The 57,671-nt window shown below is 63.3% G+C and carries 40 protein-coding genes and 2 pseudogenes (2 of these 42 cut by a window edge); 16 read left to right on the top strand and 26 right to left on the bottom strand.

Annotation, left to right across the window (positions count from 1 at the left end; genetic code table 11):
* Positions 1-1,942 carry the 3' portion of a fused MFS/spermidine synthase gene (locus HS101_18625; protein ID MBE7508279.1) on the top strand. The gene continues 1,226 nt to the left of window position 1, outside the view, so only the last 1,942 of its 3,168 coding nucleotides appear in the window; its start codon lies off the left edge, out of view; its stop codon occupies positions 1,940-1,942.
* Here the strand turns inward: HS101_18625 and ndk are convergent, their stop codons facing one another.
* Positions 1,943-2,413, bottom strand: coding sequence for a nucleoside-diphosphate kinase (gene ndk / locus HS101_18630; GenBank protein MBE7508280.1), 471 nt, complete (start codon positions 2,411-2,413; stop codon positions 1,943-1,945). It abuts the gene before it with no gap.
* Between the two features lie 159 nt (positions 2,414-2,572).
* On the bottom strand, positions 2,573-3,667 hold the full coding sequence (locus HS101_18635) for a tetratricopeptide repeat protein (GenBank protein MBE7508281.1): 1,095 nt from the start codon (positions 3,665-3,667) through the stop codon (positions 2,573-2,575).
* A gap of 161 nt (positions 3,668-3,828) precedes the next feature.
* Here HS101_18635 and trkA point away from each other — a divergent pair, with 161 nt between their 5' ends.
* Together trkA and HS101_18645 are read left to right on the top strand one after the other, a co-directional pair.
* Entirely contained in the window at positions 3,829-5,178 is a 1,350-nt protein-coding gene (gene trkA, locus HS101_18640; protein ID MBE7508282.1) for a Trk system potassium transporter TrkA, read from the top strand.
* A gap of 4 nt (positions 5,179-5,182) precedes the next feature.
* Positions 5,183-6,739 carry a TrkH family potassium uptake protein gene (locus HS101_18645; protein MBE7508283.1) on the top strand — a complete coding sequence of 519 codons (1,557 nt, stop codon included), beginning with the start codon at positions 5,183-5,185 and terminating at the stop codon, positions 6,737-6,739.
* A 422-nt stretch (positions 6,740-7,161) separates the two neighbouring features.
* Here HS101_18645 and HS101_18650 read toward each other — a convergent pair whose 3' ends face one another.
* The 14 genes from HS101_18650 to HS101_18715 form a co-directional block, all read right to left on the bottom strand.
* Complete coding sequence (locus tag HS101_18650; GenBank protein MBE7508284.1) at positions 7,162-7,713, bottom strand: inorganic diphosphatase; 552 nt, start codon at positions 7,711-7,713, stop codon at positions 7,162-7,164.
* 29 nt (positions 7,714-7,742) lie between these two features.
* Positions 7,743-8,399 (bottom strand): TrkA family potassium uptake protein, encoded by a 657-nt coding sequence (locus HS101_18655; protein ID MBE7508285.1) that lies wholly within the window; start codon positions 8,397-8,399, stop codon positions 7,743-7,745.
* 11 nt (positions 8,400-8,410) lie between these two features.
* Entirely contained in the window at positions 8,411-9,778 is a 1,368-nt protein-coding gene (locus tag HS101_18660) for an ATPase (protein MBE7508286.1), read from the bottom strand.
* A gap of 183 nt (positions 9,779-9,961) precedes the next feature.
* Entirely contained in the window at positions 9,962-11,026 is a 1,065-nt protein-coding gene (gene ychF / locus HS101_18665; GenBank protein MBE7508287.1) for a redox-regulated ATPase YchF, read from the bottom strand.
* A 113-nt stretch (positions 11,027-11,139) separates the two neighbouring features.
* Complete coding sequence (locus HS101_18670; protein MBE7508288.1) at positions 11,140-12,015, bottom strand: ABC transporter permease; 876 nt, start codon at positions 12,013-12,015, stop codon at positions 11,140-11,142.
* On the bottom strand, positions 12,012-13,238 hold the full coding sequence (locus HS101_18675; GenBank protein ID MBE7508289.1) for a glycosyltransferase family 4 protein: 1,227 nt from the start codon (positions 13,236-13,238) through the stop codon (positions 12,012-12,014). Before HS101_18675 ends, HS101_18670 begins: the two co-directional genes overlap by 4 nt.
* Before the next feature lie 153 nt (positions 13,239-13,391).
* Positions 13,392-14,840, bottom strand: coding sequence for a pyruvate kinase (pyk, locus tag HS101_18680; protein MBE7508290.1), 1,449 nt, complete (start codon positions 14,838-14,840; stop codon positions 13,392-13,394).
* Positions 14,841-14,952: 112 nt separating this feature from the next.
* Entirely contained in the window at positions 14,953-16,152 is a 1,200-nt protein-coding gene (locus HS101_18685; protein ID MBE7508291.1) for a cofactor-independent phosphoglycerate mutase, read from the bottom strand.
* 62 nt (positions 16,153-16,214) lie between these two features.
* Positions 16,215-17,624, bottom strand: coding sequence for an L-seryl-tRNA(Sec) selenium transferase (locus HS101_18690; protein MBE7508292.1), 1,410 nt, complete (start codon positions 17,622-17,624; stop codon positions 16,215-16,217).
* A complete protein-coding gene (selB, locus tag HS101_18695) occupies positions 17,621-19,591 on the bottom strand; it encodes a selenocysteine-specific translation elongation factor (GenBank protein ID MBE7508293.1) in 1,971 nt (656 codons plus the stop codon). Before selB ends, HS101_18690 begins: the two co-directional genes overlap by 4 nt.
* A 9-nt stretch (positions 19,592-19,600) precedes the next feature.
* Positions 19,601-20,464 carry an ABC transporter permease gene (locus HS101_18700; GenBank protein ID MBE7508294.1) on the bottom strand — a complete coding sequence of 288 codons (864 nt, stop codon included), beginning with the start codon at positions 20,462-20,464 and terminating at the stop codon, positions 19,601-19,603.
* 53 nt (positions 20,465-20,517) lie between these two features.
* Positions 20,518-20,868, bottom strand: coding sequence for an STAS domain-containing protein (locus HS101_18705; GenBank protein ID MBE7508295.1), 351 nt, complete (start codon positions 20,866-20,868; stop codon positions 20,518-20,520).
* 2 nt (positions 20,869-20,870) lie between these two features.
* Positions 20,871-21,371 (bottom strand): ATP-binding protein, encoded by a 501-nt coding sequence (locus tag HS101_18710; GenBank protein ID MBE7508296.1) that lies wholly within the window; start codon positions 21,369-21,371, stop codon positions 20,871-20,873.
* 11 nt (positions 21,372-21,382) lie between these two features.
* The gene (locus HS101_18715) at positions 21,383-21,781 is read right to left on the bottom strand and encodes a HEAT repeat domain-containing protein (GenBank protein ID MBE7508297.1); all 399 of its coding nucleotides are present in this window, start codon (positions 21,779-21,781) and stop codon (positions 21,383-21,385) included.
* A gap of 163 nt (positions 21,782-21,944) precedes the next feature.
* Here HS101_18715 and HS101_18720 point away from each other — a divergent pair, with 163 nt between their 5' ends.
* A complete protein-coding gene (locus HS101_18720) occupies positions 21,945-22,700 on the top strand; it encodes a PIG-L family deacetylase (GenBank protein MBE7508298.1) in 756 nt (251 codons plus the stop codon).
* A gap of 1,153 nt (positions 22,701-23,853) precedes the next feature.
* A pseudogene (locus HS101_18725) lies at positions 23,854-24,162 on the top strand (thrombospondin type 3 repeat-containing protein).
* Between the two features lie 1,379 nt (positions 24,163-25,541).
* Here the strand turns inward: HS101_18725 and HS101_18730 are convergent.
* The 5 genes and pseudogenes from HS101_18730 to HS101_18750 form a co-directional block, all read right to left on the bottom strand.
* The gene (locus tag HS101_18730; protein MBE7508299.1) at positions 25,542-29,492 is read right to left on the bottom strand and encodes an excinuclease ABC subunit A; all 3,951 of its coding nucleotides are present in this window, start codon (positions 29,490-29,492) and stop codon (positions 25,542-25,544) included.
* A gap of 132 nt (positions 29,493-29,624) precedes the next feature.
* Positions 29,625-30,668 (bottom strand): annotated as a pseudogene (locus HS101_18735) (ATP-binding cassette domain-containing protein).
* The gene (locus HS101_18740; protein ID MBE7508300.1) at positions 30,665-31,120 is read right to left on the bottom strand and encodes a pyridoxal-phosphate dependent enzyme; all 456 of its coding nucleotides are present in this window, start codon (positions 31,118-31,120) and stop codon (positions 30,665-30,667) included. The pseudogene HS101_18735 and the gene HS101_18740 overlap by 4 nt, the downstream one beginning before the upstream one ends.
* Before the next feature lie 2 nt (positions 31,121-31,122).
* On the bottom strand, positions 31,123-33,057 hold the full coding sequence (uvrA, locus tag HS101_18745) for an excinuclease ABC subunit UvrA (protein MBE7508301.1): 1,935 nt from the start codon (positions 33,055-33,057) through the stop codon (positions 31,123-31,125).
* Between the two features lie 94 nt (positions 33,058-33,151).
* Positions 33,152-36,688, bottom strand: coding sequence for a DNA polymerase III subunit alpha (locus HS101_18750; GenBank protein ID MBE7508302.1), 3,537 nt, complete (start codon positions 36,686-36,688; stop codon positions 33,152-33,154).
* 418 nt (positions 36,689-37,106) lie between these two features.
* On the opposite strand from HS101_18750, the gene ugpC reads away from it, so the two are divergent.
* From ugpC to HS101_18790, 8 genes are all read left to right on the top strand, one after another.
* On the top strand, positions 37,107-38,258 hold the full coding sequence (ugpC, locus tag HS101_18755; GenBank protein MBE7508303.1) for a sn-glycerol-3-phosphate ABC transporter ATP-binding protein UgpC: 1,152 nt from the start codon (positions 37,107-37,109) through the stop codon (positions 38,256-38,258).
* A 271-nt stretch (positions 38,259-38,529) separates the two neighbouring features.
* Positions 38,530-39,963: a transcription termination/antitermination protein NusA gene (gene nusA / locus HS101_18760; protein MBE7508304.1), complete on the top strand. Its 1,434-nt coding sequence runs from the start codon at positions 38,530-38,532 to the stop codon at positions 39,961-39,963.
* Between the two features lie 77 nt (positions 39,964-40,040).
* The gene (infB, locus tag HS101_18765) at positions 40,041-42,779 is read left to right on the top strand and encodes a translation initiation factor IF-2 (GenBank protein MBE7508305.1); all 2,739 of its coding nucleotides are present in this window, start codon (positions 40,041-40,043) and stop codon (positions 42,777-42,779) included.
* A gap of 27 nt (positions 42,780-42,806) precedes the next feature.
* The gene (locus HS101_18770; protein MBE7508306.1) at positions 42,807-43,175 is read left to right on the top strand and encodes a DUF503 domain-containing protein; all 369 of its coding nucleotides are present in this window, start codon (positions 42,807-42,809) and stop codon (positions 43,173-43,175) included.
* Positions 43,176-43,226: 51 nt separating this feature from the next.
* Positions 43,227-43,658, top strand: a complete 432-nt coding sequence (gene rbfA, locus HS101_18775; GenBank protein MBE7508307.1) for a 30S ribosome-binding factor RbfA — start codon at positions 43,227-43,229, stop codon at positions 43,656-43,658.
* Positions 43,655-44,491, top strand: coding sequence for a hypothetical protein (locus HS101_18780; protein MBE7508308.1), 837 nt, complete (start codon positions 43,655-43,657; stop codon positions 44,489-44,491). The genes rbfA and HS101_18780 overlap by 4 nt, the downstream gene beginning before the upstream one ends.
* 50 nt (positions 44,492-44,541) lie before the next feature.
* Positions 44,542-48,012, top strand: a complete 3,471-nt coding sequence (locus HS101_18785) for a tetratricopeptide repeat protein (protein MBE7508309.1) — start codon at positions 44,542-44,544, stop codon at positions 48,010-48,012.
* A 130-nt stretch (positions 48,013-48,142) separates the two neighbouring features.
* A complete protein-coding gene (locus tag HS101_18790) occupies positions 48,143-48,889 on the top strand; it encodes a YebC/PmpR family DNA-binding transcriptional regulator (protein MBE7508310.1) in 747 nt (248 codons plus the stop codon).
* A gap of 9 nt (positions 48,890-48,898) precedes the next feature.
* Here the strand turns inward: HS101_18790 and HS101_18795 are convergent, their stop codons facing one another.
* The 3 genes from HS101_18795 to def are packed head-to-tail and all read right to left on the bottom strand — an operon-like array spanning position 48,899 to position 51,847.
* Entirely contained in the window at positions 48,899-50,311 is a 1,413-nt protein-coding gene (locus HS101_18795) for a hypothetical protein (protein MBE7508311.1), read from the bottom strand.
* A complete protein-coding gene (locus HS101_18800) occupies positions 50,308-51,273 on the bottom strand; it encodes a methionyl-tRNA formyltransferase (GenBank protein MBE7508312.1) in 966 nt (321 codons plus the stop codon). The genes HS101_18795 and HS101_18800 overlap by 4 nt, the downstream gene beginning before the upstream one ends.
* A gap of 40 nt (positions 51,274-51,313) precedes the next feature.
* Positions 51,314-51,847 carry a peptide deformylase gene (gene def / locus HS101_18805; GenBank protein MBE7508313.1) on the bottom strand — a complete coding sequence of 178 codons (534 nt, stop codon included), beginning with the start codon at positions 51,845-51,847 and terminating at the stop codon, positions 51,314-51,316.
* 124 nt (positions 51,848-51,971) lie between these two features.
* Here def and HS101_18810 point away from each other — a divergent pair, with 124 nt between their 5' ends.
* The 3 genes from HS101_18810 (at position 51,972) to HS101_18820 (ending at position 54,446) form a co-directional block, all read left to right on the top strand.
* On the top strand, positions 51,972-53,495 hold the full coding sequence (locus tag HS101_18810) for a hypothetical protein (protein MBE7508314.1): 1,524 nt from the start codon (positions 51,972-51,974) through the stop codon (positions 53,493-53,495).
* Between the two features lie 46 nt (positions 53,496-53,541).
* Positions 53,542-53,817, top strand: a complete 276-nt coding sequence (rpsT, locus tag HS101_18815; GenBank protein MBE7508315.1) for a 30S ribosomal protein S20 — start codon at positions 53,542-53,544, stop codon at positions 53,815-53,817.
* A 62-nt stretch (positions 53,818-53,879) separates the two neighbouring features.
* Positions 53,880-54,446 (top strand): TlyA family RNA methyltransferase, encoded by a 567-nt coding sequence (locus HS101_18820; protein MBE7508316.1) that lies wholly within the window; start codon positions 53,880-53,882, stop codon positions 54,444-54,446.
* 38 nt (positions 54,447-54,484) lie between these two features.
* Here HS101_18820 and amrB read toward each other — a convergent pair whose 3' ends face one another.
* Both amrB and HS101_18830 read right to left on the bottom strand, forming a co-directional pair.
* Positions 54,485-55,372, bottom strand: coding sequence for an AmmeMemoRadiSam system protein B (amrB, locus tag HS101_18825; protein ID MBE7508317.1), 888 nt, complete (start codon positions 55,370-55,372; stop codon positions 54,485-54,487).
* 152 nt (positions 55,373-55,524) lie between these two features.
* Positions 55,525-57,671, bottom strand: the 3' portion of a protein-coding gene (locus tag HS101_18830) for a matrixin family metalloprotease (protein MBE7508318.1). 436 nt of this gene lie beyond the right edge of the window; only the last 2,147 of its 2,583 coding nucleotides appear in the window; its start codon lies off the right edge, out of view; it ends in the stop codon at positions 55,525-55,527.

Here is a 57,671-nt window from a genome sequence, read left to right on the forward strand (position 1 = left end):
TGCGTGGAACACCATCGGGGCGATTCTGGGATCGATCGCGAGCGGATTTCTGCTGCTGCCCATGCTTCACTTCGGCGGGACGATTGTGGCGACAGTCGCGGTGAATCTGGGCCTCATGGCGATAGTCGCCCTGCTGATGAAGCCGGTGGGCAGGCGGAGCCTGGCGGTGTGCGCGGCGGGCGTCGCGCTGCTTGTTTTTGTGCGCCCCGATGAGCCGTGGGATGTGCTGCGCAACTCGGCGCTGGGCCGCGACGCCGCCGGGGGCGAGGTGAGCTACTACGGCGTCGGGCGCAGTACGACGGTGCTGCTGGTTGATGACGGCCTCGGGTGGGACCTGCGCACGAGTGGACTGCCGGAGGCGAACATTCGGCGCAGGGGCGTGCCGCTGGGACGGGTGCTGATTCAGCAGTGGCAAAATGCGCTGCCGGTGCTGGCGCGGCCGAACGCCAGGACGATGATGTTCGTGGGGCTGGGCGGCGGGGTGGCGGTCGAGTCGGTGCCGAGTTCGATCGAGCGCATCGACGTGGTTGAGTTGGAGCCGGAGGTGATTGCCGCGAATCGCTTTGTCTCGGATCAACGGGCGATTGACCCGCTGGCGGATCCGCGCGTTCGACTGATGACCAACGATGCCCGAAACGCCCTGCTGCTTTCGGAGAGTCAGTATGACATCATCGTGTCGCAACCGTCACACCCGTGGACGGCGGGCGCGTCGCACCTGTACACGCGCGAGTTCATGTCGATGGTGCGGGACCGATTGGGGGCGGAGGGCGTGTTTCTGCAGTGGATGTCGCTTGCGTTTGTCGATGAGCCGCTTCTGCGGAGCCTGGTTGCGACGCTGAGCGATGTGTTTGCGCAGGTGGAGATGTATGCCCCCTATCCCGGGGCGGTGCTTTTCCTGGCGTCGTCCGGGCCTTTGCGGGCGTGGGAGAGCGCTTCGGCGGCGATTGCGGGGCGGCCGGGGGGCTTTGCGGCGGCGGGCATTGTTTGCGCCGAGGACGTGCTGGCGGCGTTGGAACTGGATGCGGATGCCGCACGGCTGTTTGCGGACGGGGCGATGCTCGTAACCGACGACTTCAATCTGCTTCAATTGCAATCGCGGAGACTGGAGAGCGAGCCGCGATCGAGCTGGCAGATCACCGATGCGGCGCTGGCGGCGTCGGACCCGGCGACGAACCCCGAGGGGCGATTCGATGCGGCTTATCTGGTGCGGAAGCTGATGACGCGGACGAACTCGCCGCGGGCGCTGCGCGTGGCGGAGTCGGTGAAAGACCCGGCGCTGCGGGCGCTGTGTCTGGGTCATGTGCGCGACTGGGAGGGGAAGACGGCGGAGTCGATCGCGCAGTTTGAGACGGTTTTGCGCGAGAGGCCGGATTTCGCGCCGGCGGTTTTTGGAAAGCTGCGTGCGCGATCGGCGGAGCTGCTGCGACGGCACCCGGCGGAGACGGCGCTGGCCGAGCGTCTCGGCGATCCTGCGCGGGCGGTGATCGACGGGTGGCAGGCGGGGTCCGGCGGATCGTGGCAGGCGCTGCGGGCGCTGGACGAGCGGCTGGCCCTTGCGGGGCCGACCGAGGACTGGTACGTCGATGCTCAGCGACTGCGGGCGCGGTGGCGGATTCAATCGGGGGAGCCGGCGCTTTGCCGCGAGGCGATGGGCATTCTGGACGCGTTCATTCCGCGTTTCGGGAGCGCGGATGACTTTCTGACGCGAGCGGATGCGTCGCTGGGGGCGGGCGAGGAACTCGGGGCGCTGGGGGCGCTGCACGAAGCGGCACAGATGCTTCGCAAGAACAGCGCGGGGACAGCGCTGGCCAAGAGGATCCAGAAGAAACTCGACGGACTTGCCCCGCACGTGCGCGCCAGCGAGGCGGGACGCCGCACCGTGGCGGCGATTTCGCTGATTCCGGGGATGACGCCGAGCCTGCCGAAGTTTTACGGGAAATAGCTACTCGGGATCGGCGGCGGACATGTCGTAGATCCACTTTTCGCCGGCGCGGTCGAAGCGGAGCAGCTCGTCGGACTTGAAGTAGAGGCCCATTTCGAAGGCCGCCGCCTCGGGGGAGTCGCTGCCGTGGATGAGGTTGAAGCTGTTGGAGAGGCCGAAGTCGCCGCGGATGGTGCCGGGCTCGGCCTTGGAGCCGAAGGTGGCGCCCATCATTTTGCGTGACACGGCGATGGCATTGACGGCCTGGAGGACCATGACGAGGACCGGGCTGCTGGTGATGTAGCTGACGAGCCGGGGGTAGAAGGGCTTCTCCTTGTGGACGGCGTAGTGCTTCTCGGCGAGTTCGCGGGGCACCTGCATCATCTTCATGGCGAGGATTTGAAAGCCCTTCTCCTCGAAGCGGGTGATGATGCGGCCGGTGAGACCGCGCTGGAGGGTGTCGGGCTTGAGAATGATCAGCGTCTTTTCCATGTTGCACGTCCTTGGGTGGGTTTGTTTTACCGTTTGATCTTTATTCCATCATCGGGCGCACGGGGCGCCGAAATCGTCATCAATCGAGACCCGTCGATCGGAGCCGCAAAGGCCCATTCCCGCAAAGACAATCTGAGGGAGACGGATGAGTCGCAGAGTTTAAGGCGCTGGGGCCTGGCTATCAACCTGCTCCTGGAGCGTGGCGGCGATCTGCCGGTGGCGCGGTGCGTCGGGCGAGCCCTGATCGGCGAGGATGTCGTGGAGGGTGGCGAGATAACGCAGCAGCGATTCGTCACAGGGAGAGAGCTCGTTGGCGATGCGAAGGGCGTCAAGGGCGGCGCGGTAATCTCCGGCGACGGCGCGTGCGATTCCGAGATTGAGGAATGCGTCGGCGTCGTCGGGCGTGATGGTGGTGACGGCCTCAAATGCGTAGGCGGCCTCGAGCGGCAAATCGAAGTCTACATAGGTGACGCCGAGATTGAACCAGGCGCTGGCGACATTGGGGCGAAGGCGGGTGAAGGCTTCCCAGGATGCGCGGGCCTCGTCGATGCGGCCCTCGCGTTGGGCGAGGCTGGCGAGATTGTAATGGGCGTTGGCGTGGCCGGGATCGCGGCGGATCACCTGGCGAAGCTGATGAGCGGACTCCTGAAAATCGGAGAGGCGATAGAGGACGACGGCGTAGTTGTAGCGCACTTCGGGGTCTTTGTCGTTCGCCTTTAAGACCTGTTCGTAGGCGTCGCGGGCCTCGAGGAATCTGCCCTGGGCGACGAGGACATCAGCCTTGGCGGCGAGGGCGGCATGGCCGGCGGGATTCCTTTTGAGGGCGTTATCGAAGTGTTCAAGGGCGGTGTTGAAATTTCCTTCGCGGGCGGCGAGCGCGCCTTTTGAATAAAGGCTGACGAAAGAGGCGTCCGCATCGTGGCGCAGTTCGACGGATGCCTCGTCCAACCGGCGGGCGACCTGATCGATGATCTGACCGAGGGCGGGACCACGAGGGCGGGGCTTCAGATTCGTCGTTCGATTTTGCGTATGGGAGCGGGCATCAGAAGGAGGAGCTTGCAGGCGCAACTCGCGTTTGGCGGGCGATGTTCTCTCGGCCAGGTGCACGAAACCGGGATCGTCGAGGACGTCGAGCCGCCCCACCGGAGATGGGCGCAACGTGGATTTCTCGGTCGCGGAGAGATAGAGCCATGCGCCGCCGACGAAGACGACGAAGATGCCGAGGCTGATGGGAATGAACGATCGGGGCGACATGCCGACCATCGTGCGACCGACACAGGCTTGTGTCAATTCGGTATCGCCGCGCCAAGGTTTGGATGGAACGGCGCGCGGGGGTGACGGGCGCTGGTGCGTCGACAAAGGTAAATTGTCCGATGTCGCGAACTTCGGTACGATCCGAGGATGGATCGCAGCGGATGAAGAAATCGATGAATATTCTGATCATCGGCGCGGGGCAGGTGGGCAGCCATACCGCGGAAGTGCTCACCGGTTCGGGCCATGACGTCACGATCGTCGATGTGGATGACGTCAAGCTGCAGACGGTGACGGACACACTTGACGTACGCACCCTGGAAGGGAACGGCACCAACGTCGACGTGCTTCGCGAGGCGGGGGTCCGTGAATCCGACCTTATCGTCGCGGCGACCAGCTCCGACGAGGTGAACATCGTCTCCGCCTCCATCGGCCGGGCCCTGGGGGCGAAGGCTTCGATCGCCCGGGTGCATCACAGCGCCTTCATCGGTCACGCCGAGCTGCGCTATGAAACGCATTTCGGCATTAACAAGCTGATTTGTCCGGAGTATTCGACGGCCAAGGCGATCGCGCGGTCGCTGCGGAGTCCGGCCGCGCTGGAGATCGAGGAGTTCACCGGCGGGCGCATCGAGATGCACGAATTCCCGGTGGCGGACACGGCGCCGGCGATCGACTGCACCTTGTCATCCATCGCGATGCCGCCGGGCACGCGGCTTTTGGGCGTATCGCGCGGGACCGACTTCATTGTCCCGGCTGCGGACACGGACATTCTTCGCGGCGATCGAGTCGTGCTCATCGGCGACAACGATGTGTTTGAGGATGCGCGCAAGCTATTCCGGGTGGAGAAGCCGGGCCGCAAGTCGGCGGTGCTGATGGGCGGCTCGGCGATGGCGGTGTGGCTTTGCAAGGCGCTGAAGAGCCGGGCGTGGTCGATACGGGTCTTTGAGGCGAATCGCGCGCGGGCGGAGGAACTTGCGGAGAAGCTTGAGGGGGTGACGGTTCTGAACGCCGATCCGACGGACAAGAGCGTGTTCGCCGAAGAGCGGATCGGCATGGCCGACGCATTTGTGGCGCTGCACGACGACGACGAGGACAACATTGTCGGGGCCGTGCTCGCCAAGGCGGGCGGCGTCAAGGAGGCGATCGCCGTGGTGCAGCGGCCGAGATACCTGGACCTTTTGTATCACATCGGCGTGGATCGATCTTACAGCCCGGGCATTTCGGCGGCGAAGGAGATCGCCGCGCAGATCGACAAGAGTCCCATCCGTCAGTTGGCCACGCTGGTGACGGGGCTGTCGACGGTGCTGGTTACGGTGGCGGCGGGCGCGGAGGGCTGCGAGAAAAATCTTCAGGAATTGCCGCTTGCACCGGCGTGGGTGGTCGGGGCCATTCGCCGAGGCGACCGGGTGTTCGTGCCGGGGGCGACGAACCAGATCGAGGCGGGTGACGTGCTTCTGGCAGTGGGCAAGGAATCGGATCAGGGCGTCCTGGAAGACATCTTCGTGAAGACCTGAATTCATGAATCACCGAATCATCATGCAATACGGCGGCGTCGTCATGGTTCTCGTCAGCGGGATCATGATTCTGGTCGCCGCGGGTGTTTACCTGATGGCGCTGATTCGGGGTTCGACGCTCGACGCCTTTGCGCATCAGGCGCTGTCGATTACAGGGCTGGGCGGGCTGCTGATCGGCGTGCCGACCTGGCTGCTCAATCGCGGCGGCTCGAAGTTTCTCTCTCGGAAAGAGGCGATGCTGCTGGTGGCGGGCACGTGGGTCGTCGGCGCGGCACTTGCGGGCATGCCTTATTACCTCTGGGCGAAGTGGAAGGCCACCGGGGTGAATCGCCACGTTTTCCAGCATTTCGTCAGTTGCTACTTCGAGGCGATGAGCGGCCTGACGACGACCGGCGCGACGGTGCTGAGCGACATCGAGTCCATGCCGCGTTCGCTATTAGTCTGGCGGGCGATCACGCACTGGCTGGGCGGGCTGGGCATCGTGGTTTTGTTCGTGGCCGTGCTGCCCGGGCTGGGGGTGGGCGGGAAGCGCATGTTCATGATTGAGGCGCCCGGCCCGGCGCCGGAGGGTCTTGTTCCGAAGATCCGCGAGACGGCGAAGAGCCTTTGGTACATCTATCTGGGATTGACGGCGGTGCAGGTGCTGGCGCTGCTGCCGTTCATGAGCCTTTACGAATCGATCTGTCATACATTCGCGACCCTGGCGACGGGTGGATTCAGCACGCGGAACGCCAGCATAGGGGCGTTTCACGATCAGCCGATGGTGGATGTGATCGTGGTGTTTTTCATGATTCTGGCGGGCGCGAATTTCGGGCTTTACTACCGGATCACCCACGGCGACTGGCGGAGCGTGCTTCGAGATCCTGAGCTCCGCCTTTATCTTCTGGTTCTCGCCGTATCCGCGGGCATCGTGTCATCGGTCGTTTACTTCGATCGTCAGCCCATCGAGCTTACGGACGGGACGGTTCTCGAAGCCACCGCGATTGAGGCCGCCCGGCAGGGTGTGGTGACGACGGTCTCCGTCCAGACGACGACCGGTTTTTGCACGAGCAATTACAACGGTTGGCCGTTTCTCGCGCAGGGGATGCTGGTGCTGCTCATGTTCATCGGAGGCTGTAGCGGCTCGACGGCCGGCGGGATCAAGGTCGTTCGCGTTTGGATCGCGTTCAAGGTGCTGATTTCCGAGATCGAGAAGATTTACCGCCCGGATGTGATCCGTCCGGTGCGGCTGGGGAAGGCGACGATGGACCCGGAGCTGAAGCTCGGGACGGTGTGCTATTTTCTCGGGTGCATTCTGATTTTCACGGCTGGCGCGGGAGCGGTGATGCTGCTCGAACAGCTCCGGCCGAACAGCCCCTGCGATTTTACGACGGCGGCGACGGCGAGCGCGGCGACGTTGTTCACGATCGGCCCGGGCCTGGCGAAGGTGGGCGCGATCGAAAATTATGGGTGGATGTCGGAGTGGAGCAAGGCGGTCTTGTGTGTGCTGATGGCGTTTGGGCGACTGGAGATTTTCGCGATCATCGTTCTGTTCACGCCGAGCTTCTGGAAGTCGGATTGATTGCAGGCGCCGGGTCTTGATCGACACAGATGGGAGCAGAATTTTTTGGTTTGTCAGATTAAGTCCATGTGAGTTTTTTTCGTCGAGTAACGCTCTGCCGCCCCATTCGGGGCTTAGAATTCTCGTTGCACGTTCTCCACGGGCTCGCGCCCGTGGCTACGATCTGTCGCCCCCTTCGGGGCTTCGATCCGGCGTTACATTCGGGAGATGATCCGGCGCTTCATTCGAGAGGCGATCCGCCTACCTTCGGGATGTGAACCGACACTTCGTTCGCGACGCGATCCGACAACGCCTTCGGAATGCGATCTGTCATTATGTTCGAGATGTAAATCTGACGCTCCTGTTGGGGTGGACGACACATGCTTTATTGGGCGGCGACTCACACACAAACGCAAGATTTCTTTTGAAGTTTGCGCGCCGACTTAGATTCGGTGGACCTTCGGCTTTCTGGATTCGGCGCATCGGTCGACGGACGCCTGCACTTCGGCAATGGCTTCGGAGGCGGTGCCCCATCCTTCGGTCTGAGTGTGGGTGCCTTCGAGTTGCTTGTAGGTGGCGAAGAAGTGCTCGATTTCCTTTAAGAAGTGCGGCGGCACGGCGGTCAGGTCGCGATACTCCGCGAACAGAGGATCGGTGTTGGGCACCGCAAACACTTTGTAGTCGTTGGCCCCCTTGTCTTTCATCTTGAAAAGCCCGATGACGCGGGCCTCGATCAGGCAGCCGGTGAATGTGGCTTCATTGACCATGACCAGGACATCCAGTGCATCGCCGTCCTCCGCGAGCGTCTGCGGGATGAAGCCGTAGTCCCCCGGATAGTGGCTGGAGGAATACAGGTAGCGATCGAGCCGGAACAGGCCGGTCTTCTTGTCCAATTCAAACTTGCTTCTTCGCCCCTTCGGAATCTCGATGATCGCATTGACCACCGCGGGGATGTTTGTTCCCGGAGAAACGTCAGAATAGTCCCGATGATTCATATTGAGTTCACCCGTGGCGCCGGCTGTTATCAATCCATGACCGAGAAGCGAGCCAAGTCCACTTCCTGGCCGAGAACGATGAGGATGTCGTCTTCGGTGAGGACATCGTCCGCCCCGGGCATGAAACGAAACTGCCCCGTCGAGGCGGATTTTGTCGCGAGGAGCAGCAGATTGTAACTCGACCTGATATTGGAATGACCGAGCGTGACGCCGACCAACTTCGGGGGCATTTTCAATTCCATAATTCGGTAGTCTTCGGCGAATGGGAAGTAATCCAGCAGGGTCGGATAGGCGATGCGGCGCGCCGTTCGCTCGGCGGTTTCCTTTTCGGGGAAAATCAGATCGTGGGCGCCGACGGCCTTGAGAATGAGGGCGTGGTCCTCGTTGACCGCCTTGGTGCGGATGCGTTTGACGCCGATCTGGCTGAGGTGCAGGGTGCAGAGGATGCTGGCCTCCATGCTTTCGCCGAGACTGACGACGGCCTCATCGATGGAGGAGGAGACGACGGATTGCAGAACTTCCATCTCCCGGGCATCGCCGATGAGCACGCGATGCACGTCGTCGCGCAGCTCGGCCACGCGCGCCTCGTTGCTGTCGATGGCGAGGACTTCGCAGTGCAACTCGGTGAGCACCCGGGCAAGATTCGTGCCGAACTGACCCAATCCGATGACGGCGACTTGTCGCATATTGAATCTTCCTATCCGATCATGATGCGTTCTTCGGGATAGCGAATCGCGCCGGGATCACGCGGCAGAAGCGCCAATGCGGCAGTCAGCGGACCGACGCGACCGATGAACATCGTGAGTATGATCCACGCTTTTCCGGCCATCGACAACTTCGCGGTGATTCCGGCGGAGAGGCCGACGGTGGCGAAGGCGGATATCTGCTCGAAAACCAGTTCCTCGAAACGGACGCCCGGCGTACCGGCCTCGGAAAGGGACAGATACATGCACCCGATCAGATTCCAGAGAACGGACAGGCCGATGACCAGCGTGACTTTCGCGGTGACCTCATTGGAAACGCGACGCCCGAACAGCACCACTTCCTTGCTTCCCCTGAGTCTGGCGCGCACTTCGGCGAGATAAACCGCGGCGGAGGTCGTCTTGATGCCGCCTGCGCAGGAAGCCGGCGAGCCGCCCACGAACATCAGGAGTATCAGAAACAGCAGGGCGGCGACCGGAACCCTTGCGATGTCGATGCTGTTGAATCCGGCGGTGCGCGCGGTGACGGACTGAAAGACGGCGGTGAGCATGCGCTGGAACACCGAATCCGACCGGTCGCCGAGACCGACACAAAAGAGGCTCACGGCTCCGCCGAGAATCAGAATCGCGCTGGTGGTCAGGACGACTCTGGAGTGGAGGGTCCAATTCACGGAATCAGTTCTTTCGCCGGTGATTTGGCAACGAAGGCGGCGCAGGGACTCCAGCAATACCGTGTGGCCCAGGCCGCCGCAGACAATGAGGCAAATAACGACGCAGAGGATCCACGGGTGCTGCTTAAAGGGCATCAGGTTGTCAGAGTAGATGGAGAAGCCGGCGTTGCAGAAGGCGGAGATGGAGTGAAAGGCCGCCGAGAAGAGGGCGGGCTCCGGTTTGTGCTCGAATCTCAACTGGGCGTAGATCAGCAACATGCCGATCGTTTCGATCACGAAGGTGAGGGCGATGATCCGCTTCAGGTCGCGGCGCACGGAGGATGCGGCGTCGCCCTGCCAGAAGGTATCCGCGATGAGGGCCTGTGAACGAAATGACATGCGGCGACCGAGGAACTGCGAGGCGAGGGCGGCGAAGGTCATGATGCCGAGGCCGCCAAGCTGGATGAGTATCAAAATGACGACCTGACCAAATCGCGAGTAAGCCTTTCCCGTATCAACCACGGTCAGCCCAGTGACGCAGACCGCCGAGGTCGAGGTGAAGAGCCCCTCCATGATGTCGATGTCTTCGTCGCCCGCGGAGATGGGCAGCGTGAGCAGGATGGCGCCGATGATGATGAGGAAGATGAACGAGCCGACCAGGACGCTTTCCGGGCGTTCAAAGAAGAGAGATTCCGGTCGGTACTTCCGCGCCATTAGTTCAAGTGCCTGGTCGTCGGACAGCGCGGGATCATGCGGGCCCAAAGGCCGCCACACAACCTGCGCCGCTTCGCTTTACGAGGGTCGGCGATCGAAGCGGGGATATATACAGGCAGGAACAGTCCCACGCCAGTCCCGTGGAAACGGCCGCAAGGGACAACTCCGCGGATACGCGGCCCCTTATACATTAAATCGGAAATTGATGATGTCGCCGTCTTTTACGATGTAGTGCTTGGGCTCGAGGCGGACCTTGTTGGCGGACTTTGCGCCGCGCATGTCGCCGGCGGCCTTGAGATCGTCGAAGGCGACGGTCTCGGCACGAATGAAGCCCCGCTGGATGTCGCTGTGAATCTTGCCGGCGGCCTCGACGGCCTCGGTGTCCTTGAAAATGGTCCAGGCGCGAACTTCGTCTTCACCGCAAGTCAGAAAGGAGACCAGACCGACGGCTTCGTAGCAGGTACGGATGAGCCTCATTCTGGCGGGCTCGGTGAGGCCGAGGTCGGCAAGAAAGGTGGGACGGTCGGCCTCTTCCAATTGGGAGATCTCGGCCTCGATCTCGGCCGCGAGGGCAATCGTGGCGGCCGAGTGGTCGTGGGTGAAAGGCGGCGGCTTGCTAATGGCATCTTCTCCGACGTTGACGACGACGATGACCGGCTTGAGGGTGAGAAAGCCGAAGCTGCCGGCGATGCCGCGCTCTTCGTCGTTTTGGATGGCGCCGGAGACGGGGTGTTCTTTCTCCAGGGCATCCTTGACGCGCTGCATCATGGCCAGTTCGCGGAGCTCGGCGTCGCGGGTCTTGGTCGGCTTCTGGGTGGACTTTTCAAGTTTCTCGATTCGATTCATGACCTGTTCGAGGTCGGCGAAGATCAATTCGGCGTGGAGCTCCTCCACGTCCGCCTTTGGATCGATGCGATCGCGGTAGGTCACGACGCTGTCGGACGCGAATCCGCGAACGACCATGACGATGCCGTCGCAGCGACGGACTGAATTCATCGTCTTGCGAAACTCCTGCGGGCCGTCGCTGCCGGCCAGAGAGACGCCGGGGATGTCGACGAACTCGAGGTGCGCCGGGGTGTACTTCTTGGGCTTGTAGATTTCGGCGAGGTAGTCGAGCCTCGGATCGGGCACGCTGACCGTGGCGATCTGCTCGAGCCTTGCGTGGGCCGCGTCCAGGGGCTGGCCGGTGATCGCGGAGAACAAGGTGGACTTGCCCGACTGGGGCGGGCCGATGATGGCGAATTTCATGAGTCGTTTGATTCCCGGTGAGTGATTTACACAGTGAGGAGGGAGAGTGTAATTCTGGGCGCGGAGGAAGTCGAGCGACGAAGGGCCGGCGGCCTTGAAGCGGACGAAGCGCGTCAGATGTACTCGGCGAATTCGTGTTCCCGGCGTCTGAACCAGTGCCAGCCGACCACGAAGAGCAGGAGGGAGACCACCGCCGCATTCCAGAAGGCCCAGTCGCCGGGCCAGCGGCCGAAGAGGAGGCAATCGCGGTAGGCTCGAATGATCGGGGTCATGGGGTTCAAGTGGATGAGGGCGCGCTTCCAGCCGGTCGCGGAATCGAGCTGGTAGACAACGCAGGTGACGAACATCCAGAGCTGAACGACGGCGCGGAAGAGAAAGTTTACGTCGCGATAGAAGAGATTCGCCATCGACAGGATCATCGCCATGCCGGCCATGAAAAGGATCTGCACGCCGACGACGACGGGCAGGAAGAGGATCGAGGGGTGAAGCTCGTAGCTCCAGCCCTGATGCTGAAAATGAAAGCCGATCCCGAGGACGACCAGCAGGGCCGACGACACCAGGAAGTCGATGAAGGAGCTGATCAGGCAGGAGAGGGGAAACACCTCGCGCGGGAAGTAGATTTTGGTCACGAGCTGCCGATTGGCGACGAGCGAGATCGTGGCGCTGCTCAGGCTGTTGGAGAGGAACATCCACGGGACGAGTCCGCTGAAGGCGAACAGGGCGTAAGGGACGTTCGGGTGGCCGGTGAGTTTCTGCTGGTCGATGTCGGTGACGGAGCCGAAGACGAAGGTGAAGACGAGCATCATCATCAGCGGCGGAATGACGGCCCACGCGGCGCCGAGGATTGAATGCTTGTAGCGGACGCGGATGTCGCGCCAGGCGAGCATCCACATCAACTCGCGATATCGCCACAGGACGACGAGGCGCGAGGTTGAATGCTCGTGTCCCGTGGCGCCCTGGGCGGTCATGATGGTGGCCATCGACGTCATTGCGGGGTGAATCCTCTCCGAATGGCGAGTCGCTCGTACTGCGCGGCGAGGCGCGCGTGCGAGGCGGACAGGGAAAAGTCTGTGCAGGCGCGTTCGCGGGCAGTGCGGCCGAGGCGAGCGCGCAGCTTCGGGTCGGCGATGAGCAGATCGAGCGCATCGGCGAGCGAGTCCGCATCTGCCGGGGGCGCGAGCAGGCCGGTGACGCCGTGTTCGAGAACATCCGTTGTGCCGCCGGCTGATGTCGCGACGATGGGCAGGCCGCAGGCCATCGCCTCGAGCAGCGAGTTCGACATTCCCTCCCAGGTGGAAGGCTGGACGTAAATGTCGGCGGCGGATAGCCAGGGGAAGACGTTGTCCCGAGGACCGACGAAGGAGATCTGAACTTGTCCCGAGATAGCGGCGGCGCGGCGATGCAGCGCTCCGTCGCAAAAGTCGCGGCCGACGCAGACGAGGGAAAACGCTCGCCCGAGCGCGGCGAGCCGTTCGACGGACGCGAGCAACATATCATGGCCCTTGATGGGCTTGAGATTTCCGACGCAAAGGATGACAGGCCGATCGGTCAGCAGGCCCAGGGAGAGCTTGGCGCGCTGCGGATCGTCGCAGGGAACGAATCGGTCGAGGTCGACGCCGTTAGTTACCACGTCGAATCGGGAGCGATTCAAATCGAGCAGGTCGCAGATCATGTCGGCGGCGGCGCGGCTGACGGCCCAGCAGGCATCGCAGCGCTGCAGCGCCCCCGAATACACTCGACGCCGGAGCCGGCCCATGCGCGGCGGGTAGGTCTCGAAGCCGTGGAAGCTCATGGCCAGTCGGACGTTGCCGACGAGTTCGACCGCCTTCAATGCATCGAGGAGCATGGAGAAGCCGCGGACGTGCAGGACGTCGACGCGATGTGTCGCGAGGACATCGGCCAGGAGCGACGACAGATCGTTCGAATTCGCGGCGCTCAAACGGCGAACCGTCGTCGCGCCATCGGGAATGAGCGCGTCCAGTTCGCCCATCTCATCGCCTGTCACGATGACGTGATGAAATCGCGCCCTGGAAAGGCCGGCGACCGCGGCGAGCAGTTGCTTCTCCAACCCGCCCCGCTCCAGCCGCCATACGGGATGACAGACGGTCACGCGCCGGGAGTCGGCGCATGACCGCGAGGGCGCGACCGTGCCGCGCTCGTGACGCTCCGCGATGGCCGGGCGCTCTATTGATGATGAGAGACAGGTCGGCATGCCTGATCGGCGAAACTCCCCCACCGCTTGTGGTGGCTCGAATCGAAAAATAAGTGTCGACAACTCCAGTAGTTATCGGCCGATCGAGGGCCGCCGGTTCAAAGCGTCACGGGATGTGGTAATTGAGACGGAGCGAACCTGATTATCGGCCGGTCAGCCGGTGATCTCCGGCGTTCCGGTCGGGGTGTTTCCGACCAGATGAATGAAGATGGCGTTGGTGGAGCCGACCTGGTGGAGGCGGGTCCCGGCGACCACGACGATCATGTCGCCGCTGACAGCGAGGCCGCGCGAGAGGAGCGCGGCGTCGACCTCTCCGAGCATGGCGAGCACGTCTTCATCGCGGGTCATCTGAACGGGCTTAATGCCGTAGTACATCGCCATGCGCCGGCAAACGTGCTCGTCGGGTGAGAGCCCGATGACGACGGAGGGGAGCCGGCACTTGGAGAGGAGCCGCGCGGTGTTGCCGGTCTGGGTCCAGACCGCGACGAGCTTCGCATCGAGCTCGCGGGCGAGGAGATTGGCGCCATGCGCAACAGCCGTCGGAACGCGGGGGACCAGCGAGTTGACCTCGGCCGAGGCGGCTCCGGAGCGATCGAGAAAGTCCTCCGTCTGCTCGGCGATGCGAACCATCATCTTGACCGATTCGATTGGATATGACCCGATCGACGTCTCGGCGCTGAGCATGACCGCATCGGCTGCATCGAGAATGGCGTTGGCAACGTCGCTGACCTCGGCACGGGTGGCCGTCGGGCGTTCCACCATGGATTGGAGCATTTGGGTGGCGATGATCACCGGACGACCGGCGAGGCGGCACTTTCGGGTGATCTGCTTTTGCAAGAGCGGCACGCGGGCGAGGTCCAGCTCGACGCCGAGGTCGCCCCGGGCGACGAGCACGACATCGGCCGACTCGATGATCTCGTCGATATGCTTAATCGCGAGCGGCGTCTCGACCTTGGCCACGATGCGACAGCGATCCTCGGAGAGCGGCAACAAGTCGCGCAGCTCGCGCAGGTCGGCGGCGCGACGCACGAACGACATGGCGATGTAGTCCGCGCCGTGCTCGACCGCCCAGGCGAGGTCCTCGTGATCCTTCTGAGTCAGCGCGGACATTTCCAAATCGCTATCGGGCAGGTTCACGCCTTTGCGCGTGCTGATCATGCCCCCCACTTCGCAGACGCACCTGAGCCGGTCCGCCGACGCGGAAATCACGCGGAGGCGGACGAGCCCGTCGTCGATCAAAACGCGATGTCCGACGGCGACTTCGCGGACGAGTTCCGGTCGATTGGTCGAGATGCGGGAAGCGTTGCCGACGATGTGACCGCCGACGATGTCGATCTCGTCGTCCTTTTGGATTTCAAAGGCGTCATCTTCAACGGGATCGACGCGAATCTTGGGCCCGCACAAATCCGCCATCACCGCGGCCGCCACGCCGCGCTGGCGGCAGATGGACCGGATTCGATTGTAGGTGATCTCGTGCTGCTGGATCGTGCCGTGAGAAAAATTCAGACGAAAGACGTCGACGCCGGCGTCGAGCAGGTCGCCGAGTATCTGCACCGACTCTGTAGCGGGGCCGATCGTCGCGATGATTTTTGTTCTTATCATGGATGCCTGCACCGATGCCGGCGCGCATCATCGGCGGGCGCGCCCTATCTCGCAAGTCTTCCGCGGGCGCGGCCACCAGGCCGCAAGGGGTGCGAGGCTCCCCGGACGCCCGTTACTTGCGAAGGAAATACTCCATCAGTTCGTGCCCGGCCTCGATGTGAAGCCCGCTTCCTTTCGCGGTCCGCTCGCAAAACTGATCCACGATCGCCGGGCCGCTCGGAATGCCGGTTCCGGCCATGCAGAACGGCGGCGGCGCGGCCGTGTGGGTCTTCTTTCCGACGGGGGTCGGGTGGTCCGGGGCGACGAGAATCCGCCATTCGTCGAAGGTGCGGAGCTTTTCGAGGACCGGCTCGACGACGAGGCTGTCAATTTTTTCCAGCGCTTCCAGTTTGGCGGCGGCATCGCCCATGTGGCCGGCTTCGTCGGTGGCCTCGACATGGACGGCGACAAAATCATACTGGTCGAGGGCCGCAACGGCGGCACGACCTTTGGCTGCGTAGTCGGTGTCGAGATAACCCGTCGCGCCGGGCACGTCGATCACCGTCCAACCGAGGAGCTTGCCGAGACCGCGAATGAGATCGACGGCCGCGATGACCGCCCCGCCGACGCCGAATCGCTGGCGAAAACGCTTGAGAATCGGCGCGACGCCCTGTCCCCAGAGCCAGATGTCGGTGGCGGGCATTTCGCCGAGGTCGGTGCGGACGTGATTGACGTCGTGAGCGGTGACGATTGGCCGGGCCTTGTCCATGATCTCGCGAATGCGTTTGCCGCCCCTGCCCTTGGGCAGGTAGTCGGCGACGGCCTCGCCGGGGATGTCGTGCGGCGGCATGCAGGCGGCTTCCAGGGTTTCCGCGTCGCGGAGGATCATCAGGTTGCGATAGGAAACACCGGTGTGAAAGACGATCCCGTCGCCGGAGAATTCCGCGTTCAACTCTTTCAACACGGCCTCGGCTTCACTTGTGCGGATGTGTCCGGCGGTGAAATCGGCCATCAGGCCGTTGTCGATGTTCACGAAGTTGCAGCGGAAGACGACGTCCTCCGGGTGTAGCGGGATGTTGCGGGCGACGGCTTCGATGGGAGCCCGTCCGGTGTAGTGGTTTCGCGGGTCGTAGCCGAAGAGCGACATGGTGGCGACGTCGGAGCCGGGCACGAACCCCTTTGGCACGGTGCAGACGGTTCCGACGCGGCCCATCTCGGCGATGGCGTCGATGTTGGGAATCTTCGCGGCCTCGAAGATCGTCTTTCCACCGAGCGAGGGGATCGGCTCGTCCGCGGCGCCGTCGGGCAGAATCATGACGTATTTCATGCTCATCGGAGGAGAGTCTAGAAACGTCGGTCAGATTTTGCCAGTGGCGGGGAAAGGCATCGCCGAGTTTAACACGCCAACGCGGCGCAAAACGCGTCACGCAGGAGCTCCAACTCGTGACCAGCGAGCGAGCGAGCATCGAAAAGAACGGCGGCGTCCTTGATTCTCGCGAGCACGGCAGGGTTGCCGGTGCGCATACGGCTGACAATCGTCTCGGCGCGATGCGCGGACGAGGGCTGCCAGCGGACGACGGCGGTGGGGATCGGCCGGGCGGGCAGCGATCCGCCGCCGGCAAAGCTCTCCAGGCGCTCGACGGTGAAACTCTCCGATGGCGCGGCGTCTGAAAGGACTTTCGCGAGGCGCTCGGCACGCAAGGTGACGGATTCGAGAGACTCGGACAGGGCGGCGAGGGTTGGTATCTCCGCTTTCGGACGATCCGGCGACAAATAGATTTCGAGAGTCGCTTCGAGCGCGGCGAGGGTCAGCTTATCGACGCGAAGGGCGCGGGCCATCGGATCGCGCCGCAGCCGGTCGATGGTCGCCTTGTTCCCCAAAAGGATGCCTGCCTGCGGACCACCGAGCAGCTTGTCGCCGGAGAAGGAGACGAAGTCAGCCCCCGCCTTGAGACTCGCCGCGACGGTGGGCTCATGCTCTCTCGCCCACATCTCGTCGTCGAGCAACGCCCCGCTGCCGAGGTCGTCGAACATGATCAGATTGTTGTCGTGGGCCAATTGCGTGAGCTCAGCAATGCCGGGCGACTCGGCGAACCCGACGACGCGATAGTTGCTCGTATGCACGTGCATGATCATGGCCGTGCGGTCGGAGATGGCTTCCTCATAGTCGGAGAGGTGCGTCTTATTGGTTGTGCCGACCTCCTTGAGGATCGAACCGCCGGCGGACATGACGTCGGGCAGTCGATACGAACCGCCGATCTCGATGAGCTGGCCCCGTGAGACGATGACTTCCTTGCCCGCGGCAAGTCCGCGCAGGGCGAGCATTGTCGCGGCGGCGTTGTTATTGACGATCATGGCCGACTCGGCGCCGGTCAACTGGCACAAGAGGGCCTCGGCATATCGGCCGCGCTGGCCGCGCTCGCCGGTGGCCAGGTCGATCTCCAGACTGCAATAGCCCGACGCAACCTGGGTGAGCCGCTGCACGGCGGCTTCCGAGAGGACGCTGCGACCCAGGCCGGTGTGCAGAATGACGCCGGTCGCATTGATGACGCGGGTGAGTCGCCGGGCTCGCTGGGCGGCAATCTGCGCGGCTGCCAGCGCAAGGATGGCGGCGACGGTCAGGGCTCCACTGGCGAGCGGCTCATTCTTACGAAGCTGATCGCGCAGGTTGTCGACAACGGCGCGCAGGGCATTGGAAATGACTGCCCGAGGAAGCGACGATAACTGCGCGTCGGACTGTACCGCCGACAGCAGTGCCGTCATGGAGGGGATGCTCGAAAGATCGGATGGGTTGTGTTCGCTCACGCCGATTTCTCAATCAAGATTCGTTCGTCGCCGACCCGGCGCGTGAACTGAATCTTATCCAGATATTCAAGGAGCGGTTGAACCGCCCGGCGAGACAGTTTCAGACGGTCGCGAACGTCCGCCAGCTTGAACGGTCCCTGGCGGCCTAATTCGTGGACCGTTTTCTTGAATGCACTCAGGGCCTCCTGGGATATGTACTGGCCCGGGGCGAAGGAGACGAGTCGCGGCTCGGTCCGGGCGATGTCCTCCATCACTTTGGCCCGCTGCTTCGAGAGCAACGCCACGGTTTTTAGGGCGATCCAGGCCGGGGGATCGAACTTCGCCGCCGAGATTTCCGCGACCAGTCGCTCCACCAGCGCGGCGTCCTCCGGCGACAGGGCCGGGCGGAATTCTCGATGGGCCACGTAGGGCCCGCGAACGACTATGTCACCCGATGACTCCAGCCGGGCGCACATGACTCGACCGATGCCGGCGGCGCTGCGCTTATCGAGCCAGCCGATGTATCGATCGCGCAGCAGGCCCGGTTCGAGCGGGTTGGTGGCGTGTTGACGGCGCAGGTAAGCCAGTGCCCGATCGGCCAGGGCGCTTACGGCGGCGATGTGGACGGTGCGACCGGCGACCAGCTCGATGAGGCGGCCGCTTTTGCGAAGCTGGTCGAGGATGCCGGCGATGGCATCGGTCGCGGCGCCGGCTCTTGCGGCAAGGGCCAGCGGGGACACGGATTCAAACCCGGCGGATTGCAGGCAGGCATCGACGCGCGTATCGACCGTGTCCGACATGGCGCGGTTGATCGCCGTCAGTTCCTGCGGATCCATCGGGCGCAAACGGCGCGACACCGGCCGGACAACCTGCCCCCCACCGAGGGTATGCGTCGCCGTTTCATCACGGATGATGAATCGCTGGCCGTACTCCGCGACGACCGGCTCGCTGCAGCGCAATTGCGCGAACGCCAACTGGCCGGGGGCGATCTCCGCGGCGCCGATCACGACCAGGACGCACATGGTTTCCCGGGTGCCCATGCATAGTCGAACGCGTCGATGCGACTTGATGCCGTCCCAGACGAGCGAACCTGCCGCGCCGGGCATGCGCGCGCGCAAAACGGGCATCACCTGCGCATCGAGGTAGCGCGTGGCCGTGAGATAGCCGGGCGACGCCAGCTCCATGCCGCGATCAATCGCTTCTCGATCCACACCGGTGAGATTCAGGGCCGCGCGCCGGCCGACCATCGCGACATCGGCCGCCGCGCCGTGCGATTGAACCTCGCGCACTTTGCAGGCGACTGGGCCGGGATGGAGTTCCATGGAAGCTCCGGGAGCGGCGCTGCCGGCGAGGACGGAGCCGGTGACAACGGTGCCGCGGCCTTTGACGGCAAAGACGCGGTCGATGGCTATACGAAAGACGTCTCCGGTATCGCGCAGTGGGAGCGATCGGACGAGATGCGCGATGGCGTCGCGCAGGGCGTCCAGACCCTGACCAGTGCGCGCCGAGCAGGCCAAGGTCTGCCACTTCGCGAGGCCGGTGTTTTCCACGACCTCGCCGAGCTGCTGACGAACGATCGCCAGGCGTTCTTCGCCGACGAGGTCCTGCTTGCTGATGACGATGAGGCCGTGACGGACGCCGAGAAAGTTGAGGATGTCGATGTGCTCAAGGGTCTGGGGCATGACGCCGTCGTCGGCCGCCACGACGAGCATGCCGATGTCGATGCCGGTTGCGCCGGCGACCATGGTGCGTACAAATCGCTCGTGGCCGGGGACGTCGACGATGCTGACCTCCAGGCTTTCACCATCGGCTGCGGGAAGCTGCAATCGGGCAAAGCCCAACTCGATGGTCATGCCGCGCTGCTGTTCTTCGGGGAGGCGGTCGGGGTCTGTGCCGGTGAGGGCCTTCACCAGGGCGGACTTGCCGTGATCGATGTGGCCCGCGGTGCCGAGGATGCACCAGCGACGATGGGCATGCGCTGCGTTCATGCGCCGACCTTAGATGCCGAATGCATAAAAGATGCTGGTGAGAATGACGTCGGCGGTGATCAGGGCGACGATGCACTTGACGACGGTGTTGGTCGTGGCGCGGCCGACGCCTTCGGCGCCGCCGGTGACGTTGAGCCCCTCGTAGCAGGCGATCATGGAGATCAACAGGCCGAAGAGCGGGGCCTTGCCGATGCCGGTGAGATAGTCGGTGGCGGTAACGGCGGTCTGGGTGACGGCGAGGTAGCGGTCGGCGTCGATGCCGAGAATGAGGGTGCCGGTGATCATGCCGCCGAGGACGCCGACGATGTCGGCGATGACAGTCAGCACAGCGAGCATGATGACGGTGGCGAGGAATCGCGGCATGACCAGGAAGCGAATTGGATCCAGCGCTGATGCGCGAAGCGCCTTGATCTCTTCACCCTCGACCATGGTGCCCAATTCGGCGGCGATGCTTGCGCCGGCGAAGCCGGAGAGAACGATGCCGGAGAGCAGCGGACCCAGTTCACGGGCCATGGCGATGGCGACGATGGTGGCGATTTGTTCGAGTTGGCCGTAGCGGATCATGGTCGGGGCCATCTGCAGGGCGAGGATGATCCCGATGAAGATCTGAACCAGGGCGACGATCGGGATGCTGCGCAGACCGACGCGCACCATCTGGGCGAAAAGATTGGGGGCGCCGAGCCTGACTTCGCGCTTGATCGTCGCCCGGTAGATGCACTTGCCGGTATCGACAAGCAGATAGCACAGGCCGCCAATGAACTCAAGGAAGCCGGACCAGGACCGGGCCTGACCGATGACGCCGCGGCCGACGGATTCGACGGCGCGGACCATCGCGCCTTCACTGCCGTTTTGTTTTGTGGGTGCCTCACTCATGAGAAATCTGGTTCAGGCAAGCACGCGGCAAACAGCGGCGCATGCCGAATGTCTCAGGCCTGCGTGGCCTGATCCTCGTTCTGACAGATCACGAAAAACTTGTCGAGCTTGGTGATTTCAAAGACGCTGCGAACGCGATCGTTCAGCCCGAAGAAGATCATCTTGCCCTTGTAGGCGGTGACGCGACGAAAGACCTCGACAAAGGTGCCCACGCCGGAGGAATCGATGTACGGGACGCCGGTCATGTCGAGGACGAGGCGCTTGGGCCTCTCACCGGCCACTTCGACCAATGCGGCGTGCAGCGCGGGCGAGTGGTGCAGGTCCACATCGCCCTCCAGCGACACGATCGTCGCCTCGGGCGCCTTTCTAATTTCCTTGACCAGATTATTTGTATTCGTTGCCATCGTTACTCGCCCTTTTGCGCCAGGCCCCCGGCCTGCCCCTCCTTGGGCTCGCCTCCAAACGCGGCACTCGTATCGCCGCCGACGTACTTGACCATGCTCAGGAGCATTCCGCCGTCCGGCGGACAACTGTACTGCACTTCATCCATGACGGACTTGATAATGTGCACACCCAGCCCGCCGGGCCGCACTTCGTCGAGCGGTCGACCCTTGATCTTTTCGGGAGAGACCTGGCGACCTTTGTCGCGGACGGTCACCGAAATGCCAGGGCGGCCGTCCGGGGACTTGACCGGCAGAAGGGTGATGGAGATCGGCTGATCGTCCTTCCCCTCGTAGCCGTGTTCGATGACATTGGCCAGTGCCTCATCGATCGCAAGAGTCAGTGCGTGCGAGTCCATCTCGCCGAAGCCTTCCACGTTGGCCATCTTCTCCACGGCGCCGCGCACGACGGGCAGGCACTTGGCACTGCTGGTGATGTTCAGTTCGATGGGAACAGCTCGGGTCATCCGGACTCCTGTCACGCCCCGGGACCGCCGGATGGCTCGCCGTCCTCCAGCTCGGCAGCGGCCGCCGCCGTCTGGTAATCTCCACCCTTCACATACGATCGCCAACGGGACACGCTGGCCGCGCGTTCTCTTGCGGACCGGGCATAATCATATCCAAATCGCTCGCCGGTGATTCGTTCGAGTGCAAGGATGGAGAAAAAACGTACCGCGTCGTCTTCATCCTCAAGACGATCGACAATCAACGGGACCGATCTCCAATCCTTCGCCTCAGCCGCGGCCCGAACAGCGAGTATTCGCTCGGCAGGCTCTTCGGAGGAAATCTGGGCCCGGTATGGGCCGATCGACGTACATCCGCCCGCCAGCGACAACGCGACCAGGAAGCCAGTGGAATGAGCACCCATGCACCGCATGAAGTTCATCCTATCGTGCTGGCCGAGCGGCGACAACAACGGACCTCCCGGGCCGCCGCCCCCCCGATGCGGACCACCGCCCGCAAAAAGGCTATTATCCACACAATAGACCGGACCGGCCGGATCAAGAGCACTCCTTATCGCACGAAGGAATCGAACCTGCATGGCAACGAGCGAGCTGGACATCATCTTCACGGCGCCACACCCGGACGATCTGGAAATCGGTAGCGGCGGCGCCATCGCCAAACTCGTTAAGCTCGGCTATCGCGTCGGCATGGTCCACATGACCAACGGCGAACCGACGCCGCTGGGCGACCCGGAAACGCGCTTAAAGGAGATGAGGGCCGCCGCCGACATCCTCGGCGTACAGGTCTGCGAGATGGTGGGCATGACGAACCGGATGCTGATGGACGGCCCCGAGGCGCGGTTTGCGCTGGCGAGCGTCGTGCGAAAGTATCGGCCGCGCATCCTCGTCGGCATCGCCGGCAGGACCGTCGCCGCCTCGCCGGACCATTACCAGGCGCAGCTCATCACCGAGGCGACGCGGTTCTACTCGCAGCTCACCAAATGGGACGATCGATTCAGCGGGACGAAGCCGCACCGGGTGGATCATCTGATATACCGGCCGATCGCCCGATCGGCGGAGATCGCCCACTGGCCCGCGCAGTTTGTCGTGGATATCACCGACACCATCGATCAGAAGCTCGCCGCCATCGAATGCTACAAATCGCAGTTTCCTCAACAGCGATTCGAGGGGCTCAAGCACTGGGTCCTTTCGTCGGGCGGGTACGAAGGTGGAATGTGCGGATACAAGTATGGCGAGCTCTACGCCGTGCCGCGGCCTTTGGGAGTATTGGACCCGATGCCCCTTTTTGGAGAGTGGCCGGTGCCGTCTCCGATCGACCCACCGAAAGTGTGATACGGCCGGAAAGACGGATCAAATAGTGCTGCACTGCCGGCGGCCATCGCGCAATTGGGTGTGCAACCCTGGGCATATGTCCCCAAATACATTTCACTGCCTAATAATCCGCCAGACAAACGTGCTATTGCCGCCATGGCACGCGACTTGTCAGGTCATTCACCGCCGCCGGTTCGCACGCCGCGGCGTGAGAGCGAACCTGATGAATTCCGCCGATTCTTTACACCCCAAAGAGTTGATCCGCCTCCGTTGAGGCGCGAGTTGGCCGCATGGCGCTCATGAGAGCAGAGCGCCGTCCGCGGCCTGATGACAACGACTCAAGCACCGATTGCACCCCAAAAAATGGTTTTGAAACACGAGTGCAATTACATGCGCAGAATCCACCCTCGCCTCGGCCGTTTCCTGTCAAGCGAGTTTGTTGAGGCTCTGACAACGGCCGACCAGGAAAAAAGGAGAAGACCGGATGACAAATCAGGCAACATCACCCAGACGGCTCAAGAGAATGTCGGGAAGGCGGGCATGCATGGCATGTTCGGTGCTGAGCATGTTGATGCTGCTGCCGACCATGGGGCCGCAATGCATCGAGGAAGAATCAAACAACGATGCGCTGTCAGCGAATCTGCTTCGTCCGGGCGAGTTCGGGCTGGGAGACATCACGCCGGTCGGCGATCACGACTTCTATTTCACCGGGCCCGTTGTAACCGGTGATCTCGTTTTTGCCTGGGCCGACTCAGTCGGCTCGGCGCCGAGCGTAACCATCGACCTGAATGTCTGGGCCAACGACGGAGCGACGCTGATTGAGTCGGACAACAACGATGGGCCGGTGTCCTCGGCGGTGGTCGCGGGAGCGATCGCTCCTCAGACCGGCAGCGTCTACTTCGAGGTGAATGAAGACGGCGACAACTCGGATCTCAACGACTACGAGCTTTACCACGCCGTGGTCAACCCTGCTCTCTCGGCGAACGAAGTCGAGGGCAATAACTCGTCGGCATTCGCCAACATTATCTCCGCCCCGATCATGAACGGCACCGTCGTCGACGGCAGCGGAGACGTGGACTTCTACCAGTTTCGCGCAACGGCCGGCGCGGTCGTCGCGGTCATCGTCGACCTCAACCCCGATGACGATGCGACCAGCACCGATGCCGAGGTCCAGATACGAAATACCGACGGGGCCACGGTACTGGCCAATGGAGACAATGGAAACTCAGGAGCCTTTGCGGGCGACGCGGCAGGCGGAATCACTCTTGCGGCGGACGGCGTTTACTTCGTTCGCTTTAATGAGGGCACCGGCCCAACGGACTCCGAATATCGCTTTGTGCTGCTGGTCAACGGCGTCGTCTACGTCGACACCGACGGCGACGGGATTCCGGACGCCGATGACAATTGCCCGCTCATCGCCAACATGGCGCAGCTTGATTCCGACGGTGACGGCGTCGGCGACTCGTGCGACGGATGCCCGGCAGACGTCCTCAAGACCGCGCCCGGCGTCTGCGGTTGCGGTCAGCCCGATGCCGACGTGAACGGCGACGGCACGCCGGACTGCGGCCAGGGCGCCGATCAGATGCTCTCCACGACCGGCATCCTGCTGGTTCCGGACCTCACCAACAACCGCGTGATGGCGTTTGATCCGCAGGACGGCAAGCCGCTCGACGCGAACTTCATCCCGTCGGACCCGGCAAACCTGCCGCTTCCCTTCGCGGCGATCCTCGGACTCGACAACAACAGCATCCTGGTCTCCGACCAGACGGCCAACGTCGTTCAGCGCTATGACCTCAACGGAAACTACCTCGGCGTGTTTGCGCCGGCCGGTGGCGCCAACCCGGCAGTGATGCAGCAGCCGTTCGGCATGGCAATCCGACCGAATGGAAACCTGCTCGTCGGTATCGGCAACGGCGGCAACGCCAACGCCGTCGCGGAGTTCGACGCGGGCGGCAACTTTGTCGGAAACTTCATCGCCCCGGGCGCCGGCGGCATCGTCGATCCGGCGGATATCCACTTCCGCCCCAACGGCAACGTGCTGCTGAGCGGCAGCGGCAGCTCGGCGATTCACGAGTATGACGCGACCGGCGCGTTCATCGCCAACTTCGACGCCATCACCGCCGTGCCCATGCAGCTCATCGAGCCGGGCGCCGTCATGGTCATCGATCAGTTGCTCGCGAACCGCGGCATCATGGAGTTCGCGAGCGGCGGTTCGTTCGTCGCCCACATTCCGGTGCAGAGACTGATGATCTTCGCCGGCATCTACCGGCTCGGAAACGGAAACCTGCTGATTACGTCGTCAAACCTGATGGCCAATGCGACCGGCATCAGCATCCTGTCCGGCCTCAAGAACGGCGGCGTCTTTGAGGTGAATACCTCGGGCGCCCTGCTGCAGACGGAGATATCCGGCATGGGCGCGCAGTTCATCGAGTTCGCCCTGATCGATACCGACGGTGACGGAATCGGCGACGCGGCAGACGGCTGCCCGGCCGATCCGGCGAAGACCAGCCCCGGCGTCTGCGGCTGCGGCACGCCGGATGCCGACACCGACGGCGACACGGTGCCTGATTGTCTCGACGTCTGTCCGGCCGGCGACGACACGGTCGACGCCAACGGCAACGGCATTCCGGATTGCACGGAAGCCATCGTTCCGCCGCTGCCGGTCCCAGTGCCGGTCCCCGGCTGCTGTGCACCGGGCGTGTTCCCAATGGTCGGCATGTTCATGCCGGCGTGTTTGATCGGCTGGCGGTTGAAGCGACGGTCACGGCGCCGCTGATCGCGAACGATCGGATGATGTGATTCTCAATGGAGCCCATCGCGCACCGCGCGGTGGGCTCCTCTTTTTCTAAGGAGCGGAGATCGTCAGGACTCGGACTCCGTTGCCGCGGTCTGAAGCACCTTCGCCAGTTGCTCGCCGTGGACCTGGTCATTCGTGCGAAACCAGAACGAAAGCTCCGCGCCGCTCGAGCCCGGCCTGGCGAATTGCTGCCTCATGCCGAGGTGTTCCACCTGTGTGGGCGTGAGCTTGCCGCGCGGGACATTCACGTCCACGCGAATCGACTCGCCCTGATGGGTGATGATCTTTCCGATGCGCCGGCCCGACTCGGTGAGCAACTCCACGAAGACCTTGCCGCTCCAGTCGATCTTCACCCGCGGCACGGCCTTGGATGCCCGGCCGATGAAGGCCATCAGCTCCACCGGCTTCCACTGCTTGGGCTGGGTGAGCGGAACACACTGTTGGGAGAGATGCCACGCCTTTCCGTCCACCTTCCACGGGGCGACGGCTTTCTTGTCGGTCGCCATGTCGGCAAGATGCTTCAGGTAACTGCCCACCGCCTTCTTGAGAAATGCGCGAAAGGCCGGCGTGGCGATTTCCTTCTTGTCGTGCACCGTGATGCGAACCTGATCCATGCCCTCACGAGGCGGACGAAATTGTACCCGGGAGGCCTGGCCGTAGGCATGAACGTCCTCACGATCGTCCAGCGGCTTTAGGCCCAGGCTCTTCGACAGCGCAGACTCCTGGAAGCATCCCTCGGGAATCCGGAAGTAGAGGTCCAGCAACCACCGGCCGCCGGTCAGCGCGTGCAGGAACCATTGCACCGACGACTGCGCGACGCCCCTGGGCGACTTGCCGACGATCTCCACGCGCGCCCGATCGTTCCAATCCGTCGGTTGCAATTTGCCCTTGCCCAGCTTTTCAATCTCGCGCACGACGAACTGAAGGGCCGCGCCTTCCCATTCGACTGTCTTGCCCTCGCGACTGAGTCGCTGCTGGATGTGCCACTTCTCGCCGTCGAGCTCCCACGGCATCTTCGCCGGACCGGCATCTGTCTTGACGGCCTTTTCGACATTCAGCTCTTTTGCCGCGGCCTTCTTCGGGTCGAAGACCTCGCGCGCACTGCGCGGCCCGGCAGCCAGAACCTTCCTCAACAATCGCCCGGTATGCGAGGCCGTCACCGCCGCAATGTCCTCGGGTGTTCCCTCGGCCACGATGCGGCCGCCCTCGTCGCCGGCCTCGGGCCCCAGGTCGATCACCCAGTCCGCCGTCTTGATGACGTCGAGATTGTGCTCGACCAGAATCACGGTGTTACCCATGTCGGCGAAGCGGTGCAGGACATCGAGCAGTTTGCGCAGGTCGTCAAAGTGCAGGCCGGTCGTCGGCTCGTCGAGGATGTAGACCGTCTTGCCGGTCGATGGTCTCGCCAGTTCGGCGCCGAGCTTCAATCGCTGCGCCTCACCGCCGGAGAGCGTCGGCGCGCTTTGCCCAAGCGGGAGGTACCCGAGCCCCACGTCTTCCAGCGTCTGCAGGAGTCGCCGCACCTTGGGCACGTTGGCGAACAGCTCCTTCGCCTCGCTGATCGACATGGATAAGACGTCGGCGATGCTCTTTCCCTTGTAGCGCACTTCCAATGTCTCGCGCTGGTAGCGCGTTCCGCCGCAGGTTTCGCACGGCACCCATACGTCGGGCAGGAAGTGCATCTCGTGACACACCTGCCCAAGCCCCTCGCAGTCGTCGCAACGGCCGCCGGCGCGATTGAAGGAGAACCGATTGACCGTGTAACCGCGAACGCGACTGTCGGGCAGTCTGGCGAAGACCTCGCGCATCACGTCGAAGACGCCGCAGTAGGTCGCCGGGTTTGACAGCGGCGAATTGCCGATCGGCTGCTGATCGACGTTGATGACCTTGTCGACGAGGTCGAGCCCCTTGATTTCATCGTGCGCACCGGGCGACAATCGCGCGCGATGCAGCCTCGACGCAAGGGCCGGATAGAGAATTTCGCTGATCAGCGACGACTTGCCCGATCCGGAGACGCCGGTGACGCAGGTCAGCTTGCCGAGCGGAATGGCGATATCGACGCCCTTGAGATTGTTCTGTCGCGGGCCGACGACCGTAAGAAACTTCGTCTCCTCCGCTTTCTCTGGCTGGCCGACGGGCCCGGCCATTTTCCGCCGGGGCACGACGGACTCATCCGGGATGATCTCGACGCGATCGAATGCCGGGATGGTGACACCGCGCCGATTTGTCGGCACCGCAACCGCCGCACCTCCTGAAAGGTACTGGCCGGTCAGTGATTCCTTGACCCGTCCAACCGCCTTCGGAGTGCCCGATGCGACGACGTCTCCGCCGAGGGCGCCGGCGCCAGGGCCGAAGTCGATGAGGTGATCCGCCGCCTCGATCACCTCCCGATCGTGCTCGACCATCAGCAGCGTGTTGCCCAGATCGCGCAGCTTGCAAAGGGCGGCGATCAGTCGGGCATTGTCTCGCGGGTGCAGGCCGATGGTCGGCTCGTCGAGCACGTACAGGACACCGGTCAGACCGCTGCCGATCTGCGAGGCGAGTCGTATCCGCTGCGACTCTCCGCCGGAAAGCGTCGGGGCGCTGCGCGACAGCGACAGATAGTGCAGTCCGACGTCGAGGAGAAAGCGCAGTCGCGATCGGATCTCGTGCAAGAGCTCACCGGCGATCTTTGTCTGCCGCCGATCGAGCTTCATCGAATCGAAATACTTCGCCGCCTCGCCCAGCGGCATTTCGCAGACCTGCGTGATCGTCCTGCCGGCCAGCCGCGCCGCGGCCGACTCGGGATTGATGCGACCGCCGGCGCACGACTGACAGGGCACGTCGGTGACCAGGTCCTGCATCAGCGAGCGATAGTGCCACGACACGCGCGTCGCCTCGTCGATGGCCGGGAAGAAGCCTTTCCACTGGAAACGCAGCCCGCGCGAGTGCGGCGTCGGCTCCGCCTCGATCCATTGGTCGCCGAGCCCCCACAGCAGGGCGTGCTTTTGCTCTGCAGTCAGATCGGTGAGCGGCGTGGTCAGCTCGAACCCGATGGCCCGGGCGAGGGATGCGAGCATCGCCTTGAGAATCGGCCGCTTGCCGACCTGCTCCCAGCCGCTGATCGCGCCGGAGAGAATCGACGCCCCCGGCTTGACGATGATGCTGTCGGCGCTGGTGCCCCGCTGGATGCCAAGGCCTTCGCACTTCTGACACCACCCTAGTCGGGCATTGAAGCTGAAGTGATGCGGCGTGAGCGGCTCGTAACTGGTTCCGCACTTGTCGCAGGAGAGGTGCTGACTGAATCGCGCCGACGTCGCCTTCTCCCCCTCCTCAGCCGGCGCGACGATCATCACCCCCTGCCCCATCGCCAGACAATGCTCGATAGACTCGGCGATGCGCCCGCGCGCCGCCGATTGAATTGATACGCGATCGACAACCCACTCCACGTCATGCTTGCGCTTGGCGTCGATCTTCGGGATCGTCGCTAACTCAACAACGTGCCCGTCAATGCGTGCCCGGATGTATCCCTGCGACTTGCCGCGCTCCAGGACCTGTTGCCACGTCTCCCCCTGGCCCAGATCGATCGGCGCGCACAAGAGCCACCGGCTTCCGGCGGGCAGCGCCATCAACTTGTCGACGATCTCATCGCTGGTCTGCGTGCCGATCGGCAACCGGCATTTCGGGCAGTGCGGGGTCGCCACGCGCGCCCAAAGGACGCGCATGTAATCGTAGATTTCCGTCACCGTGCCGACCGTCGATCGCGGGCTCTTCGACGCCGCCTGTTGTTCGATGGCGATGGCCGGCTGGAGGCCGTAGATGTGATCGACCTTTGGCTTTTGTAGCTGGCCGAGGAACTGCCGCGCGTAGGCGGAGAGCGATTCGACGTAGCGCCGCTGTCCCTCGGTGTAGACGGTATCGATGGCGAAGCTCGTCTTGCCGCTGCCCGAGACGCCGCTGCACACCGTTATCGCGCCGCGCGGGATGTGCACCGTCACGTCGCGCAGGTTGTGCTCTTTCGCGCCGACGACGTTGATACCCGGCGTGGAAAATTGGGCGTTAATCGTAGCGCCCTTCCGATCGCGCTTGCGCGAAACCGAGCTCTCGACGTTTGAACTCGCCTGTCGCTTGCTCTTCCCGTTCGTCTTCCTGATGCCCAGCACATCTGCCAATGCCTGACCCGTGTAAGAATTCTCGCATCTCGCGACCTCCTCCGGCGTGCCTTCAACGACGATGAACCCCCCCGCCTCGCCGCCCTCGGGGCCCAGGTCGATCACCCAGTCCGCCGTCTTCACCACGTCCAGATTGTGTTCGACGACGAGCACGGTGTTGCCCGCATCGACGAAGCCGTGCAGCACGGCGAGCAGTCGACGGATGTCTTCGAAGTGCAGACCGGTCGTCGGTTCGTCGAGGATGTAAAGCGTTCGCCCGGTGGAGCGCTTCACCAGTTCGCGGGCCAGCTTGATGCGCTGCGCCTCGCCGCCGGACAGCGTCGTGCTGGACTGGCCGAGTTTGAGATAGTCGAGGCCGACTTCGTGCAGCGTGGCCAGCATGCCGCGAATCTTGGGGATGGCCTCGAAGTGAGCCAGCGCCTCCTGCACGTCCATGTTCAGCACGTCGGAGATCGTCCGGCCCTTGTAGAGAATCTGAAGCGTCTCACGGTTGAAGCGCTTGCCCTGACAGACCGGGCACGTCACCCAGATGTCGGCGAGAAAATCCATCTCGACGCGGTTGGAGCCGTTGCCCTCGCAGGCCTCGCATCGACCGCCGGACTTGTCGCCGGTCGGCACGTTGAAGGAGAATCGCCCGCGCGCGTAACCGCGCACCTTGCTGTCCGGCAGCTTCGCGAAGAGATCGCGTATCTCGTCGAAGACCTTGATGTAAGTCGCGGGGTTGCTGCGCGGGGTGCGGCCGATCGGGGATTGGTCGATGTCGATGATCTTGTCGAGATGCTCGTGGCCGGTGATCGCATCATGCGCGCCGGGATTTGCGCTCTCCGCCCCGTTGAGCAGCATGACGAGTTTCTCGCGGAGGATGTCGTTGACCAGCGAACTCTTCCCGCTGCCGGAAACGCCGGTCACGCAGACGAAGCGGCCGAGCGGGATGTCGACGGTGATGTTCTTGAGATTGTTATGCCGCGCGCCGCGCACGGCGAGCCAGGCATGCTCGGATCGCTGCGGTTCCATTGCTTGGTCGCGGGCACGACGTTTCATGGGCGAGCTTCGACTTCCGTTCCTTGTTTTGGCCGACGATAGACGTCGGTACTCAGGTACTTCAAACCTGAATCGATCATCAATGTCACGACATGCCCTTTGGGCCCGAGTTTGCGACCGACTTGGATCGCCGCCAGCACGTTGGCCCCGGACGATGTCCCGGCGAAGAGGCCCTCCTCGCGCGCAAGGCGGCGCGTCATCTCCTTCGCGTCGGAGGTCGAGACGGGAATGATCGAATCCACGAGGCCCGGCTCCCACAGGGGCGGCGTGTAGCCGATGCCCACGCCTTCGATCTTGTGCGGACCGGGCTGTCCGCCCGAGAGCACGGCGGACTCGGCCGGCTCGACGGCGACGAACCGAACGTCGGGCTTGTGACGCTTCAGCACCGTCGCCACGCCGCGAAGCTGCACGAACGACGTGTTACCGATTGCCTCCAGGATGTTGCTTCGCATGATCACTGAGCGCCCTTCGCCGCGCGCTTTTTGCGGCCGGTGGAACTCCGCACCACCGGTCGCCGCGCCTTCGGCACCTCGATCTCTCTCCTGCCGCTCAAGTATTGCCCGGTCAGCGACCGCTCGCTTTTCGCGATGTCGTCCATCGTCCCCTGCACGACCACCTCCCCGCCGCGCACACCGGGCCCCGGGCCGAAGTCCACGATCTCGTCGGCAGCGCGCATGGTCGCCTCGTCATGCTCGACGACGATGAGCGTATTGCCCATGTCGCGCAGGGTCAGCAGACTCTCCAGCAGCATCTCATTATCCCGCGGGTGCAATCCGATCGACGGCTCGTCCAGCACGTACAACACGCCGACGAGCCCCGCGCCGATCTGCCCGGCCAGGCGAATGCGCTGAAGCTCGCCGCCGGAAAGCGTCGGGGCCGTGCGATCCAGCGCGAGGTAGTGCAACCCCACCTTCATCAGAAACTCCAGCCGCGTGCGCAGCTCCTTGAGCACTTCCTCGGCCACGATGGCCTGCACCGGCGTGAGCTTCAGATTCGCCAGTGTCTCCCCCGCCGACGCGACGGACATCGCGCACAATTCGTGAATATTCGGGCCGCCATTCTTGCCCGCGGCAATCGGAATGCGCACCCCCATCGCCTGGCGATTGAGCCGCGACCCCCGGCACTCCGGGCACGGCCCGCGCCGCATGTATTTCTCGTAGTACTCGCGGACGAACGCCGCCTTCGCCTTGCGATACTTGTCGCGCAGTTCGGCGATGACGCCTTCGAAGGTGCCGCCGTGCATCCACAGACCGCCGGACCATCGCCACTCGTAGGTGATGTGTCGATCGCCGGTCCCATGGAGCAGGGCATCGCGGGCCTTCTTCGGCAGGTCCTTCCACGGTTTGCGAATGTCAAACCCGACCGCCCTGGCTACGCCGTCGTAAATATGACGCCGCCACTTGCCGACCTTCGTCCGCATCGGCGCGACACAAGGCGCGTAAAAATTCAGCTTGGGATCGGGCACCAGTAACTCGGGATCGAAGTCGATCAATTCCCCCAGCCCGTCGCATCGCAGGCACATGCCCGTCGGCGAATTAAAGGAGAAAAGCTGCGGCGTCGGCGGCTCGAACGAGATGTTGCACTGGGTGCAGGCGTACTTCGAGGAAAAGACCTTTTCGCCGGCCTCGGAACGCTTCCCGCCCGGCTTGCCTTCGACCTTTCCGGCATCCGGCGCGACGATGAGCGTCCCTGCCCCGACGCGAAGCGCGCTTTCCACCGCCTCGGCCAGTCGCGGCCGCACCTTCTCATCGAGCGTCAACCGATCGATCACCACTTCAATGTCGTGGCGGCGGTTCTTCTGAAGCGCCAAGTCCTCGCGCAGGGTGACGACCTCCCCATCCACCCGGGCCCGCACGTAGCCCGCCCGAAGCAGGTCATCGAACAAATCGCGGAACTCGCCCTTCTGCCCCCGGGCAACCGGAGCGAGCATCAAAACGCGCGACGACTCGCCCCCGAAGGCGGCAAGTATCCCCGCGGTGATCTGCTCGCGCGACTGCGCCGTGATCGGCCGGGCGCACTGCGTGCAATGCTGCGTGCCGATCCGCGCGAACAACACGCGCAGGAAATCGTAAATCGCCGTGATCGTCCCCACCGTCGATCGCGGGTTCCAGCCGGTCGTCTTCTGCTGAATGGCGATGGACGGCGAAAGCCCGGTGATCTGATCGCAGTCGGGCTTTTGCATCTGGCCCATGAATTGCCGGGCGTATGACGAAAGCGACTCAACATAGCGCCGCTGCCCCTCGGCGTAAAGCGTGTCGAAGGCCAGACTGCTCTTGCCGCTCCCCGAGACGCCGGTGAAGACGATCAGCTTCCCGCGCGGCAGGGTGAGCGAGACCGAGCGCAGGTTATGCTCCCGCGCATTTTTGATTTCAATCGTGGTGGGTTCCATCGGTGCGCCGCTAAGTCCCTCCGTGGCGCTATTGTAGGCGCGTCCGAACGAACGTCGAACCGCGTGTAGCCGAAACGGAAACGGGCCGCGCTCGCTAGGCCATGGCCTCGGCAAGCTCCGCCGCCGACTCGCTTTCGTCATCGTCGGGCAGCGGCGTCCGATTCGGCTTCGCGCGGCGCTGGCCCACGACATCAACGGCGCCGGGCCCGAGGATCGTCTCTATTTCCGACACGAAGGCATCATCCGGCTTCACGCACATGTCCACCCCGCAGCGCAGGACCGTCACCATCTGGCCCGGCGTCTGCACGCGCAGGAATAGGTTGCGATCCCCCCGATGAGCCGCGCAGACTTCGTGAAGCCGTGAAAGCGACGAGCCCTCCATCCCGCTGTTGCGCACGCTCAGGATCACTGCGTCGGCCAGCCGCGCCGGGCCTTCCTCCATCGACATGACTTCCGACACGCGAAGCGACGGGTCCTCGCGGCGGCGATCCACCTTGCCGCGCAGAAATACCAGCCGATCCGGGCCGATCAGGTCGCGGTACTTCTCAAGGTCCTCACTATAGACCACCGCCTCGATGGAGCCGGTCACATCTTCGAACACAAGGACCGCCAGTTTCGAACCGGCGTTTCGCCCGGACTTGGTCGTCACCAGGCGCACGCGGCTGATCATCCCGCCGACGACGATCTCGGTCTCTTCTGGCAAATGCTGAATATCCGCACAGTCCGCGGAGGCAAATTTGCGAAGCATCTCCGCGTGCGTCGAGAGCGGATGACTCGTCACGTAAAAACCCAGCACGCTCTTTTCCTGGGCGAGCATTTCGGCCTCGGACCATTCCTGCGTCGAGAGCGCCGGCGGCGGTTCTTCCGCGCCGCCCCCGCCGAACATGCTGAGCTGTCCGCTCGCCTTGTCCCGCTGCGCCTCGACACCCATTTGCAGGGCCCGATCCAGCGCGAGAATCAGCGCCTTGCGCATCGCCCCGGTGGTATCGAACGCGCCGGCCTTGATGAGCGCTTCAACCACGCCGCGATTGACCGCCTGCGCGTCGATCCGCTCGCAGAAGTCGAAGATGTCCCGGATCGGCCCGCCGCTTTCGCGCGCCTCGATGATGCTCTGGACCGCCCGCTCGCCGACACCCTTGATCGCCGCGAGGCCGAATCGGATGAACGGCTGCCCGGTGCCGCCCTTGGGATGGACCACGGTGAAATCCGACCGGCTGCTGTTGATGTCCGGCGGGCGCACGTCGATGCCGATGCGGCGGCACTCCTCGATGTAATCGACGACCTTGTCGGTGTCGCCCATTTCAAAGGTAAGCAGGGCCGCCATGAACTCGACCGGATAGTGCGCCTTGATGTATGCGGTCTGGAACGCGACCAGTGCGTAGCCCGTCGAGTGGGCCTTGTTGAAGGCGTACTCACCGAACGGGAGAATCTGATTGAAGATTTCCTCGGCGACGTCCTTCCTGAGACCCTTCTTGACGCTGCCCTCGACGAACGGCACGCGCTCCGCCTCGATCATCGAGGTCTTTTTCTTGCTGATCGCCTTGGCCAGCCGAAATGCCCGCTTGCGCTCGATGCCGCCGAGCTGATTCACCAGCCGGGCCACCTGCTCCTGATACACGATGATGCCGTAGGTCTCCTCCAGCACCTCATCCATGATCTTGTGCGGCGTGCCCCATTGCTCGCCATGCTTGCGGGCGATGTACGCGTCAATGTTCACCATCGGCCCCGGCCGGTAAAGGGCATTCGCGGCGATGAGGTCCTCGATCCGGTTGGGCCGCATCTTCATCACAACGTCGCGCATGCCGCCGGACTCAAACTGGAACACGCCCTTGGTCTGGCCGCTGGCGAAAACGGCATAGACCGTCTGATCCTCAAGGTCCACGCGGTCCAGGTCGATCTTCACGCCGTGATTCTGCTCGACCAGCTTGCATGCCAGCGTGATGACACTCAGGGTCCGCAGCCCCAGGAAGTCCATCTTCAGCAGTCCGACCATCTCCACGGTCGGCCCCTCGAACTGCGTGATGATCGCGTCCGAGCCCGATGCCTTGTAGAGCGGCAGCAGACCGTCCAGCGGCTCATCGGCGATGACCACGCCCGCCGCGTGAACGCCGGCGTGCCGGGCCAGCCCCTCGACGCGCCGGCCGATGTCGATCACGCGCCGCACGCGATTGTCCGACTCGTAGAGCCGCCTCAGCTCCGGCTCGCGCGACAGGGCCTTGTCGAGCGTCATCTTCAACTCTTCGGGAACCAGCTTGGCGATCTTGTCCGCCTCGGCCAGTGACACGCCGGTGACACGGCAGACGTCGCGAATCGCCGCCCGGGCCTTGAGCGTCCCGAAGGTGATGATCTGCGCGACGTGGCCGTATTTCTCGCGCACATACTGAATGACGCGCTCGCGGCCGTTCTGGCAGATGTCGATGTCGATATCCGGCATCTCGTCGCGGTCCGGGTCCATGAACCGCTCGAAGTACAGCCCATACCGCAGCGGGTCCGGCTGCGACAGGTGCAGACAATAAGCCACGACCGACGAACATCCGCTGCCGCGCGCCCCGCAGGGAATCCCGTTGTCCCGGGCATAATGGACGAAGTCCCAGCAGATGAGGAAGTAGCTGGAGAAGCCCTTGGACTGGATGACCTCCAATTCGTAGTCGATCCGCTCGCGCAGCTCGTCCGTCACCTCTCCATAGCGCTCAATCGCGCCGTCAAACACAAGCTTCCGAAGGTACTCCTCCGCCGTTTGCTTGTCCGGCGGACGATAGACCGGCGTGTGGCGCTTGGTGAAGTCCAGGTCGACGTTGCACATGTCGGCGATGCGCACGGTGTTTGTCATCGCCTCGCCGATCTGCGGGAACAGGTTCGCCATCTCGTCCGGCGACTTCAGATAGAACTGGTCCGTCGGGAACTTGAAGCGATCGACGTCGTCCTGCATCGCCTTCGTCTGAATGCAGCACAGGACGTCGTGCGCCTCGGCGTCCTCATGCCGCAGGTAGTGCACGTCGTTCGTCGCGATCAGCCCCAGGCCCTTGCGCTTCGCGATGTCGATCAACTCCGGGTTGATCGTCCGCTGCTCCTCGATGCCGTGATCCTGCAACTCGATGAAGAACCGCTCCGGCCCGAACAGCGACAGGTACCAGTCCGCCATCTTCTCGGCCGTCGCCCGATCGCGGTGAATGAGCGCCTGCGGAATCTCCGCGCCGAGGCAGGTGCTGGTGCAGATGAGCCCTTCATGATGGGCCGCGAGAACTTCGCGATCGATGCGCGGCTTGGAATAAAACCCTTCGCGATAGCCGATCGACGAGAGCTTGAGCAGGTTCTTGTAGCCGACGTTGTTCATCGCCAGCAACAGAAGGTGATAATTGCTTTCGCCCCAGTGGTCTTTCTCCTTCGCGCGTCGATCGCCTGGCGCGAGGTAGGCCTCCATGCCGAGAATCGGTTTGATGCCGGCGCTGATCGCCGCGCGATAGAACTCGATCACGCCGAACATGTTGCCGTGGTCGGTAATCGCCACGGCCGGCATGCCCATGTCCTTGGACGTCTTAACCAGTTCGTCGATGCGATTGGCGCCGTCGAGCAGGCTGTAGTGCGTGTGGACGTGCAGGTGAACAAAAGGGGCGGCGGCCTTGTGCGACATCGAGAAATGCGCCTCCATGCGATTGAAAGTTCCTGAGACTTGCAGCGAATAATACCCGGTCGAGCAACATCTTGAACGTAAGTTCCTGATGCGACTGTGAAATGCGGCGAGTGTGGATGGCTTCGTTGGGTCGCGCGAAACGGAATAAGACGCACCGGGATGGGACACCCAATCACGCCAATCGATGCGGCAAATCGGCGTCTTTCATCCGACACGGCCCTACATCGCGAATTACGGCGATTGCAGCGATTATCGGACGACTCAGACCCGCGGACCGGAGAATTCGAGTCCTGGCCATTCACCCTTTTCGCCCCCTTCCTCCGCGATTTCGCGGCCTGCGGATTTGCGATTGACCGCCCCATATAAGGACTTATAATCCCCTTTCTCAGAGTCGTTACGCGATCCGCGGTATAAACCTATGGCACGTGTGACTTTAACAAATGTCACCAAGGTTTATCCAGGTGGCGTGACGGCGGTGGACCGGGTCAGCCTGGACATCGCGGACCGGGAGTTCGTCGTTCTCGTCGGACCTTCCGGTTGCGGAAAAAGTACGACTCTGCGCATGGTGGCCGGCCTGGAAGACATCAGTGCCGGTGCAATCGCGATTGACGGAAGAGTGGTCAATCAGACCCCTCCCAAAGACCGCGATATCGCCATGGTCTTTCAGAATTACGCCTTGTACCCGCACATGACGGTGTACAAGAACATGGCCTTCAGCCTGAGCCTTCGTCGAAGGCAGCTCGGGCTCAGCAAGGCGGACATCGATCTTAAAGTGCGTGAGGCCGCGGCACTGCTCGGTATCGAGAATCTGCTCGATCGCAAGCCCAAGGCCCTTTCCGGTGGTCAGCGGCAGCGCGTCGCGGTTGGTCGGGCAATCGTTCGAGAGCCGAAGGTGTTCCTCTTTGACGAACCCCTCTCGAATCTCGATGCGAAACTCCGCGTGGAGATGCGCTCCGAAATCAGACGTCTCCAGAAGCGGCTGAATACGACCACGATCTACGTCACGCACGATCAGGAAGAGGCGATGACCCTGAGCGATCGGGTCGTCGTCATGAAAGACGGCGTGATCTTCCAGGCGGCCTCGCCTCTGGAAGTCTACGAAAGCCCGGCGAATCGGTTTGTCGCCGCCTTCGTCGGAACGCCGCCGATGGGTTTCATCGAGGGCAGATGTGTCGGCGAAAACGGCGACGCCGCCTTCGAGCACGGCAGCGAGCGATTGCCGCTGCCGCAAAAGCTGGCCAGGGCCGCAACGGGTTTTTCCCAGCGGCCGCTGGTATTGGGAATCAGGCCGGACGCCTTTTGCGTTCGGCAATCCGGCGAGAACCTGCCCTACGCGAAGCTGAAGGCGCGCGTGACGCAGGTTGAGCCGCTGGGTGATCGGAAGGATGTCCACATGACCACGACAATGGGAACGAAGCTGGTCGGGCGTGTGGACCTGCGTGCCGGTGTTTGCGAAGGGCAGGAACTCGACATGTTGATCGACATGACGCGCGTTCATCTCTTCGAGCCGGGTGAGACGGGCCGCAACATTTCCGTCGTCCCCGTACGGAGCGCGGCCGGTGAACAATAAGCCGGCTGTCAGCTTGCGCGGGATCCGATGGGATCGAGCGGTCAGGGTCGCTTGCGGGAGTCAGCCTATGCGCTGAAGCATGCTCCTCAAGAATCGACGACTCGCCCGAGACGTCCGGCGTCTTGTGGTATGAAAAAGTGGGCTCGCCTGGTCGCCCGCTTTTTTTGTTTTTAGAGAGCGTGGAGCTTGTTGCCTCCCCGCGGAAACGAAACTCAGGCGGGCGTGGACGCCGGCTTACCACGCAAGAAAAACGAAACAGGAAACTCGAAACGTGAACGCAGAACTCATCAGAATCGTCGACGGCCTGGCCCGTGAGAAGAACATCGACAAGGACATTGTCCTCGGCGATCTCGAACTGGCCATGGAATCCGCCATTCGGAAGAAATACGGCCCGGAGGAAGAGGTCACCGTCACAATCGACCGCCTCAGCGGCGAAATTGCCGCCGTCCTCAACGGCGAGCCCATCTCCATGAACGACCTCGGCCGCATCGCCGCCCAGACGGCCAAGCAGGTCATGATCCAGAAAATCCGCGAGGCCGAACGCGGCAGCATCTACGAGGAATTCGTCGAGCGAAAAGGCACCATCCTCACCGGCACCGTCTCGCGCTTTGAAGGCGGCGCTTTGATCGTCAACATCGGCCGCACCGAGGGCTTCCTGCCCCGCAGCGAGCAGATCTCCGGCGAAACCCATCAGCCCGGCGAGCGCATCCGCACCCTCATCCTCGAAGTGCGCGAAGCCCCCCACCAGGTGAAGATCATCCTCTCGCGCAGTCATCCCGACTTCATCCGCCGCCTCTTTGAAGTGGAAGTCCCCGAAGTGGCCGAGCGGATTATTGAGATCAAAGCCCTGGCCCGCGAGGCCGGCTACCGCACCAAGGTCGCCGTCTCGTCGATCGACACCAAGGTCGATGCCGTCGGCGCCTGCGTCGGCGTCCGCGGCAGCCGCATCAAGAACATCGTCGAAGAACTCGGCGGCGAGAAGATCGACATCGTCCGCTGGAACGAGTCTTCGCAGATCCTCATCTCCAACGCCCTCAAGCCCGCCGAGGTGCAGGATACGGCGCTATGCTTCGAGCTTGGACGCGCAACCGTCGTCGTGCCGGAGGAGCAGCTCTCCCTCGCCATCGGCAAGCGCGGACAAAACGTACGCCTCGCCGCTCGCCTCACCGGCTGGGACATCGACATCCTCACTCCCAAGGAATACAACAAGGGCCTCGATCGCCTGGCCACCACCCTTCGCACCATTGAAGGCATGGACGAAATGATCGCCGAGCGAATCTCGCTCCTGGGCATGATCAGCGTCATGGACGTTCAGGAAGTCGGCCCGGATACCCTCGTCGCCGAGCTCGACCTCACCAAGGAACTCGCCGAGATCATCGTTAATCGCTGCACCGAAGAGGCCAAGCTCGTCGAGGTGGAGCGAGCCGAGGAGAAGAGCCGCGCGGCCGAGGCCCTGAAGGCGGGCGCAGCAGCCCAGAGCGAAACCGAGTCGAGTGAATCCGAGTCGAGCGAAGTCGAGTCGAGCGAAGCTGTGAGCGGCGAAGTTTCGGAGGCCCCCGCGGCTGATTCGTCTGATGATGCGTCAACGAGCGCCGAGGCAACCGACGCGAGTGAACCCGAGGCCGTCGAAGAAAAGCCGTCCGAACCGGCCGCGGACGACAGCGCGATGACGGAGAAAACAGAGGAGGCGACCCCCGGGGTGTAGGTCGTCCTTCCTGAAAGAGATTCAATGCGAGCGGAGCGATCCGCCGCGAACTGTGAACCGTGGTTTGGAGAGATTATTTGTCTGAGAAAAAAGTGCGAGTGCACAATCTGGCGAAGGAACTAAGCGTCAAGAGCCAGACCATCATTGAAAAATGCCGCGCCGAAGGTATCGAGATCAAGAACCACATGCACGTGGTCTCGGCCGGCCTCGAAGCCACGATTCGCGAGTGGTTCACCCCCGGTCTGCACGCCAGCGCCATCGAGGACTCCAAGCCCGTCGACATCAAGGCCGTCACCGTCAAGCCCAAGCGATCCACCAAGAAGACGGAATCCTCCGACCGCGATTCGGACTCCCAATCCGGCGTCGCCGTGATGGAGCCCCCCACTGAGGATGTCCCCGCCCCCCCGGCTGAGACAAAGCCCGCCGCGAAGGTCGCCAAAGAGGAGACCGTCGTCGAGCAGCCGACCGTCGTCACCAAGGAAGCGCCGCCGCAGGAAGATGCCGCTCCGCCGGCGCCACCGGAGGAGCCCGATGTGGCCGCGCCGCCCGCCGAGCTGGCCCCGGCGGCTCAACAGACCGAAGCTAAACCGCCCGTGGTCCCGAATGTGGCCGGTCCGCAGAACGTCCCCCAGCCCGCCAAGCTCAGCGGCCCCAAGCTCATCCGTATCGACAAACCGGACGAGGTCCACCGTCCGCGCCCGACCTACCGCCCGCCTCCGCGTCCGCCCGCCGGCGGATCCGCACCTGTTCGCGGTCTCACCGCGGAAGAAGAAGAGACCCGCCGTCGCAGTCGCGGTCCTGTGGTCCGCGGAAAGGAAGGCGCTCGCGCCGGCGACGCGGCCGATGCCCGCGCCAATCCGAGGCGCAGCATTCGCGATACACGTGAAGACGTCAACGAAAAACTGCGCGAATGGCGCGATCGCGACCTGATCGAACGCAAAGACCGGCTGGCTCACGCCTCCGGGCGCGGCATCGGCGGCCTGAAGGCCATCGAGGGCAAGCACTCCACCCGGCGAACCGTCGGCCGCACCGCCCAGACCCATGTCCGCAAGGACAAGGTCGAGCTGACGGAGCCGATCATCGTCAAGGACTTCTCGCGCGAAACCGGTATCCCCGTCGCCGAGATCGTCAAGCGACTCATTCAGGAGCACGGTCAACTCGCCAATATCAACAGCGCGATTTCCACCGAAATTGCTCAGCTCATGGCCCTTGAAGTCGGCATCGAGCTCGAAGTTGCTCAGGCCCGCTCGGCCACCGAAGTCCTTCGCGATGAGTTCGCGGCCCTCGAGCGCAAGAAGCTCGTCACCCGTCCGCCGGTGGTCACCGTCCTCGGTCACGTCGACCACGGAAAGACCAGCCTCCTCGACCGCATCCGAAACGCAAAGGTCGCCGCGGGCGAGGCCGGCGGCATCACCCAGCACATCGGCGCCTACCGGGCGAAGGTCGACGACAAGTACGTCGCCTTTCTGGATACGCCGGGCCACGCCGCCTTTACCGCGATGCGTGCCCGCGGCGCTCACATGACCGACGTCGTCGTTCTGGTCGTGGCTGCCGATGACGGCGTCATGCCGACGACGATCGAGGCCATCAATCATGCCAAGGCGGCCAACACCACCATCGTCGTCGCCCTGAATAAGATCGACCTCCCGCACGACATTAACAAGATCTACGGCCAACTCACCGAGCACGGCCTGACGCCCAGCGGCGACTGGGGCGGTGACATCGACGTCGTCAAGACGTCCGCCTCCACCGGAGAAGGCATCGACGAACTTCTCGCCCACCTGGCCACGCTCTCCGACGTTCTCGATCTGAAGGCCGATCCCACCATCCCCGCCACCGGCTCTGTCATCGAGGCCGAGCGAGACGGCGGACAGGGGAATCTCGCTCACCTGCTCGTTCAGGAAGGCACCCTCAAGACCGGCGACATCATCGTCTGCGGACCGGCATTTGGTCGCGTTCGCTCGATCAGAGACGACCGCGCCAAGGTGCTGAAGTCCGCCGGGCCCTCGACCCCCGTCGAAGTCACCGGCCTTTCCGATATCCCCCAGGCCGGTGATCGCTTCTACGTCGTCAACGACCTTCAGCGGGCCAAGGAAATCGCCGCCGACGAGGCCATGCGCCGCCGCGAGTCTCAGTTGCTGCGCACCGCCAAGCCCACCAACCTCGAATCCCTCCTGGCCGGCGCAGAGGATGGCCGGGTCCCCACCCTCCCGGTCATCATTCGCGCCGACGTTCAGGGATCTGTCGACGTTCTCCGGAAGACCCTTGCCGAGTTCCCCACCGATCAGGTGCGCCTCGAAGTGCTGCACGCCGGCGTCGGTACGGTCACCGAGTCAGACCTGATTCTGGCCCAGGCCAGCAAGGCCATCATTCTCGCGTTCTACGTCGTGCCGGAGCCCGCCGTCCAAAAGATGGCCGACGGACTCGGCGTCGATATCCGCAGCTATCGCGTGATTTACAACGTCCTGGACGACATCAAGAAGGCCCTCGAAGGCCTGCTGACCCCCGACGAAAAAATCGAGTCACGCGGTCGGGCCGAGGTCCGGGAGGTGTTCAACATCTCCAAGGTCGGCAAGATCGCCGGCTGCTTCGTCCGCGACGGCGTCATTCAGCGCTCCAACATGGCCCGGGTCATTCGCGACGGCGTCGTCATCCGGGACAAGTCCGCCATTGAGTCCCTGCGGCGATTCAAGGACGACGCCAAGGAAGTTAAGAACGGCTTCGAGTGCGGTATTCGCATCGCCGGCTTTGACGATCTCAAGCCGGGCGACATCATCGAAACTTTCGAGGTCATCAAAGTGGCGCGGAAACTGTAGGTCCGCCCGGCATGGAGTGTCGTATAATTGTCACCGGGCGCCGTGCCGGGTCGTCACGGCCGGCACGAAGTCCTGGGTCAGGATGTCGAATCCCTAACCACGAAGTGGATCGGTGTGGTCATCGGTGTATTGACGATGGAGTTGACGATCCCAGGGGCCATGTCGCTCAAGGACAAACGTCGAGTCATCAAGGGACTCAAGGACCGGATTTTCCACCGGCACAACGTCTCGGTCGCCGAAGTCGGAGACCTCGACGAGCATCGCCGATCGGTCATCGGTCTGGCCATGGTCTCCAACGACCGGCGATTCACAGACTCCTGCCTCTCCAAAATCGTGGACGAAGTACGACAGGTTCACACGCTTTCCCTGGTGGATTATGACATCGAGCTTTTCTAAACGCGCCCGCCCCGGATCGACGCCGACTCACTCACGCCCACGAGGTCTCGAATGTCCTTCCGCCTAGAGCGCATCGGCCATGTCGTCCGCGACGTTGTCAGCGACGCCATCGCCTCAAAAATCTCCGACCCGCGCGTCAGCCGCTTCACCAGCGTCACCCGCGTCGAGATGTCCGGCGATCTGCGACATGCCAATGTCTATGTCAGCGTCATGGGCTCCGATGCCGAAGCCGTCACAACCCTCCGCGGCCTCGAAAGCGCCCGCGGAATGATCCACAGCCGACTGGCCAAAAGCCTTGATATTCGACAATGCCCCATGGTCTGCTTCCACCTTGACCACGGACTGAAAATCGCCGCCCGCACCATCCAACAGATCAACGAGGCCATCGCCGATACGGCCCCCGCCGAGCCCGGCGAAGCGCCGGAGTCTTCGCCGCCGGGTCGGCCGACCGAACCCGATTCACACGACGGAGTCGATGAATGAAGAACGCTTCGATGCACGCACGCGAGTTCAAGAAGCTCCTCAAGAAAATTCGCAAGGAGAGTGCCGCCGCCCTGCCGCCGGTCGACGAACCGATGGAGCAGCTTCTTCGCGGCATCCTCACTGACCACGCCGCCGAGGCCCGGGCCAATGCCGCCCTCGCCAAGCTCCGCGAAGCCGTGGTCGACATCAACGAGCTGCGGGTCACGCCCGTCTCCGAAATCGTCGAGATCATCGGCGCCGACTATCCCTCGTGTCGTCGTGCCGCCGAGGACATTTGTCGCGCCCTCATCGTCCTCTTCAACAAGCTGCATCACCTGGACCTCGCCTTCCTCAAGAAGTCCGCCCGCAGAACCGCCGAGTCCTTCCTGAATAGTCTTCACGGGATCAACGCCCACGCCCGCGCCACCGTGCTGCTTCGATGCTTCAAGTCTCACTGCGTCCCAGCCGATGTCGCCATGTGCGAGATTCTTCGCCGCGAAGGGTGTGTCGAGCCCAATGCCTCGGTCGAGGAGATCCAGAAATTCCTCGCCTCGCAGATCAGCGCCGCGCAGGCCCCCGGCTTTTACGCGCAGTTCAAGAAATACGCCTCGGTCCATGCCCCGCGAAAATCTTCCAAGCCGACCCCCGCCCCCGTTGAAAAACCCGAGCCGGCCCGGAACGCGGACCCCGCCGTCGCCGCCAAGTCCGCCGCGCCCAAGACCGGCAACGCGAAGAAGGCGGCGTCCAAGGTGGCCCGCAAGGCCAAGCCGACCGCCACAAAGTCCAGGTCCGCCGCGACAAAATCTGTCGCCCGATCAACGCGAAGTTCGAGCAGTCGCCGACGCCACCGCTAGAATCCGTAGATTGCATTCGCAGCCGTCCCAGACAGGAGATGGATCTCGCCATGTTGACCGGCTTGAATCTTAAACCGCTTCTTCTGAGCCTCGCCTCGGTCGCACTCCTGAGTCTCTCCCACTGCACAAAACCACAAACCGACGCCACGGATTCCGCCGCCGCGCCGGAAAGCGCCAAGGCATTCCTGCCCTTGGAGAAGATCACCCCCATCCCCACACTCCCCGAAGAATCTGTGCAGCCGTCGCCCGAGCCAAAGCCTCAGGCCCTGCGCTATCTGGAGACCGGTCGCCGCCGATTCGATGAGGGGCTCTGGGCAGACGCCGCCGCCGCCATCGAGAAAGCCCTGCAAATAAAGCCCGACCTGCACGACGCCCGCATCATGCTCGCCCGCACGGCGATTCAGCAGGGCGATCTGGCGCTGGCGCGCAATCACCTCGAGGAGGTCGTCCGCGCCCGCCCGCGCGATCCGGCGGTTTATCAACTGCTCGGCGAAATCGCGCTTCAGCAGAACCGCACCACCGACGCTATCGCGCTCTTGCGATTGGCGCTGCTCGCCGGTTCCCCCGACCAGCCGCAGCGCAGTGAGCGCGTCCTGGCCCATCTCTCACTGGCCCTTGCCCTGCGAGAGGAAGGATACCTCGCCGCTGCGTCCGACCAACTTAGGGCGTTTCAGTCGGCCATCCAAGACCCGACGCCGGAAATGGATCAGCGCCGGGAACTGCATGAGGTCGTGATCCTTTATCGCACAAAGGCGCCCGCCCTGCTCGGTGAGATTGAGTCGGAGCTGGGTCGTCACGATCGAGCTGTCGAGGCGTACCGAAAGGCGGTCGATGCCAGTCCCGACGATAAGACCCTTCAAAAGGCCCTCATCCTGGAACTCGCCCGGGCCGGCGACGCCGACGAAGCGCTTCGCATGGTGGATGACTTCGCCGCACAGGACGACAACACCGATGAGGCGATCGACCTGCTCAAGCAAGTCTGCAAGCTGACCGATCGGTCGTCGCAATTCGTCGATCGTCTCGTTTCGATGGCCAGGCGCTCCAGCCGGGTTTCCGCCAAGCTCGCCATCGCCAGAATGCTCACCGACGAGCAGCAATCGAGTCAAGCAGCAAAAGTCCTCAGCGACGTCGTCGAGGCGGATCCGTCACAATCCGAGGCATGGATCCTGCTCGCGCGGCTGCGACTGAAGCTCGGCGAGCCCGATCGGGCCATTGAGGTCCTCCATCAAATCTTAAATGGGGAAGACGCGGCCGATCGCCTCGTCCGTGAATTCATCAGCGAAGCCCGGTCATCCGGCATGTTGCCGCGCCTGGTCGATGCCGCGAAGCGCAGCGCCGCAGCCAAGCCCGACGATGCATCATCGGCCTTCCTCGTTGCGGCGTTCCTCTTCGCGTCGGACCGCACCGACGAGGCTCAACAGGCATGCGACCCGATCGTCACACAGCATCCTGACTTCGTCCCGGCCGTCGTCCTCGACGCGCAAATCGCCCTGCAAAGGCATGACTGGCAACAGGCCCTCGAAAAGGCGGAGGCGGCGATCGATCGGGACATCTCATCGGCCGCATTGCAGAGCGTCGTCGGACAGGCATACGTCGCCCTCGGCGAGCCGCAAAAGGCCGAGACTGCGTTTCTTGAGGCATTCCGTCTCGATCGCGACGACCCCAACCCGTTGTTCAAGCTCGCCGAGATGCACGAGCGCGCCGGCGAATTCCCCCGCGCCGAGAATCTCTACCGTCGCATCCTCGACGATGTTGACCCCCGCTTCCTCCCGGCCCGCGAGCAGTTGATCCGCATCCTGCTCAACACCCGCAAGGGCAAACGCGCCAAAGAGTACTTCGCCGACTTTAAGAGGCTCGGCCTGACGGGCGCACCCGTCGAGCGCTGCCGCGCCCTGATGAATCTGGCGGAAAGCAAGGCCCCATCGGGCAAGCAGCGCCTCGAAGAATATCGCGCCGCCCTGAAGAAGATCATCGCCGACTACCCCAACGAATCGGCCACCCATCTGGCACTCGCCATGACCTATGAAGCCACCGGCGATCTGCCCGAGGCCAGGCGGGAAATCGACGCCGCCGTTGCCACCGACCCGTTCGACATCGGCAGCCTGGAGCGCAAGGCCGATTATGATTCCAAGCTCCTCGAATACGATGCCGCCGCCGAGACACTGACCACCCTCCTCACGCTTCGCCCGCATGACAACACATACAGCCAAAGACTTGCGAGGCTGGCCCTCGCCCAGGGCGATCTGACGACCGCGGCCGACCAGTTCACCGCCCAGCTCCAGCGAGCCGATACCGACGAACTCAAGGCCCCGGTCATCACCCAACTCGTCGCCGTCTTGAAGCTCGCCCGCCGGTTTGACGAGTGCGTCGAGACCGCCCAGCAGTGGTACGACGCGGCGCCCAGGGACATCAACCGCCGTGTCCTGCTGCTCTCCGCACTCAGAGGCGCCGAACGCAACGATGAGGCCGTCAAGCAGGCCGGCGATTGGCTCTCCGACGATCCGACCAGCAGCGAACTACGCCGCATGTACGTCGGTCAGCTCAGCGCCGCCGGAAGGCACGTCGAAGCCCAGCAGCGCGTCCTCACCTGGCTCGCGGCCGACCCCGAAGACTACGACCTCAATGACCTGCTGATCCGCCTCTTCTGGCAGGTTCGCGATTGGGACAGCGCTATCGAAGTCGCCCAGACCGGCATGGAGCTTCCCCGTATGGAAGGCGTCTATGGCCCGCTGCTGGGCCGCAGTTACCGCCTGGCCCGCCGTTTCGAGGAGGCCGCTGAGCTCTATCGCCGAATGGCCGCCGGACCGGACGGCTCCCGCGAAGACCTGCAACTGCTTCAGACGTTGATCGAGGCCCAGCGCTATCAGGAGGCCGAAAAGGAGGCGATGAACCTGCTCAACAGGCAGCTCAACGAGCGCGCCGTTAGCGATGGATACGATCCCCGCGTCGTCATCGACATGCGGCAGATTCTCTCCCGCGTCTATCAACTCACCGAAAGGCCCAGCCAGGCCAATCAGCAGCTCGAGGAAATCCTCGCCCTCACGCCAACCGACCCCGGCATCAACAACGATCTCGGCTACACCTGGGCCGACCAGGGCGTCAATCTCGATCGCGCCGAAAAGATGATCCGATACGCCCTCGGCGAGGAGCCGCTCAACGGCGCTTACCTCGACAGCCTGGGCTGGGTCTTCTACAAGCAGGGCAAATTCGCGGAATCCGTGAAGTACCTGCGCCGCGCGATTCTCCTCGCCTCAAATGAGGATGCCATTCTTCACGACCACCTCGCCGACGCCCTCTACCGACTCGGCAACACCGACGAGGCCCGGGAGAACTGGAACAAGTCCCTCGAGATCAGCGGCCCGGAACAAAACATCTTCCCCTCACCCGACGACGAGGCCCTGCGCGAGCGCGTGCAGCTCAAGCTCGCCGCCCTCAATGAGGGGCAGACGCCGCAGGTCGCCCCGCTGGCGCAGCCCGAGCCCTCGACTCAGCCCGCCGCCGACGAAAAATCGGATGAATAGTCCCGCTGATCCGCCCGCGCGGCAGACGTCTCGGACGATTCGCCCCGGCGCGATATAATCGCTCGCTAAGAATTCGGTGCCGTCCCTCGGAACCCCGGCTCCACTTTTTTGATATTCGTGAGGTGTCGTCATGGCGGGTCATAGCAAGTGGTCGAACATCAAGCACCGCAAAGCAGCCGTCGACAGCAAGCGCGGTAAGCTCTGGAGCAAGCTCGCCAGAAACATCATCGTCGCCGCGAAAACCGGCGGCGGCGATCCCAACATGAACCTGACCCTCCGCTACGCCATCGACAAGTCCAAAGCCGCCAACATGCCCTCCGACACCATCGAAAAGGCCATCAAAAAGGGCACCGGCGAACTCGGCGCTACCGACTACCAGCCCGCCCAATACGAAGGCTACGGCCCAGGCGGCGTCGCATTCATCGTGGACGCCCTCACCGATAACCCCCATCGCACCGCGCCCGAGATCAAAAAGCTCTTCGAGCGCGGCGGCGGCAACATGGGCGCAACGAACTGCGTCAGTTGGAACTTCAAAACCCTCGGCGTCTTTCGCATCAAGGCCGATTCCATCTCCGAAGACGCCCTGATGGAAGTCGCCCTCGAGGCCGGCGCCGATGACGTCTCGCGCGACGATGATGCCTTTGAAGTGCTCTGCGAGGTGCCCGCCTTTGAGGCCGTCCGCAAGGCGCTGGAAGACAAACAGATCGCCACCGACTCCGCCGAGATCACCATGCGGCCGCAATCGACCATCCCCGTCGACGCCGAAACCGGCGCAAAGGTTTTAAGACTCATCGAAGCCTTCGAAGATCACGATGACGTCCAGAATGTTTATTCGAATTTCGACATGCCCGACGAGGTCATGGCCCAGTTGCAGTGACCCCACCGATCACGATTGCTTACGTAAAACCGCCGCGAACCCCCCGCCGCCCCGGCTCGCCCTCGGCAGCACGAGTTCCTGCCGCTCGACCGTCCATCCCTCGTTCGCCTGACAGAACCACGCCGTCTGCTCCTCGTTCTCTTCCTGCTCAATCGAGCAGGTCGAATAGATGATGCGCCCGTTCTCCCCCACGATCTCAACCGCGCGCCCGAGTATGTCGCGCTGGATCGTCACCATCTCCGCCAGCATCGCGTGCGTCGCGCGGTATCTCGCCTCTGGCCGCCGCCCCAGCACGCCGGTATTCGTACACGGCGCATCCACCAGCACCATATCAACGGCTCGTCCAATCGACTTCAGTTCGGCGTCGAGCCCGTCGAGCGTGCACGTGCGAATGATCGTGATCCCCAGCCGCGCCGCGTTGTCCCCGATGCGCCCCAGCTTCTCGCCGTCGATGTCGCACGCCAGCACATCGCCGCGATTGCCCATCAACTCCGCCGCCTGCGTCGCCTTCGTGCCCAGCCCCGCGCACAAGTCAACGACAAACTCCCCCTCCGCCGGAGGGCTCATCAGCAGAACCCCCTGCGCCGTGCCGTCCTGCGGCTGAAACAGTCCCTCTTCAAACCCCGGTAGCGCCACCACCGACGGCGACCCGTGCACGATGATGCCCGGCGAGCCTTCCGACCGCTCGCACGCGTGCCCGGCCTCGCTCAACTTCTCAAACAGCTCGTCCTCACTCACCCGCAGCCGATTCGCCCGCAAGACCAGCGCCGCACGCCCCTGCCCCGCCTCGCAGATCTGATGACACAGCTTCGGCTTAAATCGCCGGTGCCAGCGCTCCACCAGAAACGCCGGATGACTCGTCGCCGCGACAATATACTCCAGCGGCCGTTTCGCCGGATCGGGAAAGACATCCTCTTTCAGCAGCCGTCCCCGGCCCGGCTCCAGCTCGAGCCATCGCCGCGGGTTGACGTCCTCCGGCCGATCGATGACATCACCGCGACACTCCGCCACCTTTCTCAGCACCGCATTCGCCATCGACGCCGCACCGACGCCGTATCGCTTGGCAAGCCGCACCGACTGATCGACCGCCGCATGCGAAGGAATCCGATCCAGCCAGCAAAGCTGATAAATGCCCATCGAAAGAACCGTGCGAATCGACGGCCTCACCCCGCCCCATCGCCCGCGAAAGTAGTACGCCGAAATATGCTCCAGCGTCAGTCGATGCCGAAGCACGCCTGTCACGATCTCCGCCGCAAGCCCCGCATCGGCGCTCGACAGCGCTTCCTCATGGCCCATCGCATAAAGCACGTCGAGCCCCTTGCGGCCTCCGTCGTAGCAAGCCACCAGCGCGCGAAAAGCCCGCTCCCGCGCGTCCGCCTTCGCGTTCCCCCCGGACAAAGATATGTTCAGTCGCTGACTCATGGCGCGATCGGCGAAAACTGATCGCCCTCTTTGACGTGTCGCCCATTCACGAAGTCCTGCCAGCTCATCAGCCGCCCGCCCGACGGCTTGATCTCGCTGATCTCCAAATCCCCATCAGCCGCCTGTACGCGCATCATGTCATTGATCCGCCCGCACTCTTCCGGCGAGGCGGCTGCCCGGGTGCGGATCATGTACGCCCGCGCCCGCGCGATTGTCACCTGCTCATCGCGCTTACCATCCGCCGACCGGTATCGGCACATCGCCCCGGGCCACGACCACAATCCGCAAATCTGGTTCGCCAGACGCCCGGCCGGCAGATCGAACCGAATCGCCCCCTCCGCCTTTGTCAGCTTGGCGGCATAAGTCACCTTCGCCGCGTCCTGCGCCTCGCCGGGCATCGCCGGATTTCTCTCCAGTTCGGCTAGTGCCGCACGAACGGCATCACAGCCGATCCGCGAGAGCCGCTCGTGCAGCTCATCCGCCGTCTCGTCCGGACCGATCGCCGTGCGCCGCTGCACCAGAATCGGCCCCGCATCCATGCGCTCCACCAGCCGAAAGATCGTCACCCCCGTCTCGTCCAGACCGTTCATCACCGCCCGCTGAATCGGCGCCGCCCCGCGCAGCGCCGGCAGAAGCGATGCGTGCAGATTGATAATCCCGACTGGAAAACTGTCGAGCAATTCCGCCCCGATCTTCTGCCCAAACGCCGCCACATAGGCCAGGTCCGCCCCCAGCGATTTGAGCTGCGCCACCGACTCCGGCGCGTTCACGTCCACCGGCGTCACCACCGGCAACCCCAGTCGCAGCGCCTCCTCCTTCAGCGGCGTCGGCGAAAAATCTCTCCCGCGGCCGCGCGGCTTGTCCGGCTGGCTCACCACCATGACGATCTCGTGCCCCTCATGCGAAATCGAGCGCAGCGTCGGAATTGCGAATTCGCCGGAGCCAAGAAACAGAATGCGCATCAGGGCTCCCTCCCTACACCGATGATCGCCGGCGGATTTGTCACGATGCCCCGGCCTTGCGGCTGTGCATTCGCTCCAGCTCCCGGAGCACCTTGCGGTTCGCGATCCGGTCGGCCTCCGACATGGCGTCAATAATCAGCCGGCCGTCGAGATGGTCGCATTCGTGTTGAAAGCACCGCGCCAAAAGACCCTCGGCACGGAGCTCGACCGGTTTGCCCTTGAGATTCTGCCCGCGCAGCACGCACGAATCCGCGCGATGAATAGTCACCGTCACGTCCGGTATCGAAAGGCAGCCCTCTTCCCCCTCGATGTCCCCCTCCAGATCGAAAAGCTCCGGATTGACCAGCACCATGTCGTCCTTCGCCTCGCCGGTCACGTTGCACACAAACACCCGTTGCAGCATCCCCACCTGAGGGGCGGCCAGACCGACACCCTGCGCCTCGCGCATCAGGCCCAGCATATTCTCGGCCAGTTCCGCCAGACTGGGGCCGAACTCCTCCACCCGCTTGCACGCCTTGCGCAGCCGGGGGTCTGGATAGTTGATAATCTTCAAGTCGGCCGCCGACCTCGCCATCAAATCGGGTACTCACTCAAGTTACGGTCCCCGTGTATAATCAATTGTAGCGATCCGACGCCGTCCGGGAAGCGTGGCACCGTGGGCCGCCGCGATGACGCTCGGTCGCATGAATGCCTGCAACGTGGCTTCTCCAATTGATGTTGACCGAGTAATCACCAGCATGACCGAGGGCAACGCCAAACAAACACCTGGATCGGTCGTCCCCCTGTCGAACATTTCCACCGCCAGCGAAGAAGAGAAAGCCAAGGCCCGCAAATTCTTCGAGCACGCGAAAAAGGCCGGCGAAACCCGCAACTACGACTACGCCGTCAAGCTCTACACCGACGGACTGGCCATCTGGCCCGAAGCCGTCGAAGAAGGCCTCAAGCCCCTCTGGGCCGCGGCGATGGCCCGCAAGCTCGACGGCGGAAAGCCCGCCGGCTTCCTGGCGGCCCGCAAGCTCCCCGTCAACGACAAGAACCCCCTGAAAAATCTCGGCAACGCCCTGCACCTTTTCGGTCTCGATCCCTCCTCCATCACCCACATGGAGAACATCCTCTGGCTCGCCACCCAGGCGCGGCGCTATCTCGTCGTATGGTGGATCGTGCGGATTCTCGTCCAGGCCTACGACACCGGTAAAAAGCTGCCGGCGACGAATTATTCCACAGCCTGCCAGGCCATGGACGCCGCCGCCGAACTCGCCATTCAGGGCGGCGATGCACAAATCCAGATGGACATCCTCAGCCGGCTCATTGATGTCACCCAGATCTGGAACCGCCACTATCCCGATTCCATGGAGGCCCCCAAGGTCAGAAGCAACGCCAGCGGCAAGCTCACCATCACCAAAGGTCGATTCACCAGGGAAGGCACCTTCGTGGATTCTCTCCTCGACGGCGAGGCTCAGCAGGACATCCGCGATCGTGACGCCGGCGTGCGACCCGAAGAGCGACTTCGCGCCATGATTGCCAAGGCCCATGCCGAGTGGCAGGCCAATCGCGAAGTTCCCAACAAGCTGCTCGCCGTCATCGACCTCATGACGCGCCTCGACGACCCTCAGTCGGACGGGGAGGCGATCAATCTCCTCGACGAAGAATACAAGTCGAGTAAGAACTACATCTTCAAGGCCCGCGCCGACGACGTTCGCATCCGCATGAGCAATCGTCGCCTCCGCGCGCTCAAGGAGGCCGCCGCCGCCGATCCGGCCAACAAGCAGGCCCAGGAACAGGCCCTGGCTTTCGCCGCCAAACAGAACGACGTCGAAATCGCCATCTTCACCGAGCGCGTAGCGACCTATCCCACCGACATGAAACACAAGTTCCAGTTGGGCGTTCGCCTCTTCAAGGCCAACCGGTTCGACGAGGCCATTCCGCTCTTCCAGCTCTCCCAGATGGACGGTCGCTCGAAGCATGAGAGCCGTCTCTACCTCGGTCGCTGCTTCTTCGAGAAAAACTTCATGGAGCAGGCCGTCTCAACCCTCAGCACCGCCATCGAGGGGATCGACGTCGAGACCGGCAAACTGGCCACCGAGCTTAACTACTGGCTCGGCCGCGGCTTAGAGCAATTGCAGCGTTTTGACGAGGCCAGAAAGGTCTATGGCCATCTGATCCAGATCGATTATAATTACCGCGATGCCCGCCAGCGGCTCCAGAAGCTCGTCGCCGGGTAGAGTTTCGCGGTTCCGGAATAAAGTCGCACACTAGCAGGAGTTAGCGTTGGCTCGTTCACTATCATCGATGAAGCGCATGCGGCAAAACGAAAAGCGCGCCGCCAAGAACAAGGTCCGAAAGACGCTCGTCAAGAATGCCATCCGCGCGTTCAAGGACGCCGTAACCGCCAAGGATCCCGCCACGGCCGAAAAGACCCTGCGCGAGGCATCCAGCATTCTCGATCGCAATTCACTCCGCCACGCCCTGCATCCCAATACCGCAGCGCGGCGAAAGAGCCGAATGGCCAAGCGCCTCAACGCCCTCAAGTCCGCCAAGGCCTGACACAGTGGCGGACCCGTGGCACTGTCTGAAAGACCGTGCCCGGCGAATCATTACCAACGCATATGTCGACGCCGCCTGACGACAACTTCGCCTCCCGCGCGGGGCAGAAGCTCGCTCATGCCCTGTCATCTTTTCGCGTGGACCCCACCGGTTGGACCTGCGCCGACCTCGGCGCCAATGCCGGCGGCTTCACCGATTGCCTACTCCGCGCCGGCGCGGCAAAGGTCTACGCCGTCGAGCGCGGCTACGGCGTCCTCGATTTCCGCGTCCGCCGCGATCCCCGCGTCGTCGTCATGGAACGGACCGACGCCCTGCGTGTGCATCTTCCCGAGCCGGTCAATCTCATCACCATCGACACCGGCTGGACGCGGCAGTCGCTCATTCTCCCCGTCGCCCGATCGCTCCTCGCCCCCGGCGGCCAGATCATCTCCCTGATCAAGCCGCACTACGAAGCCGACCCAACCGACCTCGCCGACGGCGTCCTGCCCGAACAACTCATGGAAAAGACGATCGCCCCCATCCGCGCGGCCCTTCAATCAATGAAGCTCCAACTCATCGCCGAAACCGAAAGCCCCCTCCAAGGCCACGGCGGCAACCGCGAACGACTCTGGCACCTGCGCCCCCTCTAATCCAACGCCCCAAAGTCTCCGCCGCCCCATCCATCGGCTCACTCAAACAAAATCCCCGCATACCCCACCGAATCCTGCATCGGCTCATACCCCGCCGCCAAAAGAACTTCCTCGCTCGTCGTATGCTCCAGCAGCGTGCCCCTCTGCGAACCCATCGCCTTGCAAGCCGCGATCGTCGCCGCGATCGCCCCGCCGCCGCACGCGCTCCGATTCGTCGCCGCCTCGCTCACCGCGTCCTTCTCGCACATCGCCAGCATGAGCTGAATCATCCGGTTATCGTTCACCCGCTTGGCCCATTCCAATCCCTCAGGCCCGACCCCCTGCGGCGTGAACCGATAGCTCGGCCCGTAGTGCGTCAGGTCCGTCGATCCCAGAAAGCACGCGTCAACGCCGAAGTGCTTGCACACCCGCCCCATCGCCGCGCCGAGTTCCGCCGCCTTCTCATCCGCCGGCGTCATGATCGGCACGAAGGGAACGCCCGGCAGCAGGTGCTGAAGGAACGGCACCTCCACCTCGATGCTGTGCTCTCGATCGTGCGCATGAGCCGACGCCTCCAGGATGCCGCACTGGCCGCACATCCGATCGGCCAGCCGCGCCTCGATCTGCGCCAGCCCCATCGGCGTCTCCCACGCCCCCGAAGGAAACACCGCCGCCCGCGTCACATTGGGAACGTGAATCGCTCCGAAGACCACCACGACGTCCGGCGGCTTCTTCGCGGCAATCTCTCGAATGACCCCGGCCGCCACCGCCCCGCTGCAGATCCAACCGGCGTGCGGAACAATCCCGCCGAAAATCTGATCGGCCTCGACCCGCCCCTCTGCCCCGCGCTCCTCGCTGACGCGCACACACGACTCAATGTCCGCCCGGCACTGCTTCGCATCGCGCGGGTAAAACATGCCGGCCACAGCAGGCTCTCGAATCATCATGGTCGTTTCGGCTCCCGTAGATGCTCAAGGGGGCAAGATGCGCCGGATTATAGTCGATGGCCCGGCCAGGTCGTAAAAACAACCGCGGCGTGACCGACAGGCCACGCCGCGTGTAACTGATCATGAATGAAGAAAACGTCGAGCCCTGCGACTCAACCGTCGACCAGGTCCTCGGCAAAGTCCTCGGTATCCAGCAGGAGGTCACCGTTACCGTAATCGGCACAGTTCACCTGGTCGCCGCCGTCCGGCATCCCGAACTTCACCCGCAGGTAGCCCGCGATGTCGTTGCCGTCGAGCACCCCGCTGTCGTCGATGTCGCCGAGCAGATCGCAGAAATCCGGCGCCTGCGTCGTCAAAACGGACGAAGGCCCGTCAGTCGTCTCCACATTGTTCAGGTTTCTCGCCCGCACGACGAAGGTATATTGCGTGTTCGACTGCATCCCCAGTGCCGCCTTGTTGCCCCAGGTCGTGTCAGCCTGCCACACCGCGGCCGCCGTCGGCATGCCCGCCGCATCGACGAATTGACCGTCCCAATTGGCGTCGAACGGAGAAGTCGCCACGCATCGAATCGAAAGCTCGGTGTAACCCGGATTGGCTCCACCGTCCGGATTGATCTTCATCGATACGCTCGACGGATTGGCCAGCGCAGGCGCCGCCGGAACCGCCGCCAGCGTCGTCACGCTATTCGACGGGGAAAACCCGAGCGTCTCGACCGCCAGCCGGTTTCGCGCCCGCGCCCGGAACGCATACACCGTGTTCGGTGTCAAATTCGTGGCCGTGTCCGTCGTCACCTTGACCCATTCATTGAGCCCGGTGTCGCCTCCGTCGTCCTCGCAATCGAAGAATATGCCCGACAAGTCAACGGTAAAGAAGCTCGGCAGCGGCGGAACCAGCATCATGTCCACCGTGGTCGACGTGACTGCCCCGAAACTCACCCCCGCCGGCGTCTCAATGTGAGTCGTGGCCGTCACCTCGGAACTGTACGTACCGGTATTCGGGCCGGGGAACGGCGCGCTGTCCCGCGTCCGCACGCGATAGTTGTAATTGCGATTCGGAAGCAGACCGATGTCCGTGAAATCCCGCGACTCCTGAAACAGACTGTCCGGCCCACCGCCGCTCCCGCCGCTGGTGAAGTCAAACTGGTAATAGATCGGATGCGTCGCGTCCGTCGCCTCGTTCGCCCGCATCGTGATCGATGTCGTGTCCGTGGGCATCGGCGCGATCTCGAAGCCGATCGGGTTCGGCTGCGGCGTACTGACGTCCGCGCCGACCGTCACCACCGACAAATCGATGGTGTACATCTGCGGCGTGTCGCCCGCGTCCTGCTTGGTCACGCGCACATAATAGCTGCCCGGACTATTCGGAAGCACGACGTCGCTGAGGGTCTCCGACTCGCCCACGTCCGACATCGCCGCCGAACCGAGCTGCGTCGTCCCGTTGCTGTCGTAAATCTCCACATTCAGATTCGCGGCCAATCGACTGTCCACGATATTCCCGAAGCAGCAGCTCCCCAGGTTTTTCGAGCACGCCTGCGAACTGCTGTCGTAAATCAACCCGACCGGGTTCACCGTCACGCTCGCCGTGCTCTCGGCGATCACCGTGAACCGATACCAGTCCTCGTCCAGGTCGGCATCGATGCTCAGCAAACTGCCATTGGTGACCGCCGGCGCCGGTACGGCCCCGATCGTAATCGGCGAGCCGAATACAACCGTCCCGACGTTGGTCGCCGTCGCCGAACTGTTGTTGAACTCGTTCGCGTCGCCATAGGCCCGATTTCCCGCGCGAAGGTCGTCGTGCTGCACGCCGTCAAACCCCGTATTCAGAAACGGCTCCATCAACCACTTGTTTGAGATCGGGCACACGTGATTGAACCCCAGCCCGTGCCCGTGCTCGTGCATCAGCGTATTGCGGAAGAACCGATGATTGTTCGCCGAAAACGTCGCCCATCCCTCGGCCGCATCGAGCACCATGTCGCCGACTTCCGGGAAATAGTTGTACGCCAGCACGTTCGAACCGCCGTCGATCGGGATCATCGAGATGCGCACATCGCCGCGATTCGCGCCGCCCGGGCTGAACCACGGCGCGCCGTCGTCCCAATCCACGCCCGGCGCCGTCACCCGTACATAGCTCGTCCCCGTCAACGCGGCCCACCGGTCAAAACAATCCTGAACCCGGCTGATCCAAAGCGCCCGGCTGCCGAACTTCACGTCGAGATTTGCAAACAGCTCGCTGGTCCCGCCGTCCACGGACAGTCCGTCCGGTACGAAGCTCCACGTCAGCGTGATCGGATCGCCCTGAA

The organism is Planctomycetia bacterium (assembly GCA_015075745.1).
Lineage (GTDB): Bacteria > Planctomycetota > Phycisphaerae > UBA1845 > UTPLA1 > UTPLA1.

Bases quoted from the DNA above. Each gene is read 5' to 3' on its own strand.
- ndk (MBE7508280.1), bottom strand. From the start codon at position 2,413: ATGGAAAAGACGCTGATCATTCTCAAGCCCGACACCCTCCAGCGCGGT.
- HS101_18635 (MBE7508281.1), bottom strand. From the start codon at position 3,667: ATGTCGCCCCGATCGTTCATTCCCATCAGCCTCGGCATCTTCGTCGTC.
- trkA (MBE7508282.1), top strand. From the start codon at position 3,829: ATGAAGAAATCGATGAATATTCTGATCATCGGCGCGGGGCAGGTGGGC.
- HS101_18645 (MBE7508283.1), top strand. From the start codon at position 5,183: ATGAATCACCGAATCATCATGCAATACGGCGGCGTCGTCATGGTTCTC.
- HS101_18650 (MBE7508284.1), bottom strand. From the start codon at position 7,713: ATGAATCATCGGGACTATTCTGACGTTTCTCCGGGAACAAACATCCCC.
- HS101_18655 (MBE7508285.1), bottom strand. From the start codon at position 8,399: ATGCGACAAGTCGCCGTCATCGGATTGGGTCAGTTCGGCACGAATCTT.
- HS101_18660 (MBE7508286.1), bottom strand. From the start codon at position 9,778: ATGGCGCGGAAGTACCGACCGGAATCTCTCTTCTTTGAACGCCCGGAA.
- ychF (MBE7508287.1), bottom strand. From the start codon at position 11,026: ATGAAATTCGCCATCATCGGCCCGCCCCAGTCGGGCAAGTCCACCTTG.
- HS101_18670 (MBE7508288.1), bottom strand. From the start codon at position 12,015: ATGACGTCGATGGCCACCATCATGACCGCCCAGGGCGCCACGGGACAC.
- HS101_18675 (MBE7508289.1), bottom strand. From the start codon at position 13,238: ATGCCGACCTGTCTCTCATCATCAATAGAGCGCCCGGCCATCGCGGAG.
- pyk (MBE7508290.1), bottom strand. From the start codon at position 14,840: ATGATAAGAACAAAAATCATCGCGACGATCGGCCCCGCTACAGAGTCG.
- HS101_18685 (MBE7508291.1), bottom strand. From the start codon at position 16,152: ATGAGCATGAAATACGTCATGATTCTGCCCGACGGCGCCGCGGACGAG.
- selB (MBE7508293.1), bottom strand. From the start codon at position 19,591: ATGAACGCAGCGCATGCCCATCGTCGCTGGTGCATCCTCGGCACCGCG.
- HS101_18700 (MBE7508294.1), bottom strand. From the start codon at position 20,464: ATGAGTGAGGCACCCACAAAACAAAACGGCAGTGAAGGCGCGATGGTC.
- HS101_18705 (MBE7508295.1), bottom strand. From the start codon at position 20,868: ATGGCAACGAATACAAATAATCTGGTCAAGGAAATTAGAAAGGCGCCC.
- HS101_18710 (MBE7508296.1), bottom strand. From the start codon at position 21,371: ATGACCCGAGCTGTTCCCATCGAACTGAACATCACCAGCAGTGCCAAG.
- HS101_18715 (MBE7508297.1), bottom strand. From the start codon at position 21,781: ATGCGGTGCATGGGTGCTCATTCCACTGGCTTCCTGGTCGCGTTGTCG.
- HS101_18720 (MBE7508298.1), top strand. From the start codon at position 21,945: ATGGCAACGAGCGAGCTGGACATCATCTTCACGGCGCCACACCCGGAC.
- HS101_18740 (MBE7508300.1), bottom strand. From the start codon at position 31,120: ATGCGAAGCAACATCCTGGAGGCAATCGGTAACACGTCGTTCGTGCAG.
- uvrA (MBE7508301.1), bottom strand. From the start codon at position 33,057: ATGGAACCCACCACGATTGAAATCAAAAATGCGCGGGAGCATAACCTG.
- HS101_18750 (MBE7508302.1), bottom strand. From the start codon at position 36,688: ATGTCGCACAAGGCCGCCGCCCCTTTTGTTCACCTGCACGTCCACACG.
- ugpC (MBE7508303.1), top strand. From the start codon at position 37,107: ATGGCACGTGTGACTTTAACAAATGTCACCAAGGTTTATCCAGGTGGC.
- rbfA (MBE7508307.1), top strand. From the start codon at position 43,227: ATGTCCTTCCGCCTAGAGCGCATCGGCCATGTCGTCCGCGACGTTGTC.
- HS101_18780 (MBE7508308.1), top strand. From the start codon at position 43,655: ATGAAGAACGCTTCGATGCACGCACGCGAGTTCAAGAAGCTCCTCAAG.
- HS101_18785 (MBE7508309.1), top strand. From the start codon at position 44,542: ATGTTGACCGGCTTGAATCTTAAACCGCTTCTTCTGAGCCTCGCCTCG.
- HS101_18790 (MBE7508310.1), top strand. From the start codon at position 48,143: ATGGCGGGTCATAGCAAGTGGTCGAACATCAAGCACCGCAAAGCAGCC.
- HS101_18795 (MBE7508311.1), bottom strand. From the start codon at position 50,311: ATGAGTCAGCGACTGAACATATCTTTGTCCGGGGGGAACGCGAAGGCG.
- HS101_18800 (MBE7508312.1), bottom strand. From the start codon at position 51,273: ATGCGCATTCTGTTTCTTGGCTCCGGCGAATTCGCAATTCCGACGCTG.
- def (MBE7508313.1), bottom strand. From the start codon at position 51,847: ATGGCGAGGTCGGCGGCCGACTTGAAGATTATCAACTATCCAGACCCC.
- HS101_18820 (MBE7508316.1), top strand. From the start codon at position 53,880: ATGTCGACGCCGCCTGACGACAACTTCGCCTCCCGCGCGGGGCAGAAG.
- amrB (MBE7508317.1), bottom strand. From the start codon at position 55,372: ATGATGATTCGAGAGCCTGCTGTGGCCGGCATGTTTTACCCGCGCGAT.